This is a genomic window from Cellulomonas sp. P2_F12 (genome assembly GCF_056403775.1).
Genome location: NZ_JBFUEV010000013.1, coordinates 1 through 57,095 on the forward strand (window position 1 = coordinate 1; position 57,095 = coordinate 57,095).

The following is a 57,095-nucleotide window of genomic DNA, read 5'->3' on the forward strand; positions in this document are numbered from 1 at the left end:
CGGCCGTCGTCGTGAAGGAAGGGTCAGTGCGTGACCTTGACCTTCAGCTCGGAGCTGCTGGTGGTCCCGAGCGGGTTCGCCAGCTCGGCGCGATAGACGTGCGTGCCGACCGATCGGCCGGACACGCTCGTCGTCGCCTGCTGCGCGTTGAACCCGTTGGCCGTGAGGGACTGGGTGTCGATGAGCACCCCGTCCTCGTACAGCCGGTAGACGGTCGCGTTGGTCCCCCACCAGAGGTTGGTGGTGAGGGTGTACGACCCGTCGCCGTCCTTGTTGTCGTGGCTCAGCACCGGGGTGCCCGGGTTCGCCGCGGTCACGCGCACGGTGATCGGGGCGGTCGTCGTCCTCCCGTGCTGGTTGGTCAGCACCGCGGTGTAGACATACGTCCCGTTGGGCTTGCCGGCGAGCTGGAAGGCCGCCGACTGGGCGTTCGGGGTGGCGTCGACCAGGTCGCGCGTGGCCACCTCGACCCCGTTCTCCAGCAGCGTCACGGTCTGGGCGTTCTGGCCCCACCACAGGTTCATGGTCACCGTGTAGCTGCTGTCGTTCTCCCAGTTGTCGCTGGAGAGCACCCCGGCGCCGGGCTTCGCGGTGGCCGGTCCCGGCACCCGCTCGTCCGGACCGGTGGCGGCGCCCGTGTAGACGATGCTCGGCGCCGGCGGCGTCGACGTCCCGTCACCCAGGAAGTAGCCCGTGTGCGGCGGCTGGTTGTAGCCGGTGTTCTGCCAGGCGACGCCGAGCCGGTAGACGGGGTCGGACTGGAGGGTGCGGAACCGGTGGTCGGTGAGGTCGACCGTGGTGGCGATCCGCAGGGCCGACGAGTCGGCCAGGCGGGTGACGATCTCCTCGCGCCAGTCCCCGAACAGGTCGGCCTGCAGGGCGGGTGTGCCCTTGGTGCCGTTGTCCGACAGGGTGCCGGTGGCCCGGTAGATCTCGTCGGCGGTCTGCGTCGCCGGGTTCCACTTGGCGATCGTCGGGACCCCAGTGAGCGTCTCCGTGGACCAGTCGTGGTCGGTGATCTCCCGCAGGAGGTCGCCGTCCCACCAGGTGAGGAAGTTCGCCGCGGGGATCGTGGAGCTGATCAGGGTGCCGTCGGCCGCCCGCATCTCCCCCGACCGTGAGTTCCACGTGCCGTCGGTCGTGACGGCCCACGACTCCGAGCCCGGGTGCGAGGCGTCGATGTCGCCCGAGGCCCCACGGCCGGTGTCGGCGGTGGCCGGCATCGACCACAGCACCTCGCCGGTCCTGGCGTCGCGGAACGTTGCCCCGATGCCCTTGCTGTGCGGCGCCTCCTCGTGCACCGCGAACACCTCGAGGCCCGGCCGGCTGGGGTCGAGGTCGCTGACGTGCAGCGCGTCCCCGTGCCCGAGCCCGGTGCTGTAGAGCGCCGTGCCGTCGTCGTCGATGGTCATGGAGCCGTAGACGATCTCGTCCTTCTGGTCGCCGTCGACGTCGGCCACCGAGAGGTTGTGGTTGCCCTGGCCCATGTACTGCGAGCCGGCGACGTCGGAGTCGAACGTCCACCGCTTGGTGAGCGAGGAGCCGTCGAAGTCGTAGGCGACCAGGACGGTCCGCGTGTAGTAGCCGCGGCTGAAGATGACGCTCGGGTGCTCGCCGTCGAGGTACGCGACCCCGGCGAGGAAGCGGTCGACCCGGTTGCCGTACGCGTCGCCCCACGCGGCCACGTCACCGCGCGGCGGCGTGTAGTCGATCGTGTCGACGGCCGCGCCGGTGGCACCGTTGAACACCGTCAGGAACTCCGGCCCGGTGAGCACGTAGCCCGACGAGTTCCGGTAGTCCGCCCGCGGGTCACCGATGACCGTGCCGACGCCGTCGACGGTGCCGTCGGCGGTCTTCATGGTGACCTCGGCCTTCCCGTCGCCGTTCAGGTCGTACACCTGGAACTGCGTGTAGTGCGCGCCGGCCCGGATGTTCTGGCCCAGGTCGATGCGCCACAGCCGCGTGCCGTCCAGCTCGTACGCGTCGACGTACACGTTGCCGGTGTAGCCCGCCTGCGAGTTGTCCTTGCTGTTGGACGGGTCCCACTTCACGACGATCTCGTACTGCCCGTCGCCGTCGAGGTCCCCGACGGACGCGTCGTTGGCGTTGTAGGTGTACGGCTGACCGTCCTTCGTGTACGCGTCCGCCGGCTTGTCCAGCGGCACGTCGAGGTGCTGGCTGTCCCACACGCGGAACTCGCCGGTGGCCCAGCGCTCGATCCCGTCGACCACCGAGCTGACCCGGTAGACCGAGCCTGCGGAGCCGCCGGTGTCCAGCAGGTTGGTGCTCGTGGTGATCGGCAGCGTGGTGATCTTCTTGCCGTCCCGGTACACGTGGAACGCGATCGAGTCGGGGTCCAGGCCCAGCTGTCGCCAGCCGAGGTAGACGCCGCCGTCGGTCTTCACCGCGACCGGCGACCGGTCGAGGCGCTCCGCCTGCCGCGCGAGGGTGGTGACCGCGGGGGTGGTGAGCGACGACGACGCCGCCGACACCCCGCCCGCGTTCACCGACGCGACCCGGTACGTGTAGCCGATCGTGGTCAGCACGGTCGTGTCGGTGTACGACGGACCGTCCGCCCGGCCGACGACGACGAACGAGCCGTCCTTGGCCCGTCGCGACACCTGGTAGAACAGCGCGCCGTCGACGGCGTCCCAGGTGAACGTGACGTCGTTCTTGTTCACGGCGCCCAGCGTGAGCCCGGTCGGCACGGCGGCCGTCGGCACGTCCGGGTCGACGGTGGTCACGTCGAGCGTGTCCGTCGGCACCGACTCGACGCCGGTCGGGTCGAGCGCGACGACGTCGTACTCGTACGCGAGCCCGACGTCGGGGGTGGTGTCGACGAACGTCGTCGCGGTGACGTCACCGAGCGCGACCGGAGCCGAGGCCCCCGCCGCCTTCCGGTAGACCCGGTAGCCGGCCGAGTCGGAGGTCCCCGTCCAGCTCAGCGAGACCTTCACCGACCTGCCGTCGATGCTGAGGTCGTCGAGGGTCAGGCCCGACGGCGCCAGCAGCAGCGGCGTGATCTCGATGCCGTTCAGGCGGCTCGAGGAGCCGGTCATTACGAGGTTCAGCTGCCCGTCGGTCACGAGCACCGGCTGGCTGACCTTCTCCGAGACCGACCCCGCGCCCGCGTTGGAGGCGCCGAAGTCCTTGCCCTCGAGCTGCACGTTGGAGCGGCTGGTGCCGATCCAGTCGCCGTTGTACGTCTTGACGGCGTAGCTGCCGTCGGGCACGTCGACCGCGAACACGTGCTGGGTGCCCGGCAGCAGGAAGTCGCGCTGCAGGTCGTTCGGCGGCGGTGTGAAGCTGACCCCGCGGTCGCGTCCACCCAGACCCGTCGGGTCCAGCCAGCCCCAGCCGATCTCGGGGGTGTACCGCGAGTTCTGGTTCACCTCCGTGTAGCCCGGCATGACCGGGCTGCCGGCCGGCTGCACGTCGAACTTGTACAGCGCGGCCTTCGTCGTGACCCGAACCGCGGCCGACGGGGCCGACGATCCACGGCCGTTGACGGCGACGACCCGCAAGTCGTACGACGCCCCCTCGACCAGCCCGCCGACCGCGGCCTGCGGCAGCGTCGAGGTGGCGACCAGCGCGTACGCGTCGTCGCCGGCGGCGGCGTCCTTGCGGAACACCTGGTAGATGTCGGCTCCCTCGCTCGGGGTCCACGTGAGCTGGACGCCGGCGTTGGAGACGCTGCCCGCGACGACCCCGGCCGGAGCGGCCGGGACCTGCGCCGGAGGCTCGGCGTCGACCACCTCGTCGGCCAGCGGCACGTCGAGCTTCTCGATGCCGGAGGCGACGAGGCGGGCCATCTGGATGGCGCCGTACTCCTGGAAGTGGGTGTCGTCGATGGTCCCCGTCGGACGGCCCGGGTAGACCCCGGCCGGCACGTACAGGAACACGCTCGTCGACGCCTCCGGGCCGATCTGGTCGAGGTACGCGCGGCTCGAGGCCGCGAGGTCGACCAGGGGCGTCCCGGTCTCGTTGGCCAGCGCGGTCGCCGCAGCGACGTACTCGGGGAACGAGACGTTGAACGCGCCCGTCGCCGGGTCGAAGCTGCGCCGAGAGACGGGCGTGACGATCACGGGTGTGGCCCCGCGCTGCACGGCGCCGTCGACGTAGGTCCGCAGGTACTCGGCGTAGTCGGCGGGAGCGGCGAAGCGGTCGTCGACCCCGTAGGTCGCGTCGTTGTGCCCGAACTGCACGAACACGTAGTCGCCCGGCTTGACCAGGCGCAGGACCTCGTCGAGCCGGCCCTGGCTGATGAAGTTCTTCGACGAGCGGCCGCCGATGGCCCGGTTGTCCACCGTGACGTCGTCGGACAGGAAACGGCCGATCATCTGGCCCCAGCCGGCCTGCGGCGCGTAGTCCGCCGTGTAGCTCTGCACCGTCGAGTCGCCCGTGATCCACACCGTCGGCTCGTCGCCGGGTGCGCGCGGGCTCTGCGCCGCGATGCGGAGCTCGTTGAGCTTGGGCGCGGCGCCGGAGAGCTCGAGGTTGAGCTGGCCGTCGACCACGGCGATGTCGAACGACATCTCGAGGAACTGGCCCGCGGCCTTCGTCGTCGGCGCCACCTTGGCCATCTGCTCTGCGGTGATCGCGACGTCCGTCGCCTCGGTGGCGTCGCCCGCGATCAGGCTCACGGTGTAGTCGCCGTTGGGCAGGTCGACGACGAGCTCCGTGTCCCCCACGCTCACGAAGTCGGAGCGCAGCGGGTCGTTCGTCCCGCGGTCGGTAGCGGTGACGGCCCGGGTGTCGACGAACCCGTACCGCGTCGTCGCCGAGTACGCGCTCGTCGCGTCGAGCCTGGTGGCACCCGGTGCGAGCGCGCCGCTGCCGAGGTCGAAGTCGAGCACGGCGGGCACGGTCGGAGGCGTCGGCAGGCTGCTCACGGCGGCCGCAGACGGGGTCGACAGGCCGGCGGCGTCGATCGTCTGCACGCGGTAGTAGCGCAGGGTCGAGGTGTCGACGGCGTCGGTGGTGAACACCTCGCGCGCGCCGGTCCGGGCGACCTCGGTGTAGGTGCCGTCGACGGCGTCGGAGCGCGAGACCACGTAGCCCGTGGCGCCGGCGACCTCGTTCCAGCGCAGCGTCACGGCGCTCGGGGTCACGTGGGCCATGCGCACCGAGGTGGGCGCAGCGATGGTCGACGTGCCGGGGTCGGGCTCGTCGGGCGGCGTCGTCCCCGTCTGCGACACGACGATCGAGCTGACGTACCCACCGGCGCCCGCGCCGGTGACCCCCACCGTCAGCTGACCGTCCGCGACGGTGACCGGCCACGTGCCCGCGATCGCGGCCGCCTTGGTGCTCAGCGTCCCGCCACCGGCGCCCTCGAGCGTCACCGTGGTCTTGGTGGTGCTGGTGCCCGCGAGCAGGTCGCCCGAGCGGACCGTCACGTCGTAGGTGCCGTTGGGCACGTCGAGCACGAACGACCAGCTGGTGGCCAGGACGAAGTCGCGGTCCGCGGGGTCGGCCGCGCCACGGTCACGGGAGATCGGGGTGACCCCGTCCGACGGCACGATGCCGAACCCGGTCGCGGCGGAGTAGCGCGTCGCGTCGGTCACCTGCTGGTAGCCGTTCGCGACCGGGCTGGTCGCGGTGCCCATGTCGAACTTCCACGTCGTCGGCGGGTCGGCCGCGAGGGCCGGCAGCCCGCCGGCGGCGACCAGTGCGGCCGCGGTCGCGGTGGCTACCCCCGCCAGAAGTGCACGAGGACCGGCTCGGCCGGGGGTTCGTCCCGCGTGCCCCGCCGACCCGCGCGTCCGTCCCGCCCGCGGTTCCCCTGGTCCCTCGTCGTGCGCGCGCGTCGAGCGCATGGCATCACCCTTTGTCTCGTCGTTGAGATCACCCCTGTGCTGCCCCGTGAATCGATTCATTCTGTAACGATTCACCCGAGCAAGCAGGACATTCCTACCGACCCCTCCCCGGGCCGCGCAAGGGTTTCGGGCAAACTGGGGAAAGCGCTCGCCGTTCGCGTTTCCCGCGCGGCGGCGCGGGTGGCCCTGGTCGACCACGCAGTCGGGCAGCCCGGCATCGACGTCCTTTCGAGGCCCTGACCTGCGGCTATGCATCGGTCACGACACACCGCGACTCAGTCGGCGCACAGGCAACGCCGACGAGGGAACCGAGCGCCCGAAGACTCGCCTCCGGTGAGCACCGGGCGCCGTCGGGCTCGAGCACGCTTCCCCCCGCGACACCGACTGGGCTGCCCGGTGACCGCCGACGAGGCCGTCGGGGCGCCGCCGCCCGCCTCTCGCTGTCCGCTCGGGTCATTCCCCGCCCCACCGCGACCTCGTCAGCCGGCGCCTGGCATCCCGCAGGAACGGCCGACGAACTCGTGCAACGCCCCCCGCAGCACGTCGCTCGACGCGAGGTAGAACACCGGCTGGTCAATCCCGTCGACCCGGGTGTGCACGCCGAAGAACGTGCCGCGCTTGTCCTCGGCCACGGCGTGCGGGTCGCACCGCGACGGCACCAGCTCGAGCGGCACGGTGTCCTCGGCACCGTCGGCCGTGTCGACGGTGGTGGGCCAGCTCGTCGCACCCCCGACCGGCGCCAGCAGCACCGTCCCGTCGACCTGCGTGATCTCGACGGTCGGTCCGCCGAGCACCGGCACCACGCGCAGGTTCACCGTGGCGGCCAGCGTCCCGCCCACGTCGCTGGTCGTGATCGCGTCCTCCAGGCTCAGCGTCGCGCCCCTCGCCACGGCCGCCGCCGCGCAGTCCTCGCCGTGGATCCGGGCGAGGTGGCCCTGCGGGTCGCCCGGCTGCACGATGAGCGTCGACCGCCGGCCCGCGCCGTCCACCAGGTCGAGCTCGGCCTGCGCGGGCCCGGAGGTCGCGTCGTCGCAGACCGGTTCGCCGAGCGCCACGGACACGTCCCGGTCGACGCCCGCCCGCACGGGTCGCTCGCGGTCACTCGCCGCGACGCCCGCGTCGTCGGGTGTGATCAGCCGCGCTCGTTCGACCGTCACGTCGCCGGGCCCGGCGTTCGCCACGTTCAGCTGCACCACCCGGAGCGCCCAGTCGCTGCGCGCCTGCCGGACCTCGACCGACAGCCCGGCCAGCACGTCGGCGGGGATCGGCGTCGGCGTCGCGCTCGGGCCGGGCGGCTGCGCGGCCGGCGCGCCGCCCGTGCAACCAGCGAGCGCGAGCACGGCGACGACCGCCACCACCCGCCACCGTCCGGCCACCCCCCGATCGTGCCGCACCCGCCCGGTCCGCCGACAGAACAACCCGACCACGACCGCCCGCCGCCACCCGCGCACCCGCCCGGCGCGCGGCCCCCGCGCGCCCCACCACCTGCCGGGCCGACGCCCGTGGCCGCAGGTCTCGGCCACGAGAACAACATGGGACGCGTTGTGGGGCCGTTTGCCGCGTCCCATGTTGTTCTCGCGTGCTGGTGAAGGCGTGCGGGAGCGGTCAGCGCGCCGGCGTGCGGTCCGGTCAGCGAAGGGGTGCGCGCGAGGTCAGCGAAGGCATGCCGGAGAGGTCAGCGCGTGCCTGCGAACGGGGCGCCCAGCTCCGTGAACGTGGCGCCCTCGTCGGCGGCCCGGGCACACCAGTGCTCGACGTCCGCGATCACCGGGTGCCGTGCGGGGCCCTCCGCGCGCCACTCGACGAGCTCGGCCGGCACGGACGCGGGGTCGGGCGCGGTCCGCACGGCCTCGAGCACTCGCAGGAACGCGCCGGTGTCCGCGACCGAGCACCGCAGCGCGATCGTCGGGTCGGCGCGGGCCTCGAGGAGCTGGCTCAGCAGGTCCACGCGCCCGGACCGGATCCGGCGGGTGCCGCGCGGCGAGCTCACCTCGATCTCGTCGGTCTCGTACAGCAGCGTCGCGGTGCCCAGCGTGCCCCGGACCGTCACCCGGGCGCGGGACTGCACGGGTGCGCACAGGGTCAGCCCGGCGGACACGCGGATGCCGGAGCGTGTCTCGACGACGACGGCGGAGGTGTCGTCCGCCTCGATCGGGTGCGCGTGGAACAGGTCCACCCGCACGTCGACGACGTCCTCGACCGTCCGCGCGCCGGCCAGCAGCAGCGCCGTCGCGACCGCGTGCGCGAGCGGGTTGCTGACCACGCCGTCGACCACCTCGACGCCGCCCATCGTCCGCCGGCCCGCCCACGCGGCACGGGCGTAGTAGGCCTCGTCGCGCACCCAGGTGCCGACGGCCCCCACCCCGGTGACCTCCCCCAGCTCGCCGGAGCCGACGATGCGCGCGAGCTCGTCGACGGCCCCCGACCCATACGTCTGGAAGCCGACCTGGCACCGGCGGCCCGTCTCCTCGACCACGGCGAGCAGCTCGGCGTGCTCGGCCAGCGATGCGGTGGTCGGCTTCTCGAGCAGCACGTCGCAGCCCGCGCGCAGGGCCGCCGACGCCAGGGGCAGGTGCGTCGGGATCGGGGTCGCGAGGACGACGACGTCGGGGCGGGTGTTGGTCAGCAGGGAGTCGAGGTCGGGGAACCAGGGCACGTCGCCGTCGACCGGCCGCGGGTCGACCACCGCCGCGAGGGTCGCGAGGCCACGTTCCTGCAGGTCGGTGACGTTGCGGACGTGGGAAGCGCCGTGCCCGTGCACGCCGACGACCGCGATCGTGGGGACGTCGGTGGCCGTCTCGGGCAGCGCGCTCATCGCCACGCCTGCCCGGCCAGCTCGGCGGCCTCGTCTGCCCCCAGTGCGCGGTCCACCACGACGGCCGCGAGCCCGACCTCGAGCTGTCCGCCCGCGGGCACGTCGACCACCCGGTCCCAGGCGAGCGCGGGTCCGGCGCCGACGTACTCGGCGACCCGAGCGAACCAGGGGCGGACCTGCGTCGGCGGCTGGACCAGCAGGACGGTGGTGGTGGCGGTCTCCCGTCGCTGCACGAACGCGAGCCACGGCGAGAGGCTGCCGTGGACGGCCTCCTCGCCGACCAGACCCTCGCCCAGCACGGTCGTCACGTCCGCCGACGGCAGCCGCCAGAAGATCCCGCCGTACCCGGCGCCCGGTCGCCCGTTGGTGCCCGGGCTCTCGAGGCGCAGCGGCCCGTGGGCGGCGTGCAGCACGCTCGACCAGCGCAGGGTCCAGCCACGTCCGTCCGCGAGAGGCGTCGCGGCCAGCCGGCGGTCCTCGCGGAGCAGGGGCCGGTCGCGCTCGTCGCGCCAGGTGACGTCGTCGACGAGCGCGGCGCCGCCGTCGACCACCCGCACGCCCTCGCTGACCTGCCGGCCATGGTTGGGCAGAAGCGTCGGGCCCTCGTCGCGCAGGAACGTGCGGCCGCCCCAGTACGACGTGCCGTTGACCACCGGGACCGCCATCGAGACGCCGTAGTGGTGCCGGTGGTCGACGGGGCTGGTCTCCGTGAGCGCCGTGCCGGCCGCCGAGTGGACCGGGTGCAGGTAGGGCCGCGGGGCGTGCACGGACGGGAGCCGGTCGCCGGACTCGTACCGGGCCAGCGGGACGGACCCGTCGGGGGTCACCCCGGAGAGCAGGTGGGAGCCGAGGTCGGCGGCCCAGCCCGCACCGACCAGCGACGGCACCTGGGGACCGACGGGGTCCGTGGCGGCGCGGCGCCCGAGCCGTGCGGCGGGCGGCACCGGGCCCGTGCTGGCGCGCACCGCGAGGACGGGCTGGATGAGCGGCGGCGTCGGGTCGACGTCGTCGCCGCTGACGAGCGAGCGCAGGTGCGCCCAGGCCCGTCGGCCGAGCTCGGCCTGCGGGACGGTCGCCGTGGTGAGGGAGGGCGTGGCGAACCGCGCCAGCTCGATGTCGTCGAAACCCGTGATCGAGACGTCCCCCGGGACCGCGACGCCCAGCTCGTTGAGGCGGGCCAGCAGCCCGAACGCGACGAGGTCGTTGTACGCGACGACGGCCGTGGCGCGCGACTCGAGCACGTCCTGCGCGGCGGCGTAGCCCGACTCCACAGACGACCCCGCCGGCCGCTCGCTGAGCCGCACGTCCTCGCGGCGGGCCGCGGCGGCCCGCAGGGCTTCGAGCCGGGCACCGTGCGAGGCGCTGTCGGGCGGCCCGGCCAGGTACAGCAGGTGGCGGTGACCCAGGCCGGCGAGGTGCTCGACGATCCGGTCGATGCCCGCCGCGTAGTCGATCGCCAGGGTCGGGGTGACCCCGTCGGCCGCGCGGTTGACGACGACCACGGGCCGGATCTCGGGCAGCAGCGCGCGCAGGGTCTGCTCGGGCATCCGCGGGGAGACCAGGACGAGCGCGTCGCAGCGCAGGCGTGCGTCGAGGGCGATCCGCTCCTCGTCGGCAGCGTGCTCGGCGGTGTCCGCCACCAGCACCCGGTACCCCTCCTCGGCCGCAGCGGAGGCGACCCCGCGGAGCACCTGCTGGAACATGGGGTTGGCCAGGTCGGGGACCACGACGGCGACCGTGTTGGTGCGCCCCAGCGAGAGGCTCCGTGCCGTGTTGCTCGGGCGGTAGTGCAGCTGCTCGGCGACCTCGCGGACGCGGGCGGCGAGCTCGGGGTCGACCGTCGCGCGGCCGTTCATCACCCTGCTCACCGTCGCGCGGGAGACGCCGGCGGCGTGCGCGACCTCGCCGATGGTCGACGCGGTGCGCGTCCACCCGTTCTGCGTCACTGCAGCCTCCCGCGGTCACCGACGACCACCCACCGGGGGTGGCTCCGCGCCGAACATACACCACGGGAAACCGGTTCCCTAGCCACAGAAACCGGTGCTACGGTACCGCCGAGGAACCGGTTTCTCAGCGATTCCACACACGGCGAACACATCGAGGTGATCGACGACATGTCCGTAGTGACGGAGCTACGCAGGACCGCCAGGTCCGGACGCACGCCTGCCCGGCGTGCGCTCCGCCGGGGCGACGGCCGCAGCGCTGCGCTCTTCCTGGCACCCTGGTTCCTGGGCCTGGGCCTCATCACGATCGGCCCGATGGTGGCGTCGGGGTACCTGTCCTTCACGGACTACAACCTGCTGCAGCCGCCGTCGTGGATCGGCCTCGACAACTACACGCGGCTGTTCCAGGACCCGCGGCTGCTCAACTCGCTGCGGGTCACGTTCACCTACGTGTTCACCGCCGTGCCGCTGCAGCTGGCCGCCGCACTGGCGCTCGCGATGATCCTCGACCGGGGGCTGCGCGGGCTCGCGTTCTACCGGTCGGTGCTCTACCTGCCCTCGCTGCTCGGCGGCTCGGTCGCCGTCGCGATCCTGTGGCGGCAGGTGTTCGGCGTCGACGGCCTGGTCAACCACTTCCTCGCCCTGTTCGGCATCCAGGGGCAGGGCTGGGTGTCCGACCCCGAGACCGCGCTGGGCACGCTCGTCCTGCTGCACGTGTGGACGTTCGGGGCGCCGATGATCATCTTCCTGGCCGGCCTCCGGCAGATCCCGGAGATGTACTACGAGGCGGCCTCGATCGACGGCGCCGGCGCCCTGCGCAAGTTCCGCAGCATCACGCTGCCGCTGCTCACGCCGATCATCTTCTTCAACCTGGTGCTCCAGGTGATCGGCGCCTTCCAGAGCTTCACGCAGGCGTTCGTCGTCTCCGGCGGCACGGGCGGCCCGGCCGACTCGACGATGTTCTACACGCTGTACCTCTACCAGAAGGGGTTCACGGCCCTGGACATGGGGTACGCGTCGGCCATGGCGTGGCTGCTGCTCTTTATCGTCGCCGCCATGACGGCCCTCAACTTCGTCGTCTCCAAGTTCTGGGTCTTCTACGATGACTGACCTCCGCGAGCGCCTCGCCCCCCTGGCCGCCGAGGCGCCACCCGTCGAGCACCGTCGCTCCCCCTGGCCCGCCCGCCGCCGCTCGTTCCTGCGGCACCTCGGCCTCGTCGCGCTCTGCGTGCTGATGCTCTACCCGCTGATCTGGCTGCTGGTGAGCTCCTTCAAGCCCACCGAGCTGATCTTCCGGGACGTCTCGCTGATCCCCACCGAGATCGACCTCGGCAACTACTCGGACGGCTGGAACGCGCTGCAGTACCCGTTCGGGCGGTACCTGATGAACTCCGCGCTCATCGTCCTCGGGGCGCTGGTGGGGAACCTCGTGAGCTGCTCGATGGCCGCCTACGCGTTCGCCCGGCTGCAGTTCCGGGGCCGGCAGCTGTGGTTCTCGATCATGCTCGTGTCGATCATGCTGCCGATCCACGTGATCATCGTGCCGCAGTACGTGCTGTTCGCCCGGCTCGACTGGATCAACACGTTCCTGCCGCTGATCGTGCCGAAGCTGCTGGCCACCGACGCGTTCTTCATCTTCCTCATGGTCCAGTTCTTCCGCGGCATCCCCCGGGAGCTGGACGAGGCCGCGCGCCTGGACGGCTGCGGGCACGGCCGCATCTACCTGCGGATCATGCTCCCACTCTCGCTGCCCGCCCTGGCCACCACGGCGATCTTCACGTTCATCTGGACGTGGAACGACTTCTTCAGCCAGCTCATCTTCCTCACCCGGCCGGACATGTACACCGCGCCGGTGGCTCTTCGTACGTTCCTCGACTCCACGGGCGCCAGCTCGTGGGGCCCCATGTTCGCCATGTCGATCGTCTCTCTCGTCCCCGTCTTCCTCGCGTTCCTGCTCGGCCAGAAGTACCTGGTCAAGGGGATCGCGACGACGGGCATCAAGTAGCAGTTCCGCCGGACTCCAGACAGCACAACGTCGTCCTCGTCATCCAAGGAGAACCCATGCGTCCCCGACCGTCCCTCCGCGTAGGTGCCCTCGTCGCCGTCGCGGCACTCGCCCTCACCGCGTGCGCCGGCTCGTCCGACGAGCCCGCGTCCGCGCCGACCTCCTCCGGCCCGCCGCAGCCCGTCGAGATCCGCTTCTCGTGGTGGGGCTCCGACACTCGCCACGAGCTGACCCAGCAGGTGCTGGACAAGTTCGAGGAGAAGTACCCGTACATCACGGTGGTGCCGGACTACACCGACTGGAACAGCTACTTCGACAAGCTGAGCACGTCGGTGGCCGGCGGTGACGCGCCCGACGTCATCACCCAGGAGGAGCGGTTCCTCAACGACTACGCCTCGCGCGGGGTGCTGGCCGACCTCAACGACCTGGGCCTGGACACCTCCAAGATCGACCAGAACGTGCTCCAGTCCGGCACCATCGACGACAATCTCTACGGCGTCGCCACCGGCGTCAACGCCTACGCGATCGTGGCGGACCCGGCGGCCTTCGCCGCGGCCGGCGTCGAGATGCCCGACGACGCCACGTGGACCTGGGACGACTACGTCGACGTCGCCGAGAAGATCTCCGCCGCGACCGGCAAGACCGTCTACGGCGCGCAGGACTACGGCTTCAACGAGCCCGGGTTCTCGATCTTCGCCCGCCAGCGCGGGGAGTCGCTCTACACGAAGGACGGCACGCTCGGATACGACGACAAGACCCTCGCCGACTGGTGGCAGTACTCGCTCGACCTGCAGTCCGGCGGCGGTGAGCCCGACGCCGCGACCACGGTCGAGGTCGACGCCGGCGGCCCCGAGCAGTCGCTCGTCGGCACCGGCAAGGGCGCCATGGCGTGGTTCTGGACCAACCAGCTGACCGCCATCACCAACGCGTCCGGCAAGGAGCTCACGCTCCTGCGGGTCCCCGGTGAGTCGCAGGACGAGCGCACCGGCATGTACTTCAAGCCGGCCATGTACTACTCCGTCTCGGCCAAGTCCGAGCACCCCCAGGAGGCCGCCCTGCTGGTCGACTTCCTGCTCAACGACGTGACCGCCGGTGACATCCTGCTGTCCGACCGCGGCCTGCCCGCCAACACCGACGTCCGCGCGGCGGTGCAGCCGAAGTTCTCCCCGACCGACCAGCAGGCCGCCGACTTCCTCGCCGACCTCGAGGACGAGATCGTCGACGGCCCGGCCGTCCCGCCCGTCGGCGCCGGCCAGGTCGCCGAGATCACGCGGCGCCTCAACCAGGAGGTGCTGTTCGGCCGCATGACCCCGGAGGCCGCCGCCAAGCAGTTCACGCTCGAGGTGGGGTCGGCGATCGGCAGCTGACCGCCCATCACACCTGCGACGTCCGCGCACCCGGGGGCTCCGGCCCTCGGGAGCGCGGACGTCGTTGTATCTCACCCCTGCCGTCGTGACTCCTTCGTGGCACCCTCGATCTCGGGGGTGCTGCACGCCGGCGTGCGGCTCGTCCGGACGAGAGGGACGTCGATGACGGAGCAGGTCCTCAGCCGACGCGCGGCGGTCGCGTTCGACCCGGCGGTCCACGGCTTCGCGTTCCCCAACGCCTTCGTCAACGAGGTGCTCACGCTGCCCAACGGCGCGAAGATCACGACGGCCGGCCGCTGCGGCGGGATGGCGTACGCGGCCCTCGACTACTTCCTCGCCGGGCAGCCCGTGCCCCGCTGGCGCTCCGACCTGTGGGCCCCCAGCCGGGTGCCGCCGGACAGCAACTGGCTCGCCCAGCTGTTCACGCAGCGCCTGCACGACTCGTTCTTCACCGGGTCGGCGGCCAAGTTCGTCACCTGGTCCATGCACTCGGACGACGAGACCTGGGTGTTCAAGGGCGTCACGCGCTGGACCAAGGAGGAGGAGCTGCCCCGGGTCATGAAGTCGATCGACGCGGGCCGCCCCGTGGTGCTCGGCCTCGTCGTCGCCCGGTCGCTGGCCGACATCGGCGACAACCACCAGGTGGTCGCGTACGGCTACGAGCAGGACCGGTCCACCGGCAGGACGACCGTCACCATCCACGACAACAACACCCCGGGGCGACCGGTCACGCTGACGTCCGACAAGGACCAGCACGACTGGACCGCTTCGAACGGCCACCCGTGGCGCGGCTTCTTCGTGCAGGACTACACGCCCAAGCGCCCCCGGGTCCTCACCGAGCACGCACCCGACGTCAAGGACCAGGTGTCCACCGGCGACACCGTCAAGCTGTCGCACGTGTGGACCGGCCTGACCCTGCACTCCCACGACCACCCGTACGTGCACCCCGGCACCGACGGCCTCCAGCAGGTCACGGGCTTCGGGGGTGCCGACGACAACGACCGCTGGCTGCTCGTCGGCCCCACCGGGACCCCGGCCGGGACCGACCTGCGCGACGGCTCGGTGGTCCGCCTGCGCCACGTCTCGACGGGCCGCTGGCTGCGCAGCGCGGCGGGCATCCCGTCGCCGCTCTCCCACCAGCAGGAGGTCAGCGCATCCGACACGGCCGACGACGCGGCCGACTGGCGTCTCGAGATCGTCGACGACCGCCCGTGGACCGCCGGCGCGCGCATCCGCCTCGTGCACGTCGCGACGAAGGTCGCCCTCCACTCGCACCACGCCTCCGACGCCCGGCTCACCGCCGGCCAGCAGGAGGTCACCGGCTTCGCGAAGCGCGACGTCAACGACTGGTGGACCGTGCTGGAGCTCAGCTGACCACCGTGCCGCGCAGGTCCGGCAGCACTGCCGGCCCGAACGCCACGTTGAACGCGCTGGCCACCCCGACGTCGTCGCCCGACACGGTCACGGTCGCCGTCAGCACGAACGGCGACTCGACGAACCGGGCGGTCAGCACATAGGTGTCCGGGGTGGTCCATGCGCCGCTGACCAGCACGTCCTCCGGCTCGCGCCGCCGCAGCGTGGTCCGCGTCAGCGCCGGCTGGTCGTGCCCGACCGAGAGGATGACCGTCTCGTCCTCGTGGTCGACGGTGAGACGGTCGTGGCCGTCGCCCACCTCCAGGACGGCGTTGCGGACGCCCAGCGTGTTGGGCTCGAACGTGATCGTCCGCCCGTCGAGCCGCTCGCCGGTCGGGGACGTCGGGGAGCCGTGCGGCGGGTCCAGGCGCAGTCCCTCGAGTCGGTCCGCCAGCCGTCGTCGACCCTCGTGGTCGCCGGGCAGCGGCCCGTCCGACAGCCCCGGCAGCAGGTGCTCCCAGACCAGCGCGAGCTCCCCGTGCATCTCCGCGACGCCCGACGTGATCGCGACGACCACGTCCTGGTCCGGCAGCACCACGCAGTACTGCCCGAACGCGCCGTCTCCGCGATAGCTGCCGTGCCGGCCGCGCCAGAACTGGTAGCCGTAGCCCTGCGCCCAGTCGATGTCGGTGTTCCGGTCGTTGGAGACCTGCTTCGCGGTGGCCTCCGCCGCCCACCCCTCGGGCAGCACGCGCCGCCCGTCCCAGACGCCGTCCTGCAGGTAGAGCTGGCCGAGGACCGCGATGTCCTCGGTGGTCCCCGACATGCCGCTGCCGCCCACGTCGACGCCGCCGGGCGACTGCTGCCACGTCGCCCCCTCGATGCCGAGCGGCTCGAACAGCCGCGGCCCGAGGTAGTCGAGCAGCCGCTGGCCGGTCAGCTTCTGCACCAGGGCCGAGAGCACGTGGGTCGCCGCGGTGTTGTAGACGAAGAACGTGCCGGGCTCGTGCGCGACCGGCTGCGCGAGGAAGCCGGCCACCCAGTCGTCGGTCGGGAAGACCCGGGGCGTCGGGTCCTCGTCGTGCCCGGTCGTCATGGTGAGCAGGTGCCGGACCCGCATGCGCCGGAGGTTGTCGTCGGGCTCCTGCGGACTCACGAAGTGGTCCAGCACCAGGTCGTCGACGGTCAGCAGCCCCTCGGCCACCGCGAACCCGACGGCCGTCGACGTGAAGCTCTTGCTCAGCGAGAAGAGCTCGTGGAGCCGGTCGGACGCGAACGGCGCCGCCCACCCCTCGGCCACCACGGACCCGTGCCGCACCACCATCAGCGAGTGGAGCTCGGGCCAGGCCTCGAGCGCGTCGACCAGCCGGAGCAGCGCCCGGGGGTCGACCCCCTGCTCCTCCGGCGTGGATCGGGGCAGGCGTCGCAGTCCAGGCATGCGCCCACCCTGCCACTGCCCTGGGCCACCCGCGCGAGCCGAACCGCGCGCGGCCGCCGTCACAGGGTCGTGAGTTTCCGACGGGATCGTCAGCTGCAACGCACGACGTCGTCGGAAACTCACGACCTCGCACCGACGACGGCGAACCGCGCGGCGAGGTCGCAGGCGGCGGCGGACGCGACGGAGCCCCGGTCCGCGAACGGACCGGGGCTTCGTCGTGCGTGCTGCGGGGTCAGCCCACCTGGGGCAGGGTGCCCGTGCCGCCGTCGCTGACGCTCGGGCCCGCCGCGGGCAGGTCGGTGCCCGAGGTCGGCGTGCCGTAGGACGAGGCAGCGCCGACCGCGACCGGCTCCGGCACCGTGGCGCCCTTGGGGACGCCGCGGAACGTGAACTCCCCGAGCAGACCCTCGCCCTCGGCGTCCACGATCACCAGCTGGCCGGCCTTGAGCTCGCCGAACAGGATCTTCTCGGACAGTGCGTCCTCGATGTCCCGCTGGATGGCACGGCGCAGCGGCCGAGCACCCAGGACCGGGTCGTAACCCTTCTCCGACAGCAGCTTCTTGGCCGCGGGCGTGATCTCGATGGCCATGTCCTTGTCCCGCAGGCGCTTGTCCAGCTTGGCGACCATGAGGTCGACGATCGCGAAGATCTCCGGCTGGGACAGCTGCGGGAACACGACCACGTCGTCGACGCGGTTGAGGAACTCAGGCCGGAAGTGCTGCTTGAGCTCGTCGTTGACCTTGGACTTCATGCGCTCGTACGACGTCGACAGGTCCCCGCCGGCCTGGAAGCCGGTCATGAGGCCCTTGGCGATGTCCCGGGTGCCGAGGTTCGTGGTCATGATGATGACGGTGTTCTTGAAGTCGACCACCCGGCCCTGCGAGTCGGTCAGGCGACCGTCCTCGAGGATCTGCAGCAGCGAGTTGAAGATGTCCGCGTGCGCCTTCTCGACCTCGTCGAAGAGGACCACGGAGAACGGCTTGCGCCGCACCTTCTCGGTCAGCTGGCCACCCTCGTCGTACCCGACGTAGCCGGGGGGCGAGCCGAACAGCCGCGAGACCGTGTGCTTCTCCGAGAACTCGGACATGTCGAGCTGGATGAGCGCGTCCTCGTCGCCGAACAGGAACTCCGCGAGCGCCTTGGCCAGCTCGGTCTTCCCGACGCCCGTGGGGCCGGCGAAGATGAACGACCCACCGGGACGCTTCGGGTCCTTGAGCCCGGCCCGCGTCCGACGGATGGCCTGCGAGAGCGCCTTGATGGCGGCGTCCTGGCCGACGACCCGCTTGTGCAGGTTCTCCTCCATGTGGAGCAGGCGGCTGGACTCCTCCTCGGTGAGCTTGAACACCGGGATGCCGGTAGCGATCGCCAGCACCTCGGCGATGAGCTCCTCGTCCACCTCCGCGACCGCGTCGAGGTCGCCGGACTTCCAGGCCTTCTCCTTCTCCACGCGCTTGAGACCGAGCTGCTTCTCGGCGTCGCGGAGACGGGCTGCCTTCTCGAAGTCCTGCTCGTCGATCGCCGACTCCTTGTCGCGGCGCGTCTCGGCGATCTGCTCGTCGAGCTCGCGCAGCTCCGGGGGAGCCGTCATGCGGCGGATGCGCAGGCGGGCGCCGGCCTCGTCGACCAGGTCGATCGCCTTGTCCGGCAGGTAGCGGTCGTTGACGTACCGGTCCGCCAGGGTGGCGGCGGCGACCAGCGCGGCGTCCGTGATGGACACGCGGTGGTGGGCCTCGTACCGGTCGCGCAGACCCTTGAGGATCTCGATCGCGTGCTGCAGGTTGGGCTCGGCCACCTGGATCGGCTGGAAGCGACGCTCCAGGGCCGGGTCCTTCTCGACGTACTTGCGGTACTCATCGAGCGTCGTGGCGCCGATGGTCTGCAGCTCGCCGCGCGCCAGCATCGGCTTGAGGATGCTCGCGGCGTCGATGGCGCCCTCGGCGGCACCCGCCCCGACGAGCGTGTGGATCTCGTCGATGAACAGGATGATGTCGCCGCGCGTGCGGATCTCCTTGAGCACCTTCTTCAGGCGCTCCTCGAAGTCACCGCGGTAACGGCTGCCGGCCACGAGCGCGCCCAGGTCCAGCGTGTAGAGCTGCTTGTCCTTGAGCGTCTCGGGCACGTCGCCGCGCACGATGTCCTGCGCGAGGCCCTCGACGACGGCGGTCTTGCCGACGCCGGGCTCCCCGATGAGGACCGGGTTGTTCTTGGTGCGGCGGGACAGCACCTGCATGACCCGCTCGATCTCCTTCTCGCGCCCGATGACCGGGTCGAGCTTGCCGTCGCGCGCAGCCTGCGTGAGGTTGCGGCCGAACTGGTCGAGGACGGCGCTGCCCGAGGGCTGCCCCTCCTGCGGACCGCCGGCGGCGACGGGCTCCTTGCCCTGGTAGCCGGAGACGAGCTGGATGACCTGCTGGCGCACGCGGTTCAGGTCCGCGCCCAGCTTGTTGAGGACCTGGGCGGCGACGCCCTCGCCCTCGCGGATCAGGCCGAGCAGGATGTGCTCGGTCCCGATGTAGTTGTGGCCCAGCTGCAGCGCCTCGCGCAGCGACAGCTCGAGCACCTTCTTGGCGCGCGGGGTGAAGGGGATGTGGCCCGACGGAGCCTGCTGGCCCTCGCCGATGATCTCCTGCACCTGGGCGCGGACGGCCTCGAGCGAGATGCCGAGCGACTCGAGAGCCTTGGCGGCGACGCCCTCACCCTCGTGGATCAGGCCCAGCAGGATGTGCTCCGTGCCGATGTAGTTGTGGTTGAGCATCCGTGCCTCTTCTTGGGCAAGGACGACCACGCGACGGGCTCGGTCCGTGAATCTCTCGAACATGTGCACTCCTCACGAGCTGCGTGCCCACCGATCCCCGGGCTGGCGCACCGGGGTTCTACGAGCGGCGTTGATCGATGCTAACGGCGGGGTGGTGCCCCGACTGCCCGTGTTCGCCGCAGGCGTGACGACGTCCCCGGGTTGCCCGGGGTCATTTATCGCCCGAGCGGGCAGGTCTAGCGTCGTTGAGCGCTGGTGGGGCTTTCCCGGGCGCGCAGGGGGCGACGACGCCGCATGCCCAGCTACCCCGACACGCACGACTCCGAGGAAGTTGTCGAGGGGAGGGGTCCTATGGGTCCCCGACGAGTTCTTGTCCTGTTGTCCGCAGCGCTGCTGCTCGTGCTCGCGCCGTCCGCGGCGAGCGCGCACCGACCATCACCCAGCCAGGAGCCTCGGCTCCTGGCCACCGGCCTGTCCGGCGGGTGGGGGAGCACCGTCGGACCGGACGGCGCGCTGTACGTCGCCGAGCCGGCCGTCGGGGAGGTCTCCCGGATCGATCCAGGCACGGGTGCGACGACCACGTTCGCCTCCGGCCTGCCGATCGCCCCGAACGGCGGCCCCCACGACATCGCGTTCGTGCACGGGACGGCCTACGTGCTGGTCGGCTTCATCACGCCGGAGGCGGGTGGCGCGGCAGGCAACGTGGACGGCATCTACCGGATGGACGGACCGAGCGCGTTCACGCTGGTGGCGGACATCGGGACGTTCGCCAAGGAGAACCCGCCGGCGACGGACTTCTTCATCGCGACGGGGGTGCCGTACGCGCTCGAGCCGTACGCCGGGGGCTTCCTGGTCACCGACGGCCACCACAACCGCGTCTACCAGGTGGGGCTCGACGGCTCGGTGTCCGTGCGGATCGCGTTCGAGAACGTCGTCCCGACGGGTCTGGACGTCGTCGGCTCCCGGGTCTACATGGCCGAGGCCGGCCCGCTGCCGCACCAGGCGGCGGACGGCAAGGTCGTGACGTTCGGCAAGCACTCCACCAGCGCCACCGAGGTCGCAGCCGGCGGTCCGCTGATGGTCGACGTCCAGGCCGCGCACGGGCACACCCTCTACGCGCTGGCGCAGGGCGACTGGCCGCTCGGCGGCCAGGCGGGCTCTCCGGCAGCGCCGAACACCGGTCAGCTGCTGAAGGTCGGGCGGCACGGCTCGCTGGAGGTCGTCGCGGACGGCCTGAACCAGCCGGTCTCGTTCCAGGTCATCCACAGGACGGCCTACGTCGTCACGCTCGGCGGGGAGGTGTGGACGGTCGACCTCGGCCGGCACTGACGCCGACGGAGCACACGGAGGGTCGGGCAGCCCGCCCGGCCCTCCGTCGCGTCAGCCGCTCGACGCCGGGTGCACGATCACCCACGTCGCCACGGTGACGGCGTCGGACTGGTTGCTCAGCCGGTGGGGCGTGCCGCACGCGTAGGAGATGGTGTCGCCCGCCCGGAGCACCACGCGCTCGTCGGGGAAGTCGATGGTCAGCTCGCCGTCGGTGACGGTGCCGATCTCGTAGCCGACGTGGGTGAGCAGCTCGTTCTGCTCGGCGCCGGTGGAGCCGGGCGGGTAGGTGGACTCGAAGAAGTCGACGTCGCGCGACAGGCCGGGCGACAGACGTCGGAAGACGACACCGCCCGCCAGGCGGACCACGTCGGCCTCGACCGCGCGGCGCACGACGTAGCCGTCGAGCACCTGCGGCGGGGCGCCGGCGGTGCCGCCGAACACGTCGACCAGGCTGGCGTCGAGCGCGGTGACGAACGCGAACAGGCGGTTGACCGAGGGGCGGAGCACGCCGCGCTCGATCTGGGAGACGGCGCTCGTGGAGATGCCGAGCCGGCGGCCCACCTCGCGCAGGGTCAGGCCGCGCTCCTCGCGCAGCTGGCGCAGGCGCGCGCCCAGCTGCTCGGAGTCGAAGGCGTCGAGGAGGGCGGCGTGCCGCTCCGCAGGGTTGTCGACCGCCGAGGTGGTCACGTCGGCACACCCTCCCGTCGGGGACTCATGACTGAAGCCCAAAGTTCACAACGCGGAAACCGTTCGCGGGTTGTGAAGCAATAGATTCACACCCGTTCAGCGATCGCTTCACCGTACGGGATGTCCTTCTCCCTAGGCCAGGGACACAGGCGCTCCAGCAGACGCACCGCGCAGGCGTCGCTCCCCCACCCACGACCCACCCGCGTGAGGATCACCATGAACCCTGGACAGCACGAGAACACCGGGCTCACCGAGCTCCCCAACGACGTCGTCGAGGCCGCCGGGCTGCCGCCGGGCGCCGGCGAGGTCAAGAGCACCTACGACCCCCGGCTCACCAACGAGGACCTGGCGCCGCTGGGCAAGCAGACCTGGTCGTCGTACAACATCTTCGCGTTCTGGATGTCCGACGTGCACAGCGTCGGCGGGTACGTCACGGCCGGAAGCCTCTTCGCGCTCGGCATCGCCAGCTGGCAGGTGCTCGTGGCGCTCGTCGTCGGCATCGTCATCGTGCAGTACTTCTGCAACCTCGTCGCCAAGCCGAGCCAGAAGACCGGCGTGCCCTACCCGGTCATCAACCGCGCGATCTTCGGTGTGCTCGGCGCCAACATCCCGGCCATCATCCGCGGCCTCATCGCCGTGGCCTGGTACGGGGTGCAGACGTTCCTGGCCGCCGAGGCGCTCAACATCATCTTCCTCAAGTTCGTCCCCAGCTCCGCGCAGCTCCTGGAGTCGGGCTTCCTCGGCCTGTCCACGCTCGGCTGGATCTCCTACGCGATCCTCTGGGTGGCGCAGGCCGCCCTGTTCTGGACGGGCATGGACACCATCCGCAAGTTCATCGACTTCGCCGGCCCGGCCGTCTACGTCGTGATGATCGCGCTGGCGGTCTACCTGGTCTCGGAGGCCGGCTGGAGCAACATCTCGCTCAACCTGTCGTCCGGCCCGCCCATGGGCTTCTGGGCCTCGATCCCCGTGATGCTCGGCGCGATCGCGCTGGTGGTGTCGTACTTCTCGGGCCCGATGCTCAACTTCGGCGACTTCGCCCGGTACGGGAAGAGCTTCTCGGCGGTCAAGAAGGGCAACTTCCTCGGCCTGCCGGTCAACTTCCTGTTCTTCTCGCTGCTGACCGTCATCTGCGCGTCGGCCACGGTCCCGGTGTTCGGCGAGCTCATCACCGACCCGATCCACACGGTGCAGCAGATCGACACGCCGTTCGCCATCCTGCTGGGCGGCCTGACGTTCGTCACCGCGACGGTCGGCATCAACATCGTCGCCAACTTCATCTCGCCCGCGTTCGACTTCTCCAACGTCTCCCCGCAGAAGATCAGCTGGCGCATGGGCGGCATGATCGCGGCCGTCGGCTCGGTGCTGCTGACGCCGTGGAACTGGTACTCCAACGCCAATGCGATCCACTACACGCTCGGCGTGCTGGGCGCCCTCATCGGCCCGCTGTTCGGCATCCTCATCGCCGGCTACTACGTGATCGGCAAGCAGCGGGTGCACGTCGACGACATGTTCACCCTGTCCCCCACGGGCAAGTACTGGTTCTCGGGCGGCTACAACCGCAACGCGGTCGCCACGGTGATCTCCGCCGGCCTCGTCTCGGTGGCCACCGCGGTGCTGCCCAAGGCGTTCGCGGACATGGGCGCCTTCGACATCACGTGGCTGTCCAGCTACAGCTGGTTCATCGGGTGCGGCCTCGGCTTCGCGACCTTCGTCTACCTCGAGCGCCGCAACCCGCAGATCCCGCTCCTCGACCCCGCCGACGAGCACGTCTCGGACGGCACCGTCGACGAGCGCACCGGCACGGGCGCCTCCGTCGAGGCGACGGCCTGACGGGAGCCGCCGTGCACATCCGGGTCATCAACCCCAACACCACCCGGGCGATGACCGACCTGATCGGTCGGTCCGCCCGGGTGGTGGCGGCGGCGGGCACGCTCGTCGACGCCGTCCAGCCGACCATGGGACCGGCGTCGATCGAGAGCCACTACGAGGAGGCCCTCGCGGTCCCGGGCATCCTCGAGCAGGTCGCGGTCGGCGAGGCCGAGGGGGTCGACGCCTACGTGGTCGCCTGCTTCGGGGACCCGGGCCTCGACGCCGCGCGGGAGCTGGCGAGCGGTCCGGTGATCGGCATCGCCGAGGCCGCGATGCACGCCGCCGCGCTGGTCGGTCGACGGTTCAGCGTCGTCACCACGCTGGGCCGCACGACCGCCCGGGCGCGGGAGCTGGCGGACCGGTACGGGTTCCGCGACGCGTGCGTCGCGGTGCGCGCGTGCGAGGTGCCGGTGCTGGCGCTCGAGCATCCGGGCGCCCGCGAGCGGCTGACCGAGGAGTGCCGACGAGCGGTCGCCGAGGACGGCGTCGACGCGATCGTGCTGGGCTGCGCCGGGATGGCGGAGCTGTGCGCCGCGATCGCCGACGAGATCGGCGTGCCCGTGGTCGACGGCGTCGCGGCCGGCGTCGTGCTCGCGCAGTCGCTGGTCACCCTGGGCCTGCGCCCCGGGTCCGGAGGCGAGTACGCGCCGCCCCCGCCCAAGCCGATGACCGGGCTGCTGGCGGGTTTCGAGATCCGCGCAGGCGTGCCCGTGGCCGTAGCCTGACGCAGCAGACGACTCACAAGGAGCCTGGATGACCCCGCCTGACCTCGTCGTACGCGCCCGCCGCGCCTGGATCGACGGTGCGCTGCGCCCGGCCGAGGTCCAGGTGACCGACGGCGTGGTCACTGCGGTCGACGGGCCTGTGCCGCCCGGGGCGACCGTCGTCGAGCTGGCCGACGACGAGGTCCTGCTCCCCGGCCTGGTCGACAGCCACGTGCACGTCAACGAGCCGGGCCGCACGCACTGGGAGGGCTTCGCCTCGGCGACCCGGGCGGCCGCGGCCGGCGGCGTGACGACCCTGGTCGACATGCCGCTGAACTCGATCCCGCCCACGACGACGGTCGCGGCCCTCGACGCGAAGCGGTCCGCCACGGACGGCAAGCTCAGCGTCGACGTGGCGTTCTGGGGCGGCGCCGTGCCGGAGAACCTCGGCTCGCTCGGACCGCTGCACGCCGCCGGCGTCCGGGGGTTCAAGGCGTTCCTCACGCCGTCGGGCGTCGACGAGTTCGGGTACCTCGACGCGGAGCGCCTCGAGCTCGCCCTGGCCGAGGTCGCGGCGCTCGGCAGCGTGCTGATCGTGCACGCCGAGGACCCCGCCGACCTGCGCGGCGACGGCGCCCTCGGGCCGCGGTACGCCGACTTCCTGGCCAGCCGCCCCGCCCTCAGCGAGCGGCACGCCATCGCCGGCGTCATCGACGCGATGCGCCGCACCGGAGCCCGCGCCCACGTGCTGCACCTGTCCGACGCCGGGTCGCTCGGCCTGGTGCGCGCCGCGAAGGCCGAGGGCCTGCCGCTCACCGTCGAGACCTGCCCGCACTACCTGGCGCTGCGGGCCGAGGACGTGCCGGAGGCGGCGACGCAGTTCAAGTGCTGCCCGCCCATCCGCGACACGGCCAACCAGGACCTGCTCTGGGCCGCCGTGCTCGACGGCACCATCGACGCGATCGTGTCCGACCACTCGCCGTCCACCGCGGACCTCAAGAGCGCCGACTTCGGGCTCTCGTGGGGCGGCATCGCCGGCCTGCAGCTGGGGCTGTCGGTCGTGTGGACGGAGGCCCGGCGGCGAGGCGTGTCGCTGGAGGAGCTGCTGCCCCTGTTCACCACGGGTCCCGCGCGCGTCGCCGGGCTGGACGGGCTCGGCGTGCTGGAGGTCGGGGCGCCCGCGCACCTGGTGGCGTTCGCGCCCGACGACGAGCGCGTGGTGGACGTGCACCGCCTCGAGCACCGCAACCCCGTCTCGCCGTACGACGGAGCGACCCTGGCCGGCGCCGTCCGCACGGTCTGGCTGCACGGCTCGCCGGTGGTGGAGGGCGGGATCGTGACCTCCCCCGGGGCCGGCCGCGTGCTGCTGCCGGAGGCCGCGCGTGCGTGAGCCCTCAGGACTCGCGGTGCCGGTGGCCGACGCCGGCCGCGACGAGCGCGAGCACGCCCGCGAACAGCATGCCGACGCCCACGCCCTGCTCACCGCCCACGCGCAGCAGCAGCGCACCGACCCCGGCGCCCACCAGGATCAGCGCCACCGCGAGGGAGCGTCGCGCCCAGCCGTCGCCGGTGCCGCCGGCCAGCCGGCTGTCCGCCGCGAGGCCCGTGAGCGTCGACGTCACGACGACGGTGGTGACGTCCTTGACGGCCAGCCGACGCGCGGTCGCGGCCTGCAGGCCCATAGCGATGGCGAGCAGGGCCGTGACGACGAGCGCCCAGGTGCTGCCCTGCTCGGGCGGGACCGCGAGGGCGCCCACCCCGAGAGCGGCCGCCAGCACCCCGGTCGCCGCGAACGTCATGCTCGTGCGGTGCGACCAGCCCGCCGGGGCCGTGCGCAGCACCCGCCCGCCGAGGGCCGCGCCGCCGAGGAACCCGGCCAGTGCGAGCAGCGGACCGAGGATCGGCAGGTCGTCGGCACCCGCGAGCGCCATGCCGAGGATCACCACGTTGCCGGTCATGTTCGCCGTGAACACCCGGTCCAGGCCGAGGTAGCCGACGGCGTCGACGATGCCCGTGGTGAACGTCAGCGCCAGCATGAGCACCAGGTGTCGGCGCGCGTCGTCCCATGTCTTCACGGCGTCATGGTGGGGGTGCAGGACCGATGAGTGCAACGTTGCAGCCCGGCGTGGGCGAGATCCGGGCGGGGGTGTACCTGCCGTCGACGCCGTCCACCGTGCTGTGGGGACGGCTCCCGTGCGGGGCGGACGAGCCCGTGCTGCGGGTGGCGAGCGGCACCGAGGTGACCATCGACACGGTCAGCCACGAGGGCCTGCTCGACGACCAGGGCAGCGACCCGGCGGCGTTCTTCACCGGCCACGGGGTCGCGCCCGACGACGTGCTGGCCGACGCGATCGAGATCGTCGGCACCCTGACGCGCTCCGTGCAGGACGGTCCGCACGTGGTGACCGGACCCATCCACGTCGAGGGCGCCATGCCCGGCGACCTGCTGGCCGTCACCGTGCTCGAGACCACGCCCCGCGTGCCGTACGGCGTGATCTCGAACCGGCACGGCCGCGGCGCACTGCCGGGCGAGCTGCCCCGCGGGCCGGAGAACGTCAGCGTGTTCGCGACCGTCCGCGAGAGCGACGGAGGCCTCGTCGGGTGCCTGCCCGCTGTCGAGGGCGGCGAGCGGCTCGTCGAGTTCCCGCTGGCGCCGTTCCTCGGGATCATGGGCGTGGCCGTGGCCGGGGACGAGCGGCCGCACTCCGTGCCCCCGGGCGCGCACGGCGGGAACATCGACATCAACCTCCTGCAGGTGGGCACCACGCTCTACCTACCGGTGCAGGTACCGGGCGCGCTGGCCTACGTCGGCGACCCCCACTTCGCGCAGGGCGACGGCGAGGTGGCGCTCACCGCGCTCGAGGCGTCGTTGCGGGTCACGCTCCGGTTCGACGTCGTGCCGGCCGCCGAGGCGGTCGCGCGTTTCGGTCCGGTGAGCGGGCCGCTGGTGGAGACGCCGGAGTACCTGGTGCCGACCGGGCTCGACGAGGACCTCGCCGAGGCCGTCCGCAAGTGCGTGCGGGCCGCGCTCGCGCTCCTGCACGCACGCTGGGGGCTCGACGAGCACCTCGCGTACGCGTACCTGTCGGCGGCGACCGACATCGACATCTCGCAGGTGGTCGACCAGGTGTGCGGCGCGCACGCCCGGATCCGCGTGGCCGACTTCGAGAGGGTGTCCCTGTGATCCCCGACGACCTGCAGGCGGCGTTCGACGCCTACGAGCGCGCGCTCGCCGACGACGACGTCGCCGCCCTCGACGACGCGTTCGCCCCCGGGCCGTCCACGATGCGCGGAGACAGCGCGGGCCTGCTCGTCGGCCACGACGCCATCAGCGCGTTCCGGAGCGCCCGCGGCGGGATCGCGCCCCGGGTGCTGGACCGCGTGGAGTCCCGCCGCCTCGCCGACGACTGCTGGCTGATCGTCGCGACGTCGCGGTACGAGGGCGGCGGCACCGGGCTCCAGACGCAGGTGTGGCAGCGGGCGGACGGCCGCTGGCGCATCATGGCCGCGCACGTCACCGGGCGGACCCCCAGCTTCGACCGGTCCGTGTGGCGCACGGTCGGCGACCCGCTCTACCAGGGCGCCTTCGAGGGTCCGCTGCTGGGGCTGCGCGTCGCGGTCAAGGACGTCTTCGCCGTCCGCGGCTACCGGATCGGCGCCGGCAACCCCACGTGGCTGCTCGGCGCCGCCCGCGAGCGCCAGCACGCCCCCGTGGTCCTCGACCTGCTCAGGGGCGGCGCGTCGGTCCGCGGCCTGGCCCGGACGGACGAGCTCGCCTACTCGATCGCCGGCGCCAACCCGCACTACGGCACCCCCGCCAACGGGGCACTGCCGGGCGCACTGCCGGGCGGCTCGTCCAGCGGACCCGCGACGGCGGTGGCGACGGGCCAGGCCGACGTGGGTCTGGCCAGCGACACCGCCGGGTCCGTCCGCGTCCCCGCGAGCTACCAGGGGCTCTGGGGCCTGCGCACCACGCACGGCCTCGTGCCGCGCCAGGGCATGCTGCCGCTGGCTCCCTCGTTCGACACGGTCGGGTGGCTCGCCCGGGACGGCCGGACGCTCGAGGCCGTCGCCGCGTGGTGCCTGGAGGAGGACGCACCGGGTCTGCCGACCCGTCGGGTCGTCCCGGCCGAGGTCCTCGAGCTGGTCGACCCGGCGACGCGGGACGCGTTCGAGGCGTGGTGCGGCGGGACGGTCGAGCAGGTCGAGGTCGGGCCGCTCGACACGTGGTTCGAGGGCTTCCGGGTGCTGCAGGCCGCCGAGGCGTGGCGCGCGCACGGGGACTGGATCGCCGAGCACCCCGGCGCGGTCGGCCCGGGCGTGCGGGAGCGGTTCGCGGTCGCCCGCGACGTCACTGCGTCCGACGAAGCCTCCGCGCGCGCCGAGGTCGAGCGGCTCGCGACGGTGATCCGCGCGGTCGTCGACGACGCGGTCCTGGTGCTGCCGACGACGCCCGGCCCGGCCCCCGCGCGGACCGCGACACCCGACGAGCTCGACCGCGTCCGCGGCGCGACCCTGCGCATGACCGCCCTCGCGGGCATCGGCGGCCTGCCCGCGCTGTCGGTGCCCGCCCTGCGCGTCCCGTCGACGCTCGGCCCGGCGCCGGTGGGCGTCTGCCTCGTCGGCCCTCGAGGCAGCGACCTCTCCCTCGTCCGTTCTGCCAGAGATCTCGGAGGCCCCGCATGACCACCCCGGTGAACCCGCCCGCCCGCCTGCTCATGGGTCCGGGTCCGGTCAACGCCGACCCGCGCGTGCTGCGGGCGCTGTCCACGCCGCTGATCGGCCAGTACGACCCGGTGATGACGGGGTACATGACCGAGACGATGGCGCTGTACCGCGAGGTCTTCGCGACGACCAACGAGGCGACGCTGCTGGTGGACGGCACGTCCCGGGCGGGGATCGAGGCGGCGATCGTGTCGCTGGTGCGACCCGGGCAGCGCGTGCTGGTCCCGGTGTTCGGCCGGTTCGGGCACCTGCTCGCGGAGATCGCGCTGCGGGCGCAGGCCGAGGTGCACACCATCGAGGTGCCGTGGGGGCAGGTGTTCACCGCGTCGGCCGTCGAGGAGGCGATCGTCCGGGTCAGGCCGCACCTGCTGGCGATGGTGCAGGGCGACACGTCGACCACCATGAACCAGCCGCTGGACGAGCTCGGCGCCGTCTGCGCGAAGCACGGCGTCCTGTTCTACACGGACGCGACGGCCTCCCTGGGGGGCAACCCGTTCGAGATGGACGCCTGGGGCGTCGACGCGGCGACCGCCGGGCTGCAGAAGTGCCTGTCGGGCCCGTCGGGGAGCGCGCCGATCAGCCTGTCGGACCGCGCGGTCGACGTGATCCGGGGGCGGCGGCGCATCGAGGCGGGCATCCGCGAGGAGTCCGACGAGGACGCCGGCGAGCCCGTGCACTCCAACTACTTCGACCTCGGCATGGTGCTCGACTACTGGGGGCCGCGGCGCCTCAACCACCACACCGAGGCGACGAGCATGCTGTACGCCGCCCGCGAGTGCGCCCGGATCATCCTCGAGGAGGGCCGGCAGGCCGTGATCGACCGGCACGAGCGTGCCGGCCTCGCCATGCTCGCCGGCGTCCGCGGGCTCGGGCTCACCGTGTTCGGCGACGTCGCGCACAAGATGAACAACGTGGTCGCGGTCGAGATCCCCGACGGCGTCCACGGCGACGCGGCGCGCGGCGCGATGCTGCAGGACTTCGGCATCGAGATCGGCACGTCGTTCGGCCCGCTGCACGGCCGCGTCTGGCGGATCGGCACCATGGGCGCCAACGCCCGGCTGGACACCGTGCTGGTCACGCTCGCCGCCCTCGAGCAGGTGCTGCGGCGGGCCGGGGCCCGCGTGCCGGCCGGCGGCGGGGTCGACGCGGCCTACGAGTCCTGGGCGGCCTGATGCTCGACGTCAGGGCCGCGGCGCGCCGGATCATGGCGCGCTGCGACGAGCTCGCCACGTACACCTCGATGGCCGGCGGGATCGAGCGCGTCTACCTGTCCCCCGAGCACGCCCGCGTGAACCGGGTGGCTGCCCGCTGGATGCGCGAGGTCGGGCTGGACACGTGGCAGGACGAGGCCGGCAACCTCTGCGGGCACCTGGCGGGTCGCGACCCCGAGGCGCCCTCGCTGCTGCTGGGCTCGCACCTCGACTCCGTCCGCGACGCCGGCCGCTACGACGGCATCCTCGGGGTGCTCATGGCCATCGAGGTGGTCCGCGCGCTGGGGCCCCGGGCGTCGGAGATGCCGTTCGGGCTCGACGTCGTCGCGTTCTGGGACGAGGAGGGCGCCCGCTTCGGCACCGCCCTGCTGGGCAGCTCCGCGATGGCCGGCCGCTGGCACGACTCCTGGTGGGACCTCACCGACGAGCACGGCACGACCCTGCGCACCGCGTTCAGCGAGTTCGGCCTCGACCCCGGCCGCATCGGTGCGGCGGCGCGCTCACGGGAGTCGCTGGTCGGGTACCTCGAGGCGCACATCGAGCAGGGCCCAGAGCTCGACGACGGCGGCTCGCCGCTCGGCGTCGTGACCTCGATCGCCAGCGCCCGGCGGTTCGCGGTGCAGATCGACGGCGAGGCCCGGCACGCGGGCGGCGCGCGGTACGAGAAGCGGCACGACGCGCTGCTCGGCGCCAGCGAGGTCGCGCTCGCCGTCGAGCGTCTGTGCCGCGCCGAGCACCACATCATCGGCACGGTCGGCCGCCTGGAGACGTTCCCGGGCGCGGTCAACGTGGTGCCCGGCGAGGCCCGCCTGACCGTCGACCTGCGCGGCGAGCACGACGACGACCGCGACCGCGTCTGGGGAGCCATCACGCGCGAGCTCGACGAGATCGCCGGCCGCCGCGGCCTGACCTGGTCGGCGCGGGAGCTGCACGAGGCCCCCGCGGTCATGTGCGACGGCCTGCTGCAGGACGTCGTGCGCGCCGGGATCGAGGACACCGGGCGCCGGCACGTCCCCGCCCTGTTCAGCCGCGCGGGGCACGACGCCATGGCCATCGGAGCCATCACGGGCGTCGGCATGCTCTTCCTGCGCAACCCCGACGGCATCAGCCACCACCCCGACGAGGGCGTGAGCCTGGCCGACGTCGAGACCGGCCTGCAGGCCCTCACCGCGACCGTCGAGCACCTGGCCCGCGAGGCGGCCTGATCGTCGGATGGGAAGATCGGTCCGTGGAACCCCCCGTCTTCGACCCCGTCCCCGACATCCGGCTCATCGCGGTGGACATGGACGGGTCGCTGCTGGACGACGAGAAGCGGATCCACGACGACTTCTGGCCACTCCTCGACCAGCTGGACGCCCGCGGGATCCTGCTGTGCCCGGCGAGCGGCCGCCAGTACGCCACCCTGCGGCGCCAGTTCGGCCGCGACGAGCTGGTGTACATCGCGGAGAACGGCTCGTACGTCCTCCAGCACGACGAGGAGATCAGCTCCGACTGCCTGGGACTGTCACGGGCTCGCGCCGTGATCACCGCGGTGCGTGCGGCCACGCACCTGGACCTCGGCACGGTCCTGTGCGGCAAGCGGTCGGCCTACGTCGAGCGCTCCGACGGCGCGTTCCTGGACCAGGCGACGCCGTACTACGCGAAGCTCGAGGTCGTCGACGACCTGCTGACCGTCGAGGACGACGTGCTCAAGGTCGCGGTCTACGACTTCGGCTCGGCCGCCACCGGCGCGGGCCCGCTGCTGCAGCCGTTCGACGGCCTGGTCTCGGGCGAGCACTGGGTCGACGCCATGAGCCCGACGGCCGACAAGGGGCACGCCCTGCGCGCGGTCCAGGCAGCACTCGGGATCACGCCCGACCAGACGATGGTGTTCGGCGACTACTTCAACGACATCGGCATGCTCGACGCCGCCCACTGGTCGTTCGCCATGGACAACGCGCACCCCGACGTCCGCGCCCACGCCCGGTTCGTCGCGCCGGCCAACACGGAGAACGGCGTCGTCCGCACGATCAGCTCGGTGCTGGGCCTGTCATGACCGTCGCCGGCCTCGTCCTCGCCCCCGGCTTCGGCGGCACCCGCCAGAGCCCGCAGCTGGTCGCGATCGAGAAGGCCGTCGCCCCGCTGCCGGTCCTGCGGATCGACCTCCCGAAGACCGCGGCGCCGGCGATCGCGAGCGTGCGGGACCAGGCGTCGGCCTTCGCGGAGTCGTTGGGCGTCGGTACCGGGTCCGTGGTGCTGGGCGGCCGCTCGTTCGGCGGCCGCATGTGCTCGATGGCCGTCGCCGGGGGGTTCCCGGCCGCGGGCCTCGTCCTCCTCTCCTACCCTCTGCACCCGCCGGGAAAGCCGACGACGCTGCGCGTCGCGCACCTGCCGGAGATCCACGTGCCGGTCCTGGCGGTCTCGGGCACGACCGATCCGTTCGGCTCGCCCGCGGAGCTGTCCGAGCACCTGGCCGCGATCCCGGGTCCGGTCACCACGGTCTTCCTGCCGGGCCCGCACCAGCCGACGAGCGCCTCGGCCGTCGCCGACGCGGTCTCCGCTTGGCTGGCCGGCCTCTGACCACTCTCGCGTGAGGACTTCGTTCCGCCCAGCGGAACGAAGTCGTCACGCGAGCCGACGTCCGAGCTCTACGCTCCGGGCGTGAGCACCCGCCGACGCGTCGCCTGGATCGTGGTCGCCGTCGCGTCCGTGCTGGTCGTCGCGCCGATCCTGTGGGTCCAGGGCGTCGGTCAGGCGAAGGTCCGAGCCGCCGACGACGTCGCGCCCACGCCGGTCGCCCTCGTCCTCGGCGCCGGGCTCAAGCCCGACGGCAGCCCGTCCGTGTACCTCGCTCGGCGGCTCGACGCGGCGCGAGAGCTGTACGAGCGCGGCACCGTCGACGTGATCCTGGTCAGCGGCGACAACGCGCGCGCCAGTCACGACGAGCCCACCGCCATGCTCGACTGGCTGGTGGCGCACGGGGTCCCGTCCGAGCACGTGGTCCGCGACTACGCCGGCTTCGACACCCACGACTCCTGCGTCCGGGCCCACGAGGTGTTCGGCGTCGACGACGCGGTCGTGGTCACGCAGGACTACCACCTACGCCGGGCGCTGTTCTCGTGCGCCGCGGCAGGCATCACCGTGACCGGGGTCGGCGTCTCGTCGACGTCGGTCCGGCCGGTCCAGGCGCTGACCTGGCGGGCGCGCGAGCTGCCCGCGTCGTGGCGGGCCGCGCTCGACGCCGCGACAGGGCGGTCGCCGGTCTACGCGGGTCCGGCCGAGACGGCCGTGCAGGACGCGCTGGCGCTCGGCCGCTGAGGCGTCAGCGGGCCGCGGCCACGGCGGCGATCGCCTCGATCGTCGCCACCACGCCCGGCACGCGCAGCAGGTCGGGCGTCGTGACCGCGTGCACCTGCCGCACGGACGTCCCCGTGGCCCGCCGGACCACGACGCCTGGCTGCCGCTCCGCGGTCGGCCGGACCAGCTCGGGCAGCAGAGCGACCCCGAGCCCGGCCGCGACCAGCCCGAGCACGGCGACGTAGTCGTCGGTGGCGTACGCGATGGACGGCGCGAACCCGCACGCCGCACCGGCGCTGAGCAGGTGGCCCCGGCACCGCGGGCAGCCGGCGATCCACGACTCGCCGGCCAGGTCGCCGAGGTCCAGGTCGGGCCGGTCGGCCGCCGGGTGGTCCGCGGGGAGGGCGACCATCGTCGGGTCGTCCAGGAGGTGCCGGGTCACCAGGCCTGCCAGGTCGTCCTCGCCGCGGCCGAGCCCGACGCCCGGGTACGCGAAGGCCAGCGCGACGTCGGCCGTCCCCGCCCGCAGCGCGTGCAGCGACTCGGGCGGCTCGGCCTCGTCGAGCGTCACCGTCAGTCCCGGGTGCCGGGCCCGCAGGTCCGCGAGCGCGCCGGGCAGGATCGTCGCGGACGCCGACGGGAACGCGACCAGCCGCACGCGGCCCGCCCGCAGGCCAGCGAGCGCCGACACCTCCGCCTCCGCCGCCCGCAGCGCCGCGCCGACCGTCGAGCCGTGCCGCGCCAGCACCTCGCCGGCCTCGGTGAGCCGGATCGAGCGGCCCGTGCGGTCGAGCAGGGCGGTGCCGAGCCGCCGCTCCAGCCGGCGGACGTGCTGGCTCACGGCGGGCTGGCTGTACCCGAGCAGCGCGGCGGCGCCGGTGATGGTCCCGGAGTCGGCGATGGCCCGCAGCATCCGCAACGACCCGACCTCGAGCCCGGCCACCCCGAGATCGCCCCCGACCGCGGGAGCAGAGCCGCCGGCCGAGGGAGCAGACCCCGGGACGTCCGCAGATCCCGTCGCCCCGACGACCGATCGTGCGGACGTCCGTGCCTCGATCGGGGTGTGCACCATGACCCCAGTATCACGGCTCGTGATGCCTGAGCACTCATTCCTGTCGTTGTGTGATGCACCGGCCCGGGCGACCATCGACGGATGCACTCCCTCGACACCCTCCGCGCCGCCTTCGAGCCCGTGCCCGGCTACCTCGACGCCGCCACCAGCGGGCTCCCGGCCCGCGCGACCGTCGAGGCCATGCGCGACGCGCTGGACACCTGGCAGGCCGGGAAGGCGGACCTCGCGGTCTACGACGAGGCGGTCACCGCCTCCCGCGCCGCGTACGCCCGGCTGGTGCACACCGACGCGTCGGACGTCGCGATCGGCTCCCAGGCGTCCGCGCTGGTCGGCCTGGCCGCCGCGAGCGTCCCGGACGGCGCCGAGGTGCTGGCCGTCGATGGCGACTTCTCGTCGGTCACGTTCCCGTTCGTCGCGAACGCGGACCGCGGCGTCACCGTCCGGCACGTGCCGCTCGAGCGGCTCGCCGACGAGATCCGGCCGACCACCCACACCGTCACGTTCTCCCTGGTCCAGTCGCGCGACGGACGGGTCGCCGACGCCGACGCGATCCTCGCGGCCGCGGCGGCCCACCAGGTCCGCACCGTCTGCGACACCACGCAGGCCACCGGCTGGCTGCCGCTGCATGCCGACCGCTTCGACGTCACCGTCTGCGCGGCCTACAAGTGGCTCTCCGCCCCGCGCGGCACGGCCTTCCTCACGGTGCGCCCGGAGCTCCTGGACGACCTGCGCCCGATCAACGCGGGGTGGTACGCCGGCGAGGAGATCTGGTCGTCGGTCTACGGGCCGGCCATGGCGCTCGCCCGGGACGCGCGGCGGTTCGACGTCTCCCCGGCCTGGCTGTGCTGGGTGGGGGCCGCCCCCGTGCTCCAGCAGTTCGCCGCCGCCGACCCCGAGCAGGTCTGTCGGCACGCCGTCGGGCTCGCCGACGACCTCCGCGCCGGCCTCGGCCTGCCGCCCGGGGGCAGCGCGATCGTCGCCGTGCCCGACGACCCGGAGGGTTCTCGACGGTCCCAGCTCGCCGCAGGGGGTACCCGTGCGGCCGGGCGCGGCGGCGGCGTCCGGCTCGCCTTCCACGTCTGGAACGACGCGTCCGACGCGGCCCGGGCCCTGACTGCCCTGAGCAACTCCTGAGGGGAACCTGAGGGTCGGTTCGGGGGTCTCCCCGATATCCCTGGGCCTGACGACCCCGAAATCCTAGGATCGCAAGCAGCACGGCACCGGCGCCCCGACGAGGTATCTCCCGTCGAGCGGGCCGCACCTTTGTCGTCGTCGACTTCCCCACAGAGGAAAAGCCCATGTCTCACGTCGCCGGATGGATCACCCATCGCTACGTCAAGTTCGTCGTCATCGCCTTCTGGCTCGCGGTGGTCGCGCTCCTAGGCCCCCTCGCGGGCAAGCTCACGGGCGCGCAGGACAACGACGCCAAGTCCTGGCTCCCCTCCAACGCGGAGTCCACCGAGGTGCTCGACGTCGCCGGGAGCTTCGTGTCCGCCAACACGATCCCCGCCGTGATCGTCTACGCACGCTCCTCGGGCCTGACCCCGGAGGACCTCGCCGCGATCCAGGCCGACGCCGCACAGTTCGGCACGCTGGACACGCTCGACGGCGCGGTCGTCGGCCCCATCCCGTCGCAGGACGGCCAGGCCGCCCAGATCATCGTCCCGCTGGATCTCGGCAAGGACGGCTGGAACCTGGCCGCCGACGCCGTCACGGAGCTCCGGGCGACCGCCGAGGACGGCCCGGACGGGCTCGACGTCTACGTGACCGGCCCCGCAGGCTCGGCCGCCGACTCCTCCAAGGCGTTCGAGGGCATCGACGGCATCCTGCTGTACGCGGCCGTCGCGGTCGTCATCATCATCCTGCTGATCACCTACCGCAGCCCGATCCTCTGGCTCCTGCCGGTCATCTCGGCGGGCGTCGCCCTCACCGTGTCGCAGGCGGTCATCTACCTGCTCGCGGACAACTTCGACCTGACCGTCAACGCCCAGAGCGCGGGCATCCTCACGGTCCTGGTGTTCGGCGCCGGGACGGACTACGCGCTGCTCATCGTCGCCCGCTACCGCGAGGAGCTGCGCAAGCACGGCGACCGGCACGAGGCGATGGCCCTCGCACTGCACCGCGCCAGCCCCGCGATCATCGCAAGCGGCGCCACCGTGGCCATCAGCATGCTGTGCCTGCTCTTCGCGACGATGAACTCGACGGCCGGTCTCGGCCCGGTCGCCGCGGTCGGCATCGTCGTCGCCCTGCTCGTCATGCTCACGCTGCTGCCCGCGCTGCTGGTCACGTGCGGCCGGTGGATCTTCTGGCCCCGCACCCCGAGGCTCGGGGACGACGAGCCGTCGGTGCACGGCTTCTGGGCCCGCGTCGGCACGCGTATCGAGCGCCACCCCCGCCGCACCTGGGTCGGCACGTCCGCGGTCCTCGCCGTCGCCTGCCTCGGCATCGTGGCCCTCAACGCCACCGGCCTGACCACCGAGGAGTCGTTCCGCGGCGTGCAGCCGTCGATCGAGGGCGAGAAGGTCCTGTCCGCGCACTTCCCCGGCGGCGCGGGCTCCCCGGTCGCCGTCATCACGAACGCCGACCAGGCCGCCGCGGTCTCGGCCGCGTTCGCCGGCGTCGAGGGCATCGACCCGACGAGCATCACCGAGCCCGTCGTCAAGGGCGACCTCGCGTACCTCGAGGGCACTCTGACGTCCGCGCCCGACAGCGACGACGCCTACGCCACGGTCGACCGGGTGCGTGACGCCGTGCACGCGGTGCCGGACGCCGACGCGCTGGTCGGGGGGACGACCGCCGTCAACCTCGACGTCCAGCGGGCTTCGTCGGCGGACAACAAGCTGATCATCCCGATCATCCTGATGGTCGTCTTCCTCATCCTCATGCTCCTGCTGAGGGCGGTGGTCGCGCCGCTGGTCCTCGTCGGCACCGTGGTCCTGTCGTTCGGGGCCGCCATCGGCATCAGCGCGCTGATCTTCAAGTACCTGTTCGGCTACGCCGGGGCGGACACGTCGTTCCCGCTGTTCGTCTTCGTGTTCCTGGTGGCCCTGGGGATCGACTACAACATCTTCCTCATGACCCGGGTGCGGGAGGAGGCGCTGCGGATCGGGCACCACCGGGGCTCGCTGGTGGGCCTCGCGGCCACGGGCGGCGTCATCACGTCGGCCGGCCTGGTCCTCGCGGGCACGTTCGCGGTGCTCGGCACGCTGCCGCTCGTGGCGTTCGCCGAGATCGGGTTCGCCGTCGCGTTCGGGGTCCTGCTGGACACCCTCGTGGTGCGGTCGATCCTGGTCACGGCGCTGAACCTCGACATCGGCAGGACGATGTGGTGGCCCAGCGCGCTGAGCAGGCAGCCCGAGCCGGAGCCCGCCGAGGTCCCGGTGCCGGTCACGGTGTCCTGAATGCCGCCCGAGATGCCTCGATCGTCCGTGGATCGGGGCATCTCAGGTTAGCGTGTGCTCCAGGGACCGACAGGCTCCCTCCGCGGCCCGAGGAGCACCAGTGACAGAGACCCTCACCACCACGCCTGCCCCCACGCGCTGGTGGGCGCTCGACCCGGAGACGGCGAGCGCGAAGCTCGGCACCGACCTCACGACCGGCCTGTCCGCGGCCGAGGTGATCAGCCGCCGGGAGCAGTACGGGTCCAACACGCTTACCGCGCAAGCCGCGCCGTCGGTGTGGTCGGTCGTCCTCCAGCAGGTGCGCGACCCCATGAACATCATGCTCATCGCCGTGGCCGCCGTGAGCGCCGCCATCGGCCAGGGCTCGACCGCCGTGATCGTCGGGTTCCTCGTGGTGATCAACGTGGTGATCGGTGCCCGGCAGGAGATGCTGGCCCGCAAGAGCGTGGACGCGCTCGCGACGATGCAGGAGCCGCAGTCCCGGGTGCGCCGCGACGGGAACCTGGTCCAGATCCCCGCCAGCCAGCTGGTCCCGGGCGACGTGGTCGAGCTCGAGGCCGGCGACATCGTGCCCGCCGACGGCCGGCTGCTGCGCACGGCGACGATGGAGACGCAGGAGGCGGCACTCACCGGCGAGAGCGCGCCGATCGGCAAGGACGTCGCGGTCCTCGCCGACGACGAGGTCCCGCTCGGGGACCGGGCCAACATGGCGTTCCAGAACACGTCGGTCACGCGCGGCACGGGGACCATGCTGGTCACGGCCACCGGCATGACCACGCAGATCGGCACGATCGCGACCCTGCTGTCGTCGGTGGAGAAGACGAAGTCACCCCTGCAGCGGGAGCTGGACAAGCTGACCAAGGTGCTCGGCGTCATCGCCTGGAGCGCCGTCGCCGTCATCGTGCTCATCGGCATCGCCCGCGGTCAGTCAGCCAGTGACCTGCTGTTCCTGGCCACCGCCGTGGCGATCTCGGCGATCCCGACCGGCCTGCCCACGTTCGTGCAGGCCATGCTCGCGTACGGCGCCCGGCAGCTCGCCGACGCCAAGGCCGTGGTGGCCAACCTCAACGACGTCGAGACCCTGGGCGCAACCAGCTCGATCAACTCGGACAAGACCGGGACGCTCACGCTCAACGAGATGACCGTGACCGCCCTGTACACGATCGGGCAGCACTTCACGGTCGAGGGCAGCGGGTACGCGAAGTCCGGCCGGATCCTCCAGACGGCCGGCGCGGAGCTCCCCGACCTGACGCCGCTGGCGTACGGCCTGTGCCTGGCCAGCGACGCCACGGTGTCCGACGGCGGCGACATCATCGGCGACCCGACGGAGGCCGCGCTGGTCGTGCTGGCCGCCAAGCTCGGGGTGGACGCCGAGGAGAGCCGACGCACCTACCCCCGCGTCGCCGAGGTGCCGTTCGACTCGGCCTACAAGTTCATGGCGACAGCGCACTGGCTGCCGTGGCGCGGCGACCGCACTCTCGTCGAGGTGGTCAAGGGCGGCCCGGACGTGGTCCTGGCGCGCTGCACGCACGCGCTCGCCGGTCCGGGCGAGACGGTCGAGCTCGAGACCATGCGTGCCGACATCGAGGCGGAGATGGAGCGGCTCGCGCAGCAGGGCCTGCGCACGCTCGCCTTCGCGACGAGGTTCCTCACGCCGGCCGACGAGTCCGCGATCGTCGCCGACCCCATGTCGTACGTCGAGGAGCTGGTGTTCGTCGGCCTGGTCGGCATCGTCGACCCGCTGCGGCCCACCGCCAAGATCGCCGTGGAGATCGCGCTGAAGGCCGGCATCGAGGTCCGCATGATCACCGGCGACCACGCGATCACCGCGAGCGCGATCGGTGCCCAGCTGGGCCTGGGCCCGGGCGCGATCAGCGGTCCCGAGCTCGCCCAGCTCACCGACGAAGAGCTCCTCGAGCGGCTGCCCAACCTGCACGTCTTCGGACGCGTCACGCCGGAGGACAAGCTCCGGCTGGTGCAGCTGATGCAGAAGGAAGGGCTCGTCGTCGCCATGACCGGCGACGCCGTCAACGACGCCGCCGCGATCAAGCAGGCCGACATCGGCGTGGCTATGGGCTCGGGCAGCGAGGTCACCAAGCAGGCCGCCCGCCTGGTGCTCACCGACGACAACTTCAGCACCCTGGTGCACGCGGTCGAGCTGGGCCGCAGCATCTACCAGAAGATCACCGCGTACATCCGGTTCCAGATGAGCCAGCTGATCGGCCTGGTCATGCTGTTCCTGGCCGCGAGCATCTTCGACATCGCGGACGGCGTCGCGATGACGCCGATGATGGTGCTGTTCCTCAACTTCTTCGTCTGCGTGTTCCCGGTGATCGCGATCATGCTCGACCCGGTCAGCCCCGGGATCATGGACCGGGCGCCGCGCGACCCGAACATGGGGATCAGCAACGGCCAGGCCGTCCGCCGCTGGCTCCTGTACGGCTTCGTGCTCTTCGCCGCCTCGGCGATCCCGCTGGTCGGCGGGCCCGACGAGCCGTCGCCCGACCACGCGACCGCGTCGATGACGATGGCCTTCGTGGTGATGGGCCTCGGCTCGGTGCTCTCGGGGATCGCGCTGCGCCGCGAGCCCGGCTCCGGGTTGGCGGCCCCGATCCTCACGGCGATCAAGGTGCTGTCGGTCCCGGCGATCCTGGTGGTGCTGGCCACCGAGCTCAGCTTCCTGCAGGGGTGGCTCACCACGCAGTCGCTGTCCGGTCCCCAGTGGCTGGCCTGCCTGGGCCTGGCGCTGCTGCTGCCGATCGTTGCGGAGGTCGACAAGGTGTTCATGCGCCGCCGCGCCGCCGTCACGCAGGTCCTGGCCACCCAGGACGCGGTCATCCCGGCACGCGCGCGGGCCTGACGGCGGCTGGACGGGACCTAGGCGAGCTCGGCCTCGAAGGCGGCCAGCGCGTCGGGCGAGAACAGGACGAACCGCACGAGCTCGATGCCGTGCGGGCGGGGGTGGCCGTCGGTCCAGCCGGCGTCCGCCCCCTCCTGCCAGACCCGCACGGTGCCGACGGCGACCCGGGCGACCTCGCCGACGGCCCAGCCGTAGACCCCCGCGCTCACGGCAGGGAACGCGATGCTCGACGCGTCGAGCTCGACCGCGACCTCGAGCGAGCGGGCGAAGCACGACGACAGCAGCATCGGGTCGGTCTGGCCGGCGTGCCGGTTCGGGCCGACCGTGTGCACCACCCACCGGGCCGGGAGCCGAAACCCGGGGGTCGCGACGGCGTCGCCGACGGGCAGGCCGTCCGGCAGCGTGGTGCGCCGCAGCTCCCGGCACGCCTCGAGCAGCTCCGGTCCGGCGGCGGCGTGGATCGCGCCGTCCACCCCTCCACCGCCGAGCAGCGAGGAGTTCGCGGCGTTGACGACGACGTCGACGTCGTTCTCGGTGATGTCGCCCAGGACCGCCTCGATGCGCATGGACCCCATGATGGCCGGTTCGCGGACGCAGCAAGGCCCCTCGGACGCTTACTCCGAGGGGCCTTTGCTGGGTCTCAGGCTACCGAAGGCCCACGCCCGGACGGGTGAACGACACCCGGCCCGTCCACAAATTCTGTCCACAGGCCTGTGTTAACCCGGTGTTTCCGCAGGTGAACCTGTGGACAAGGGTGTGGGGCAATCGGTGGACAAAGAAAGCTCCCAGAACCCCTTGTGGCCCCTTCCCGAGGGGGACTAGAAATCTCACATCGAGATCGACAGATCGAGAACCGCAGGTGAAGGATCCCGCCAGGGGAGACTGAAACCGCAGGTCAGGTGGCCTCTTCGGAGGACGCGTGGACCGGGTGGACGACTGCCCAGGAGGGCCGGAACCTCGACGCGACGGAGCCTTTCGAGGAACCGGGCAGGCGGCGAAGGACACCCCTCGGGGAGGTCGCGCCGGTGGGGACAGGCTGTGGATGTCGGGCCGACCGGAGAACGGACGACCACATCGTCGTGGCGACATGACGACCCGCGGATGACGACGCGGGGGCCGTTACGGACCGGGAGGTTGCTCGCAGTCGTCCCGCCCACGGCGGACCGCAGGTGCTGGACTCCCCTCCGGGGTCGACGGCGCCGGTGGAACACCGGGTGCCGGGACGTAGCCGCACCGTCAGCGCGGCGTCGGTCGCCGGTCCGCCGGTGACGGAAGACCTGGGAGCACGGCAAGGCCCCTCGGACGCTTACTCCGAGGGGCCTTTTCCGTGCCCGCTTCCGTGCCCGCTTCCGTGCCCACTTCCGTTCTCCCTTCCGTGCCCGCGGCACGGCAGCCGCCGAGCCCCGCGCCCGGCTCGGCGCCGCCTCCCCCGGCGGGTGAAGCGCGGCGTCCTTTCGGGTGGACGACGACGGATCGCGACCCGAGGGGGCGCCTCGTCTGGTTCGGTGTCCCCCGTCGGTCGCGCACCGTGGCGCGCCGCTCACGAGGGCCGCGACGCTCGCGGCGGGGAGGGGATGCCGTGGCGACGACCTCGGCGGCGCCGCAGCGGTCGTTCGCGCGCACCTGGACGGTCCGGGGGCTCGGGCTGCTGGCGATCTGGGCCGCGTGGATCTTCCTGGTGGCCGCGGTGCTGACGCTGACGGGGAACGCGGGGTCCCGGGGGGTCGCCGTGTCCGCGCTGCTGGTGGTGCTGGTCCCCACGTGGTTCCTGGTCCGACAGACGCGGCACCGCTGGTGGATCCTGGCCGGCGGGGCGCTGGTCCTCGTGGCGCTGGGCCTGGGCCTCGGGCGGCTCGGCGGGCCCAGCCTGGCCCGCATGACGGGCGTCGGTGCGTCCCTGCCGGTGGCGACCGGGGCGCAGCTGCTGACCACCTCGACGGTCGAGCACACCCTGTGCCTGCAGGAGTGCTCGCGGGTGGTCCACCTGTACGCGGTCACCGACGCCGGCGCGGCGCAGGCTGAGGTCGGCGCGGCTCTGGTGGCGGAGGGCTGGCACGCCCGGGATGCCGGCGGGTTCTGCCGCGACGGGTTCGGCGTGACCTTCGCCAACGCCGCCGACCCGTCCATGGTCGACCCGCCGGCACCTCCGCCGGGGATGGAGCTGCTGAGCATCCGGACGACCCGCTGCGGCGGCTCGTAAGGCCCCGTCAGGAAACCGCGTCGAGGCCCCGCGCAGGGCGACCTCGTCGCGGCCGCGCGTCAGGCGTCCGGCACCGACTCCAGCAGGATCGTCACGGGCCCGTCGTTGACCAGCTCGACGGCCATGTCCGCTCCGAACACGCCGGTGGCCACCTCGAGCCCCCGGCCGCGCAGGTCGTCCACCACGGCGTCGACCAGCGGCTGGGCGACGGGTCCGGGCGCGGCGGCGTTCCACGTCGGCCGGCGACCCTTGCGGGTGTCCCCGTAGAGCGTGAACTGGCTGACCACGAGCACGGGGGCGCCGACGTCGACCGCGCACTGCTCGTCGCGCAGGATCCGCAGCTCGGCGATCTTGCGGGCGATCAGCTCCACCTGGGCGGGACCGTCGCCCGGCGTCACGCCGACCAGCGCCAGCAGCCCCGGCCGGTCGATCGCGCCGACGACGATGCCGTCGACCGTGACCGAGGCCCGCGTGACGCGCTGGACGACCGCCCTCATGCGCCGACGAGGGGGCCGAAGGTCGCGACGACCTCACCGACGGGTGCTCCGTGGCCGAGGACCGGCGTGAGTCCGACCGGCCCGACCAGGGTCGGGTCGACACCGGCCACCGCGAGGGCCGCGGCCAGCACCGCCGGGCGCGGGCGCGACGAGCCGTCGACGATCTTCACCGCGACCGCGCCGCCGTCGGGCAGACCGGCCGCGTAGACGCCGTCGGCACCGTCCTTGGCCACCAGGCCCGGCACCGCCTCCATGAAACGGGTGGCGTCCCGTCCGGTGCCCCCCACGTGCCACGGGTGCGCCGACATCGCGGCCCCCGCGCGCCCCTCGAGGCCGTCGCCGGACGCGAGGCGCCCGAACGACCGGGCCAGGCCGCGCAGGGTCGTGGAGAACAGGGGCGCTCCGCACCCGTCGGTCGTGGCCAGCTCGACGGGGACCCCCGTGAGCTCGGCGACCACCGCGCGGGCGGCCCGCTGCATCGGGTGCTCGGGGTCCAGGTAGTCGTCTGTGGACCACCCCGCGGCGACGCAGGTGGCCAGCATGCCGGCGTGCTTGCCCGAGCAGTTCTGCGTGAGGGGCTCGGTGCCGTGGCCGTCGGCCCGCCACTGCCACGCGGCGTCGGGGTCGAGGGGCCAGTCGGGGGTGTTGCGCAGGTCGTCGACACCCAGGCCGGCTCCGGCCAGGATCGACCGGACGACCTCGAGGTGCCCCGGCTCGGCGTTGTGGCTGGCGCACACGAGCGCGAGCGCGGCCCCGTCGACGTCGAGCCCGGCCCGCAGCATCGCGACGGCCTGCAGGGGCTTGAGCGACGAGCGCGCCCAGATCGTGGCGTCCGCGTCGCCGAGCACCAGCCGCTCCGACCCGTCGGGCGCGAGGACCACCACGTGCCCGGCGTGCACGGACTCGACCAGCCCACCGCGCAGCACCCGGGCGAGCGGGACCGCCGCGGTACCGATGTCGGTCACGCTCACCAACCGCCGGAGGAGGGTCCACGCGGTCCCCGGCGCCCCGAGTACGGCGTGATCGCCGGCTTGACGTCCACGAGGTACACGATCGCGCCCACCGCGGCGAGCAGCGCGAGGAACGAGGGCAGGTGCGGCACTCCGGGCACCGGGATCACGCTGAACGAGACGGCCGTCGAGACGCCGATGATCGCGCCCCACAGCCCTTTGGTCAGCTTGCCGGCCTGCGTGAACGCCTTCGAGGGCCGCCGGAGCAGGTCGATGAGCGCCCACAGGCACAGCCCGAAGATGGCGACGTAGAAGACGAGGAAGATCACGAGCTGCAGGGAGGCGACCACGGGCCGAGCCTACGAGACATCAGGGGACGACGATGAGCCCTTCGGCACGCGCCGCGGCAGCGAGGTGCTCGTCCCACGCGGCGACGACCAGGTCGGGCGACCGGAGCTCCAGCGCCGACGCCAGGTGCAGGGCGTCCGCCGCGCGCAGCGGGTGGCGGCCCACCAGCTGCGCCGCCGACGCGGTCACCACGTCGCGCAGCTCGAGCACGTGCAGCCCCGGCCAGAGCCGGTCCCACACCGCGAGCGCACCGGCGGCCGCGTCGTCGTCGAGCCGCCCGGCCCGTCGCCCGCCGGCCAGCACCGCCCGGACCTCGGCGTCGGCCAACCGGGACGTCACCACCAGGTCGGCGCCGTCCCACAGGGCCGCGGCCAGGTCCGACCCGGGCTCGGCGACGCACAGCTTCACCAGCGCGCTGGTGTCGAGGTAGACGACCGCCATCTCAGCGCCGCAGCCGACGGACCAGGTCGGAGACCCCGCCCTTCGCGGCCGGGGCTGCGCCGCGGTCCCCGGTGCGGGCGGCGGGGCGCGACGTCGTCGCCGGTGTCAGCAGGCCGTCGCGCTCGAGCCGGGTCAGCAGGTCCGCGGCGGCGATCCCGCTCAGCCGGGCGACGGGGATGCCGCGCTCGGTGATGACCACGTCCTCCCCCGCGCGTGCGGCCTCGATCCACTGCCTGAGCTCTGCGCGCAACGCGCTGACCGGGACGTCCACGAAGCGACCGTACCGAACACCCGGGTGCGTCGGTCAGATCTCCGGCAGGGAGTCGCGGGCGTCCTGCGGGGACACACCGGCGGCCTCGAGCAGGTCGACGACGAGGGAGCGCTGCAGCAGGACGAGGCTCTGCACCTGCCAGTCGCGCGCGGCGAGCTCGAACGGGTCGAGCGCGCGCGAGACGTCGAGCAGCCGGGCGCGCGCCCGCTCCGGGTCACGGCCGGCGCCGAACGCGGCGGCGAGCTCCTCGGCGGCCCGCGCGGTGGCGTCGACCTGCGCCGCGATCGTCGCCATCTCGTGCGTCTGCGCCTCGACGGCCGCCAGCGCGCGCCGGGCCAGCACGCGCGCGTTGCGCATGGCGCGGTCGACGTGCACGGCGTTGCCGGCCAGGCCGGCCAGCTCCTCGCGGTGCTTGCGGATGGTCGGGGACACGCGGGCCAGCTCCCCCGCGTTCTTCGCCGTCTCGGACCACTCGTCCAGCGCCGGCTGCGAGGCGCGTCCGCGCACCAGCGCGTCCTCGACGTCGGCGGTCGACCCGGTGGTCAGGCCCCGCGCGAGGACGCGCAGCATGCCGGCCAGCTCCTCGACCGCGGTGCGAGCGAGGGCCCGGGGGTGCCGGCGAGGGTCCCGGGGCGTGAGCAGCGCGACCGCGAGCGCCACGACGCCCCCGATCGCCGCGTCGATCCAGCGGCCGAGCGGCCCCCCGGACGCGGACACGGCCGGGAGCCCGACGATGACCAGCGCCTGCACGCCGGCCTGCGTGGTGAGCATCTGCCCGCGGTCGATGAACCGGGCGATGATCGCGGCGAGGAACAGCACGACGGCCACCTGCCACGCGCCGTTGCCGATGAGGTGCACCAGCAGGTCCCCGAGCGCGACGCCGATGGCCACGCCCACCGCCAGCTCTGCGACCCGGCGCACGGACCGGTCGGTGGTGAACCCGAGGGCGATCCAGGCGCAGACGGGCGCGAAGAACGGGAAGGGGTGGCCCACCCAGTACCGCGCGATCGCGAACGCGAGGGCCGCGGCGATCGACGCCTGCAGGATCGGGAACGACGCAGCGCGCACCCGGGCCCAGCCCTGCCGCACCCGCGCCTCGACGACCACGCGCGCACGCGAGTCGACGGCGCTCACAGCATCGGGTGCTGCCCCAGGCCCCGGGTCAGGGGTCCGCGGGCCGCCGGGCGGTCCACGGACACGCCGTCGCCGGGCACGATCTGCTCCTGCCCGGCAGCGACGGCCCCACCCTCGCACTCCACGACGAGCTCGACGTCGGACGGCACCGACCGCTTGACCACGGCCAGCGCGACGGGGCCCAGCTCGTGGTGCCGCGCGATCGTCGTGATCTGCCCGACGACCCGACCGGGCTCCTGCGAGTCGGCGGTCTTGACGACGTCGTGCACGGCGGCGCCGGGCTCGGGCAGCAGGTGGCCGGACCCGTCCAGGTGCAGCATGACCAGCCGGCGCGGCGGGCGACCGAGGTTGTGCACCCGCGCGACCGTCTCCTGGCCGCGGTAGCAGCCCTTGTTCAGGTGCACGGCGGTGCGCAGCCAGTCGAGCTCGTGGGGGATGGTCCGGTGGTCGACCTCGTGCGACGCCCGCGGGCGCCAGGCCTCGACGCGTGCGGCCTCGCTGGCCCAGGTGCCGACCAGCGCCCAGCCGGAGGCCTCCCGCGCGCGCACCTCCTCGACCAGCCGGTCGCGGGGCACCAGCACGAGGCGCCAGGCGCGGTCGGCGCCCGGGTGCTCGTCGTCGGCCGGTCCGTAGCGCGTGCCGCCGACGGCCGTCGTGGGCCACGGGTCGCGCCACGTCACGGGCTCGTCGGGGGTGCCCTCGGCGTCGACGGGCTCGCCGATGGCCGCCCAGGCGTCGGTCACGTCCGCGATCTCGACCCGCAGCATGAACTTCATGCGGTTCAGCCACGCGGCGAGCGCGATCGGGGTCTCGGTGAGCAGCCACGTGGTCTCGCCGTCGTCGACGACGCCCGCGGCGTGCTCGACGTGCCCCTGCGGGCTGAGCACCAGCAGCTCGGTCGACGTGCGCGGGGCGAGGGCGGTCAGCTCCTGCGACGTGATCGAGTTCAGCCAGCTGAGCCGGTCGGGTCCGGTGACGGAGACGACCCCGAGGTACGACTGGTCGACCACGGCGCCGCCCCGCGACAGGGCGCGCTGCTCGGCCGTGGGGTCGCCGTAGTGCCAGGCCACGCCGTCGTCGGGCCCGGACGCCCGGACGGCGCCGTGCCGCGCGAGCAGCGGGCTGGTGTGCCGCGGCGGTTCGCCGTGGCTCGCGGGGGTCTCGACGGGTGCGTCGGTGGTCATCAGACCTCGTCCTCGGAGAGTGCCTCGACGCGCGCGAGGCGGCCGGAGGCGTAGGACTGCATGGGGTGCCCGAACGCGGCGATGTCGTGCGCCCACATGAGCTCGCCGTTCACCAGGCCGTACAGGCGCTTGCCGGCGCTCACGTCGGCGCCGGACGCCGCGCGCACGATCGCGTCGCTCACCAGGTCGATGCGCCCCTTGCCGACGGCGCCGATGTACAGCGCGACGTGGCCGGAGGGGTCCGCCACCAGCAGCTCGACGGCGTGCTGGTCCTCGGTGAGGCCCCAGTCGATCGGCCGCTCGGGCGGGATCCGCCAGTAGCCGGCCTCGGTCTGCCAGACGGGCGCGGGCGGCTCGTCCACCAGGGCGCCGGTGTCGGGCGGTGCCGTGACCAGCCGGATCGTCGACGAGTAGGAGAGGTAGGGGCCACCGTCGCTGGTGATGACGATCTCCTGCGTGAACGTCGCCTCGTCGATTCCGGGGTAGTCGACGACCCCCTCACCGCGCCAGGTGCCGACCAGCCAGGCGAGCGGGTAGACCTCCGGCGCGAGGTCCTCGGGGTCGGGCAGGACGAACGGCATGGACGAAGCCTTTCGCGGAGTCGGGCGCTTCAGATCACGTCAGCGCTGACCCTTGTAGAGCCGGTAGACGACGAGGCAGGCGAACCAGCCGATCGTCAGCGTCGCCGCGACCAGCAGGCCGATGAAGACTCCCTCGAGCGCAGTCATGCGGACGATCCTAAAGGAGCACAACAGGCGCAGCCCCCTAGCCTGTTCCGATGAGCGCCACTCCACGCCCCCTCGTGATCAAGACCACGTCCGGCACCGACCGCCCGGAGGCCACCAACCAGGCGTTCACGGTCGCCGCGGCAGCCGTCGCCGCCGGGGCCGAGGTCAGCCTCTGGCTCACGGGGGAGTCGGCCTGGTTCGCCCTCCCGGGGCGCGCGGACGACCTGGTCCTCGAGCACGCGACCCCGCTGGCCGAGCTGCTGGCGATGGTCCTCGAGGGTGGCCGCGTCACCGTGTGCACGCAGTGCGCGGCCCGCCGCGGCATCGGCCCGGAGCACGTGCTGCCGGGCGTCCGGATCGCGGGCGCCGCGGTGTTCGTCGAGGAGTCGCTGGCCGAGCGGGCGCAGGCGCTCGTCTACTAGGCGGTCCGTCCCGCGCGCACCCGCAGGCCGAGCAGGTAGAGCTCGCAGCCGAGGCACAGGCCGAACACCGCGTTGAGGAACGCCGCGACCAGCGCGAGCGCGGCGGCGACCGGGACGGCGGCGCTCACCCCGAGCAGGCCGAGCAGCAGGCCGGCGCCCGTGATGACCAGGCCGACCAGCTGCGCGAACGTCGGCGGGCGGGGGTCCTCGAGCTCGCTCGGCGGTGCCAGGCGCGGGCGGACGACCTTCTTGAACACCCAGCCCTGCCAGGTGTGCCCGATGCCGCGGAACGTGCCGAGCGCGAAGCCGGCGACGACCACGGCCATCACGACGTAGGCGGCGGGCGTGGTGCCCAGCAGCAGGACGACGACGAGCAGGACGAGCGTGAGGGCGGCGCCGAAGCGGGGGCCGCGGGGATCGATGCCGGCGGGGGCCTCGGTGGACGTGCGGGACGTGCTCATGGGGACTCCTGGGGACCGTGCAGGGGCGGGGGATCCGTCGATCGGCACGAGGGCCGACCCGGGGGCCGAGGTCGCAGCGCGCCCGGCCGATCGCCCCGCGCGGGGGCAGCCGTCAGGCGGCGGGGACCTCGCCCAGACAGGACGCGAGGGCGGCGAGCGCGTGCCGACGGTCCGTCGCACCCGACAGACGACCGACCACGACGCCGTCGGCGTCGAGCAGGAGCGTGGTCGGGGTGCGCATGATGCCGAAGCGTCGCACGAGATCGAGGTGCTCCACCACGTCCATCTCGACGTGTGAGAGGCCGTCCCGCTCGGTCACCAGCTGGGCGAGCACCGCGTGGGTGCGCCGGCACGGTGCGCAGACCTCGCTGGAGAACTGCACGAACGTCGCGCGGGCCCCCAGCGGGGCGCCGAGCTGCGCGGGCGTCAGGCGGGTGTCGTCGGCCTCGTCGGCGGGTGCCGAGGCGAGCAGCGACGGGTCGACCGCGGTGTAGCGGCCGTTGCGCGCGCGCCACCACAGGCCGAGCCCCGTGGCGACCGCCAGGACGAGGACGACGAGCAGGACGCGGTCCACGTCAGCCGACCAGGACCCGGCCGACGACGTACACGAGGATGCCGGTCACGGTCACCGGCAGCGTCACCGCGGCGAGCGAGGGCCAGCGCCGCTCGAGCGACGGCAGCTGGTCGAACAGGGCGTGCAGCGTGGCGACGAGGATGCCGACCGCGAGGCCGAGCAGGGCGCCGGCCAGCGGGTCGATGCCGGGGAGCAGGAGGCCGCCCAGGGCCCCCGCACCCGCGGCGGCGCCCGCCGTGACCAGCGAGCCGATCCACGGCGCGAGGTGCAGCGCGACGACGGCGGACCCGACCGCGAGCGCGAGCGCGCCGACGACGACCAGCGACTCGGCGCCGGGCGTCCGGCCGATCGCGACCCAGCCGGCCACCGCGACGGCGACGAGCGTGCCGGCGACCGTGCCCGAGACGGACTCGACCAGCCGGGTGCGCCCGTCGCGCCGCAGCAGCTCGTTGACGAACGCCAGCAGGATCGAGGCCGCGAACACCACGGGCAGGTACCGCAGGAAGGGCTGGTCGGTGGTCAGGTGCACCACGACGACCGCGCCCACGCCGCCGAGCGCGACGACGGCGGCCGAGCCGGGCTTGAAGGGCAGGTCCGCGAGCGCCGGCCAGCCGAGGGCGAACACGATCGCGAGGAGCGCGGCGGCGATGCTCAGGGGGAGGCCGCCGAGGTAGCCGGCGACGGCCACGGCGGCGGCGAGCACGGCCGTGACGACCGCGCGGGTGGCGAGCTGCATGGTCCCCTACCGTCCCGCGACCGGGGTCGACGACGACCTCGCCGAGAGCGCGCGCAGGCGGCCTGCCTGCAGGAAGGGGAGGAGCACGCCGCCGATTGTCGCATCTCGGCGCGATTTCCCCTGCGTTACAGGTGGCGCATGTGGGGCAGGACACGCCATCCCTCGACATCCGGGCGCAACCTGGGTGTACCGCGCGGTACCGTGTCCCCCACTCGCACGCGGGGAGGTTCCAGGTGGCAGATCTGCTGCTGCTCACTCCAGCGTCCGGGGGCTCCGCCCAGGTGCTCCCGGCCCTCGGTCTGTTGTCCCACCGCGTCCGCGTGCTCCCCGTCGAACCGTCGGCTCTCGTGGATGCACCGGACGCGGACATCGTCGTGCTCGACGCCAGACGGGACCTGGTCACCGCCAGGACCACCTGTCGGCTGCTGCGCGCGACCGGCTTGACGGTCCCCCTGATCCTCGTGCTCACCGAGGGCGGCCTCACGGTCGTCACGGCCGAGTGGGGTGCGGACGACATCATCCTGGAGACGGCCAACCCGGCCGAGGTGGAGACGCGGTTCCGGCTCGTCATGGAGCGCGCGGCCACCGCGGGGTACGACGACGCCCCGCAGGAGATCTCGTCGGGCGAGCTCACCATCGACGCCGGCGGCTACACCGCCCGGCTGCGCGGCCGGCCGCTCGACCTGACCTACAAGGAGTTCGAGCTCCTCAAGTACCTCGTCCAGCACCCGGGCCGCGTGTTCACCCGCGCCCAGCTGCTGCAGGAGGTCTGGGGCTACGACTACTACGGAGGCACCCGGACGGTCGACGTCCACGTGCGACGCCTGCGCGCCAAGCTCGGCCCCGAGCACGAGCAGCTCATCGGCACCGTGCGCAACGTCGGCTACCGCTTCGACCCGCCCAAGGACCGCCGCAACGCGGTCGACGGGCGCAACGAGGTACCCGAGCCCGCGGACGCCTAGCCCGCTAGCCTGGCTCCCGGTGAGCCGGGAAGCCTGGTCGGCGCCCCGACCGCCCGGAGGTGCATCCGTGTCCACGCCCAGAAGCCGCCTCTTCACCGCCCTCTCGCCCGGCTCCGAGCGCAACCTGCTCGACACGCTGCGGGAGGAACGGGTCGGCGGCGCGCTCCTGCTGACCGCCACGGTGATCGCGCTGCTGTGGGCGAACCTGGACCCTGCGTCGTACGCCACGGTGTCCGAGACGGTGATCGGCCCCGCCGCGCTGCACCTCGACCTCAGCGTGGCCACGTGGGCGACCGACGGCCTGCTCGCCATCTTCTTCTTCGTCGTCGGCCTCGAGCTCAAGCGCGAGATCGTCGCCGGCGAGCTGCGGAACATGCGCACGGCGATCGTCCCCATCGTCGCGGCCATCGGCGGCATGCTCGTGCCCGCGATCCTCTACCTCGCGGTGAACCTCACCGCCGCGGACGGGGTCCCCCGCGGCTGGGCGGTGCCGACGGCGACGGACATCGCCTTCGCGGTCTCCGTGCTCGCCATCGTCGGCCGCAGCCTGCCCAACGCCCTGCGCGCGTTCCTGCTCACGCTCGCGGTCGTCGACGACCTGCTCGCGATCATCGTCATCGGCGTCGTCTACACCGACACCGTCTCCGCGCTCTGGCTCGGCGTCGGCGCGGTGACGGTCGTCGTGTTCGCGCTCGTGATCCGGCGCGGCTGGGTCAGCGGCTGGCTGCTGGTCCCCCTCGGGCTGGTCGCCTGGGCCGCGGTGCACGCCTCGGGCGTGCACGCCACGATCGCCGGCGTGGCCCTCGGGCTCGTCGTGCCGGGGACCACGGAGGCCACGCGCAAGGCCCTCCGGCTGCCGACCGCGCCCACGGAGTCCCTCGCCGAGCGGTGGGAGCACGCGTGGCGACCGTTGTCCGCGGGGATCGCGGTGCCGGTCTTCGCGCTGTTCGCCGCCGGGGTGACGCTGACCGCCGGCGCGCTGCAGACGACGTTCGCCGACCCGGTGGCGCAGGGCGTCGCGCTCGGGCTCGTCGTCGGCAAGCCCCTCGGCATCCTCGGCGCCACGTACCTGGTCGCCCGCTTCACGCGCGCCTCGCTCGCGCCCGGCCTCGGCTGGGCCGACGTCGGGGCCGTCGGGCTGCTGGGCGGCATCGGATTCACCGTGTCGTTGCTGGTGGGCGAGCTGGCGTTCGGCGCCGGCAGCCCGCAGGACGAGCACGTGATCGTCTCCGTGCTCATCGCGTCGCTCGTCGCTGCCCTGCTCGGCGGTGCGGCCCTCTACCAGCGGGACCAGCATCACGCGCACGTGGCCGCCACCACGGGCCCTGAGAACGACGGGACCGGGTAGGTTCGGCACCGATGAGCACCGTCGACTCCGCCTCGCTCCTCATCGACGGCCCCTGGGAGCACCGGTTCGTGGCCGCGAACGGCGCACGGTTCCACGTGGCCGTCGCCGGACCCGACGACCGTGACGCGCCCCTGGTCGTGCTGCTGCACGGCATCCCCGAGTTCTGGTGGGCCTGGCGCCACCAGCTGCCCGTGCTGGCCGACGCGGGCTACCGCGTCGCCGCGATGGACGTCCGCGGCACCGGCGGCTCCGACAAGCCGCCGCAGGGGTACGACGTGCCGACGCTGGCCGCCGACGTGGCCGGGGTCATCCAGTCGCTCGGTGCCGCCGACGCCGTGGTCGTCGGCAGCGGGACGGGCGGCGAGATCGCGTGGGCGATGGCCGGCCTGCACCCCGACCGCGTGCGCGCCATCGCCCCGCTGGCCGCGCCGCACCCCCTCGACACCCGCGGCCACCCCCGGGCCGCGATGCGCGCCTCGGCGATCCGCCGCCTCGCGTTCATCCAGCTGCCCTCGTTCCCCGAGAGCGCGCTGATGGAGCGCGACTTCGTGCCCCGGCTGCTGCGTGAGTGGGGCGGCACGCCCGGCTGGCTCGACGCCGAGACCGAGGCGATGTACCGCTCCGCCGCCCGCGTGCCGTTCGCCGCGCACAGCCAGATGGAGCAGCTGCGGTGGCTGGTCCGCTCGATGCCCCGCCTCGACGGCCGCCGCTACCACGCCGCGCTCGAGGAGACGCAGCCGCTGCCCGTCCTCCAGCTGCACGGGGGTCGCGACGGCCTGCGCCCGCCCGCCCGCGCCGCCCTCTCGCGGGACACCGCGGCGCTGGTGGGACCGCAGTACCAGTTCGAGCTGCTGCCGTCCGCCGGCCACTACCTCGCCGAGGAGGAGCCCGAACGCGTCACCGACCTGCTGCTCACGTGGCTGCAGGCGGTCGCTCCGGTCTAGGGCCTAGGCCTTCACCATCGCGGCGGCCTTCGCCGGGTCGAGCTCACCGATGCCGGCCGACGGGCACATCGCGGCGATCGGGCACGCCCCGCACGCCGGCCTCCGCGCGAAGCAGGTGCGCCGCCCGTGGAAGATCAGCCGGTGCGAGGCCATGGTCCAGTCCTTGCGAGGCAGCAGCGCGTCGAGCTCCTTCTCCACCACCAGCGGGTCGTCGCTCTGGGTGTAGCCCAGCCGCTTGGACAGGCGCATCACGTGGGTGTCGGTGGTGATGCCCGGGACGCCGAACGCGTTCCCCAGCACCACGTTGGCGGTCTTGCGCCCGACCCCGGGGAGCGTCACCAGGTCCTTGAGCCGCCCGGGGACCTCCCCGCCGAACCGCTCGACCAGCTCCCGCGACAGCCCCATGACCGACCGGGCCTTGGCGCGGAAGAACCCGGTGGGTCGCAGGATCTCCTCCAGCTCCTCCGGGTTGGCCGCGGCCAGGGCGGCGGCGTCGGGGTAGCGCGCGAAGAGGACGGGCGTGGTCAGGTTCACGCGCACGTCCGTGGTCTGCGCGGAGAGCACCGTGGCGACCAGCAGCTCGAACGGGGACGTGAAGTCCAGCTCGCAGTGCGCGTCCGGGTACCGGACGGCCAGGGCGCGGTCGATGCGGCGGGCGCGGCGGGTGCGGGCGAGGTCGGACTCGTCGTCAGGGCCTGTCACATCGGCAGCGTACGACCCCGCACCGACACGGCTGTGACCTGCGCAGTTGCCGCGTTGCTCCCTTGGAGTGATCCCGCGGCCCACCCCGGTACGAGGGCTCAAGGTGGGGGCTTACCGGGCCGAAACCAGACACTGAGCACCATTGAGGAGGACCTGCCCCATGACGCCACCCGTCGAACAACGGGTCAGTGATCTTCGCCTCGACCGTCGCGCGCTGCGCGCCGAGCAGGCCCGCGTCACCTGGTGGCGTCGACTGGTGCGTGCCCGCCTCGACCTCGCCGTCGCCCAGGCGGCCCAGCCGCAGACGCTCGGCGAGGGCGTCGCCTTCCAGCTCCCGCTCGAGGTCGGCATCGACGTGCCCCGCCCGGCCGCCCTCGCGGCGGTGCTCGGCGGCACCGAGCCGGTCGCGGACGTCGCCCGCCTGAACGAGCTGCGGGCCCTCGACGCCCAGCTCTCCACCTACGCCGCCGGGGTCGAGGCGGCGCTCACGCGTGCCACCGACCGCCTCATCGTCCGCCTGGCCGCGGACCCCGACGTGGCCGTCGTCGGGCTGCGGGAGGCTCTGGGCCGCGGATGACGCCCTCCATGGGGCAGACTGAGGGCGGATCGAGCCGCTGACCAGCGGTCGGTCCGGCTGGGATCCGTCTGAGAACCGTCGTGAACGATGCCGCCACCGGGACGATCCGGGCAGCGCGCGGCCAGGAAAGGTGAGGTGTCCCCGTGGAGGACGACATCGTGCTGTCGGCGCCGCTGTTCGCCGGGCTCGACCCGGAGGCGTCGGAGGCTCTCGTCGCGACGATGAAGGCGATCGACATCGCGCGCGGCGACGCCCTGTTCCACGAGGGCGAGCCGGGCGACCGGCTCTACGTCGTGCGCGAGGGCAAGATCAAGCTGGGTCGCCGCTCCAACGACGGACGCGAGAACCTGCTGGCCGTCCTCGGCCCGGGCGAGATGTTCGGCGAGCTGAGCCTTTTCGACCCCGGCCCCCGCACCGCCACCGCCACCGTCGTCGCGGACGCCGTCGTGCTCGAGCTCGGGCACGGCGACCTCGTCCGCTGGCTGCAGGACAAGCCCTCCGTCGCCCAGCACCTGCTGCAGGCGCTCGCCCGCCGGCTCCGCCGGACCAACGAGGCGCTGGCCGACCTGGTGTTCTCGGACGTCCCCGGTCGCGTGGCCAAGGCGCTGCTGGACCTGTCGACGCGCTTCGGCGAGCCGGTGGACGAGGGCATCCGCGTGGCGCACGACCTCACGCAGGAGGAGCTCGCCCAGCTCGTCGGCGCCTCGCGCGAGACGGTGAACAAGGCGCTCGCCGACTTCGCCGCCCGCGGGTGGGTCCGCCGGGAGGGGCGCGCCGTCGTGCTGCTCGACGTCGAGCGGCTGGAGCGACGCGCGCGCTGAGCCTCAGGCCAGCTCGACGACGATCTCGACCTCGACCGGCGAGTCCATCGGCAGCACCGCCGCGCCCACGGCCGACCGCGCGTGCACGCCGGCGTCCCCGAGGACCGCGTGCAGGAGTAGGCTCGCGCCGTTGACCACGGCCGGCTGACCGGTGAACGACGGGTCGCTGGCGACGAAGCCGACGACCTTGGTGACGTGCACGATCCGGTCGAGCGCCTCGGCGCCCGACGGCCCCCCCTCGGCGGCGACCACGGCCGCGACGGCCGCGAGCGCGTTGAGCGCGGAGATCCGGGCGTAGCCGGCGGCCTGCTCGGCGGGGATGAGCCCCTCCCCCTCACCGACCTTGCCGGTGGCCGGCAGGGCGCCCGCGACGAACGGCAGCTGGCCGGACGTGTACACGTAGGCACCCGACCGGACCGCCGGGACGTACGCGGCGAGGGGCAGCGCGACCTCGGGCAGCTCGAGCCCGAGCTCCGCGAGCCGGGCGGCGGCGCCCATCAGGACTCCTTGGGCCGCTTGAGGTAGGCCACCAGGCCGGCATCGGGTCCCTGGATCACCTGGACGAGCTCCCAGCCGTCGGCTCCCCACTGGTCGAGGATCGCCTTGGTGGCGTGAATGATGAGCGGAATCGTCGCGTATTCCCACGTCGTAGCCATAGGGGCCACCCTAGCGGGGGCGCTCCACGGGTCGGAGCGCTCTCACGGCCCTTCGACGGCGTCGGACCCGACCAGCTCGGCCCGCCAGGACCGGACCTCCGGCCGCCGGCGCAGCAGGGCGCGACGCTCGCGCTCTGTCATCCCGCCCCAGACGCCGAAGTCCATGCGGTTGTCGAGCGCGTCGGCCAGGCAGGCGAGCCGCACCGGGCAGCTGGTGCACACCACACGGGCCTCGCGCTGCGCAGCGCCCTCGACGAAGAGCGCGTCGGGCGCGAGCTTGCCCTTCCCGCACGCCGCGAGCGCAGTCCAGTGCGCGTCCTGCACGAGTGTGGTCACTCATCCTCCTGAGCACGCCGACGGGGCGTGCCGTGGCAACCGCACCCGAGTCCTGCCCGGAAACTAGCGGGCCGGTGGCCCTCCTGGCGAGACTCCGTTCGGGTCATATCGTCAGATGGACGTGTGACCGACTCGCAGACCGCGCAGGCGCGCATGTGCAGGTCCCGTGCAGGT

At 73.0% G+C, this 57,095-nt stretch carries 50 protein-coding genes; 25 read left to right on the forward strand and 25 right to left on the reverse strand.

Going from position 1 to position 57,095, the window contains the following annotated elements:
* Positions 1-23: 23 nt before the first annotated feature.
* The 4 genes from AC1DWH_RS19590 to AC1DWH_RS19605 all read right to left on the reverse strand — a co-directional run bounded on the left by AC1DWH_RS19590 (position 24) and on the right by AC1DWH_RS19605 (position 10,577).
* Positions 24-5,816 carry a rhamnogalacturonan lyase family protein gene (locus AC1DWH_RS19590; protein WP_477095066.1) on the reverse strand — a complete coding sequence of 1,931 codons (5,793 nt, stop codon included), beginning with the start codon at positions 5,814-5,816 and terminating at the stop codon, positions 24-26.
* Between the two features lie 479 nt (positions 5,817-6,295).
* Complete coding sequence (locus tag AC1DWH_RS19595) at positions 6,296-7,192, reverse strand: hypothetical protein (RefSeq protein WP_477095067.1); 897 nt, start codon at positions 7,190-7,192, stop codon at positions 6,296-6,298.
* Positions 7,193-7,491: 299 nt separating this feature from the next.
* Positions 7,492-8,631 carry a Gfo/Idh/MocA family protein gene (locus AC1DWH_RS19600; protein WP_477095068.1) on the reverse strand — a complete coding sequence of 380 codons (1,140 nt, stop codon included), beginning with the start codon at positions 8,629-8,631 and terminating at the stop codon, positions 7,492-7,494.
* Positions 8,628-10,577, reverse strand: coding sequence for a DUF6807 family protein (locus AC1DWH_RS19605; RefSeq protein WP_477095069.1), 1,950 nt, complete (start codon positions 10,575-10,577; stop codon positions 8,628-8,630). The genes AC1DWH_RS19600 and AC1DWH_RS19605 overlap by 4 nt, the downstream gene beginning before the upstream one ends.
* A 168-nt stretch (positions 10,578-10,745) precedes the next feature.
* Here AC1DWH_RS19605 and AC1DWH_RS19610 point away from each other — a divergent pair, with 168 nt between their 5' ends.
* From AC1DWH_RS19610 to AC1DWH_RS19625, 4 genes are all read left to right on the forward strand, one after another.
* Complete coding sequence (locus AC1DWH_RS19610) at positions 10,746-11,684, forward strand: carbohydrate ABC transporter permease (protein WP_477095070.1); 939 nt, start codon at positions 10,746-10,748, stop codon at positions 11,682-11,684.
* Positions 11,677-12,579, forward strand: a complete 903-nt coding sequence (locus AC1DWH_RS19615; RefSeq protein WP_477095071.1) for a carbohydrate ABC transporter permease — start codon at positions 11,677-11,679, stop codon at positions 12,577-12,579. Before AC1DWH_RS19610 ends, AC1DWH_RS19615 begins: the two co-directional genes overlap by 8 nt.
* 56 nt (positions 12,580-12,635) lie before the next feature.
* Positions 12,636-13,946, forward strand: a complete 1,311-nt coding sequence (locus tag AC1DWH_RS19620) for an ABC transporter substrate-binding protein (RefSeq protein ID WP_477095072.1) — start codon at positions 12,636-12,638, stop codon at positions 13,944-13,946.
* A 162-nt stretch (positions 13,947-14,108) separates the two neighbouring features.
* On the forward strand, positions 14,109-15,320 hold the full coding sequence (locus AC1DWH_RS19625; RefSeq protein WP_477095073.1) for an MIR domain-containing protein: 1,212 nt from the start codon (positions 14,109-14,111) through the stop codon (positions 15,318-15,320).
* Here the strand turns inward: AC1DWH_RS19625 and AC1DWH_RS19630 are convergent.
* Both AC1DWH_RS19630 and AC1DWH_RS19635 read right to left on the reverse strand, forming a co-directional pair.
* The gene (locus tag AC1DWH_RS19630; RefSeq protein ID WP_477095074.1) at positions 15,313-16,737 is read right to left on the reverse strand and encodes a serine hydrolase domain-containing protein; all 1,425 of its coding nucleotides are present in this window, start codon (positions 16,735-16,737) and stop codon (positions 15,313-15,315) included. The two genes, AC1DWH_RS19625 and AC1DWH_RS19630, sit on opposite strands and share 8 nt — an antisense overlap.
* 232 nt (positions 16,738-16,969) lie before the next feature.
* A complete protein-coding gene (locus AC1DWH_RS19635; RefSeq protein ID WP_477095075.1) occupies positions 16,970-19,555 on the reverse strand; it encodes an ATP-dependent Clp protease ATP-binding subunit in 2,586 nt (861 codons plus the stop codon).
* A gap of 315 nt (positions 19,556-19,870) precedes the next feature.
* On the opposite strand from AC1DWH_RS19635, the gene AC1DWH_RS19640 reads away from it, so the two are divergent.
* Positions 19,871-20,821 (forward strand): ScyD/ScyE family protein, encoded by a 951-nt coding sequence (locus AC1DWH_RS19640; protein WP_477095076.1) that lies wholly within the window; start codon positions 19,871-19,873, stop codon positions 20,819-20,821.
* Between the two features lie 51 nt (positions 20,822-20,872).
* Here AC1DWH_RS19640 and AC1DWH_RS19645 read toward each other — a convergent pair whose 3' ends face one another.
* Positions 20,873-21,508: a helix-turn-helix domain-containing protein gene (locus AC1DWH_RS19645; RefSeq protein ID WP_456845160.1), complete on the reverse strand. Its 636-nt coding sequence runs from the start codon at positions 21,506-21,508 to the stop codon at positions 20,873-20,875.
* Between the two features lie 216 nt (positions 21,509-21,724).
* Here AC1DWH_RS19645 and AC1DWH_RS19650 point away from each other — a divergent pair, with 216 nt between their 5' ends.
* The 3 genes from AC1DWH_RS19650 to allB are packed head-to-tail and all read left to right on the forward strand — an operon-like array spanning position 21,725 to position 25,474.
* Positions 21,725-23,341: an NCS1 family nucleobase:cation symporter-1 gene (locus AC1DWH_RS19650; protein WP_477095077.1), complete on the forward strand. Its 1,617-nt coding sequence runs from the start codon at positions 21,725-21,727 to the stop codon at positions 23,339-23,341.
* Positions 23,342-23,352: 11 nt separating this feature from the next.
* Complete coding sequence (locus AC1DWH_RS19655; RefSeq protein WP_477095078.1) at positions 23,353-24,105, forward strand: aspartate/glutamate racemase family protein; 753 nt, start codon at positions 23,353-23,355, stop codon at positions 24,103-24,105.
* Positions 24,106-24,133: 28 nt separating this feature from the next.
* Positions 24,134-25,474 (forward strand): allantoinase AllB, encoded by a 1,341-nt coding sequence (allB, locus tag AC1DWH_RS19660; RefSeq protein WP_477095079.1) that lies wholly within the window; start codon positions 24,134-24,136, stop codon positions 25,472-25,474.
* Between the two features lie 4 nt (positions 25,475-25,478).
* Here allB and AC1DWH_RS19665 read toward each other — a convergent pair whose 3' ends face one another.
* Positions 25,479-26,159 carry a YoaK family protein gene (locus tag AC1DWH_RS19665; RefSeq protein ID WP_477095080.1) on the reverse strand — a complete coding sequence of 227 codons (681 nt, stop codon included), beginning with the start codon at positions 26,157-26,159 and terminating at the stop codon, positions 25,479-25,481.
* 26 nt (positions 26,160-26,185) lie between these two features.
* Here AC1DWH_RS19665 and AC1DWH_RS19670 point away from each other — a divergent pair, with 26 nt between their 5' ends.
* The 7 genes from AC1DWH_RS19670 to AC1DWH_RS19700 all read left to right on the forward strand — a co-directional run bounded on the left by AC1DWH_RS19670 (position 26,186) and on the right by AC1DWH_RS19700 (position 33,317).
* Positions 26,186-27,268, forward strand: coding sequence for an acetamidase/formamidase family protein (locus tag AC1DWH_RS19670; protein WP_477095081.1), 1,083 nt, complete (start codon positions 26,186-26,188; stop codon positions 27,266-27,268).
* Positions 27,265-28,770: an AtzH-like domain-containing protein gene (locus AC1DWH_RS19675; RefSeq protein WP_477095082.1), complete on the forward strand. Its 1,506-nt coding sequence runs from the start codon at positions 27,265-27,267 to the stop codon at positions 28,768-28,770. Before AC1DWH_RS19670 ends, AC1DWH_RS19675 begins: the two co-directional genes overlap by 4 nt.
* Positions 28,767-29,981: a pyridoxal-phosphate-dependent aminotransferase family protein gene (locus tag AC1DWH_RS19680; RefSeq protein WP_477095083.1), complete on the forward strand. Its 1,215-nt coding sequence runs from the start codon at positions 28,767-28,769 to the stop codon at positions 29,979-29,981. The genes AC1DWH_RS19675 and AC1DWH_RS19680 overlap by 4 nt, the downstream gene beginning before the upstream one ends.
* Complete coding sequence (locus tag AC1DWH_RS19685; RefSeq protein ID WP_477095084.1) at positions 29,981-31,225, forward strand: allantoate amidohydrolase; 1,245 nt, start codon at positions 29,981-29,983, stop codon at positions 31,223-31,225. Before AC1DWH_RS19680 ends, AC1DWH_RS19685 begins: the two co-directional genes overlap by 1 nt.
* A gap of 23 nt (positions 31,226-31,248) precedes the next feature.
* The gene (locus AC1DWH_RS19690) at positions 31,249-32,055 is read left to right on the forward strand and encodes a Cof-type HAD-IIB family hydrolase (RefSeq protein ID WP_477095085.1); all 807 of its coding nucleotides are present in this window, start codon (positions 31,249-31,251) and stop codon (positions 32,053-32,055) included.
* Complete coding sequence (locus AC1DWH_RS19695) at positions 32,052-32,579, forward strand: alpha/beta hydrolase family protein (protein WP_477095086.1); 528 nt, start codon at positions 32,052-32,054, stop codon at positions 32,577-32,579. Before AC1DWH_RS19690 ends, AC1DWH_RS19695 begins: the two co-directional genes overlap by 4 nt.
* An 81-nt stretch (positions 32,580-32,660) precedes the next feature.
* On the forward strand, positions 32,661-33,317 hold the full coding sequence (locus tag AC1DWH_RS19700; protein WP_477095087.1) for a SanA/YdcF family protein: 657 nt from the start codon (positions 32,661-32,663) through the stop codon (positions 33,315-33,317).
* Between the two features lie 4 nt (positions 33,318-33,321).
* Here the strand turns inward: AC1DWH_RS19700 and AC1DWH_RS19705 are convergent, their stop codons facing one another.
* A complete protein-coding gene (locus AC1DWH_RS19705) occupies positions 33,322-34,368 on the reverse strand; it encodes a LysR family transcriptional regulator (protein WP_477095088.1) in 1,047 nt (348 codons plus the stop codon).
* Between the two features lie 81 nt (positions 34,369-34,449).
* Between AC1DWH_RS19705 and AC1DWH_RS19710 the strand changes: the two genes are divergently transcribed.
* The 3 genes from AC1DWH_RS19710 (at position 34,450) to AC1DWH_RS19720 (ending at position 40,629) form a co-directional block, all read left to right on the forward strand.
* The gene (locus AC1DWH_RS19710; RefSeq protein WP_477095089.1) at positions 34,450-35,502 is read left to right on the forward strand and encodes an aminotransferase class V-fold PLP-dependent enzyme; all 1,053 of its coding nucleotides are present in this window, start codon (positions 34,450-34,452) and stop codon (positions 35,500-35,502) included.
* A gap of 164 nt (positions 35,503-35,666) precedes the next feature.
* The gene (locus tag AC1DWH_RS19715) at positions 35,667-37,769 is read left to right on the forward strand and encodes an MMPL family transporter (RefSeq protein WP_477095090.1); all 2,103 of its coding nucleotides are present in this window, start codon (positions 35,667-35,669) and stop codon (positions 37,767-37,769) included.
* Positions 37,770-37,869: 100 nt separating this feature from the next.
* The gene (locus AC1DWH_RS19720; protein ID WP_477095091.1) at positions 37,870-40,629 is read left to right on the forward strand and encodes a cation-translocating P-type ATPase; all 2,760 of its coding nucleotides are present in this window, start codon (positions 37,870-37,872) and stop codon (positions 40,627-40,629) included.
* A 17-nt stretch (positions 40,630-40,646) separates the two neighbouring features.
* Here the strand turns inward: AC1DWH_RS19720 and AC1DWH_RS19725 are convergent, their stop codons facing one another.
* On the reverse strand, positions 40,647-41,195 hold the full coding sequence (locus tag AC1DWH_RS19725; RefSeq protein ID WP_477095092.1) for an O-acetyl-ADP-ribose deacetylase: 549 nt from the start codon (positions 41,193-41,195) through the stop codon (positions 40,647-40,649).
* 1,013 nt (positions 41,196-42,208) lie between these two features.
* Here AC1DWH_RS19725 and AC1DWH_RS19730 point away from each other — a divergent pair.
* Positions 42,209-42,829, forward strand: coding sequence for a hypothetical protein (locus AC1DWH_RS19730; RefSeq protein WP_477095093.1), 621 nt, complete (start codon positions 42,209-42,211; stop codon positions 42,827-42,829).
* 59 nt (positions 42,830-42,888) lie between these two features.
* Here AC1DWH_RS19730 and dtd read toward each other — a convergent pair whose 3' ends face one another.
* Genes dtd through AC1DWH_RS19770 form a run of 8 tightly spaced genes read right to left on the reverse strand, consistent with a single transcriptional unit; the run spans position 42,889 to position 48,235 of the window.
* Positions 42,889-43,326, reverse strand: coding sequence for a D-aminoacyl-tRNA deacylase (gene dtd / locus AC1DWH_RS19735; RefSeq protein ID WP_456846790.1), 438 nt, complete (start codon positions 43,324-43,326; stop codon positions 42,889-42,891).
* Positions 43,323-44,291: an asparaginase gene (locus AC1DWH_RS19740; protein ID WP_477095094.1), complete on the reverse strand. Its 969-nt coding sequence runs from the start codon at positions 44,289-44,291 to the stop codon at positions 43,323-43,325. Before AC1DWH_RS19740 ends, dtd begins: the two co-directional genes overlap by 4 nt.
* 2 nt (positions 44,292-44,293) lie before the next feature.
* Positions 44,294-44,626: a DUF2516 family protein gene (locus AC1DWH_RS19745; protein WP_456846791.1), complete on the reverse strand. Its 333-nt coding sequence runs from the start codon at positions 44,624-44,626 to the stop codon at positions 44,294-44,296.
* A gap of 19 nt (positions 44,627-44,645) precedes the next feature.
* A complete protein-coding gene (locus tag AC1DWH_RS19750) occupies positions 44,646-45,065 on the reverse strand; it encodes a type II toxin-antitoxin system VapC family toxin (protein WP_477095095.1) in 420 nt (139 codons plus the stop codon).
* 1 nt (position 45,066) lies between these two features.
* The gene (locus tag AC1DWH_RS19755) at positions 45,067-45,336 is read right to left on the reverse strand and encodes a type II toxin-antitoxin system Phd/YefM family antitoxin (RefSeq protein ID WP_456846922.1); all 270 of its coding nucleotides are present in this window, start codon (positions 45,334-45,336) and stop codon (positions 45,067-45,069) included.
* A 33-nt stretch (positions 45,337-45,369) separates the two neighbouring features.
* A complete protein-coding gene (locus tag AC1DWH_RS19760; RefSeq protein WP_456846923.1) occupies positions 45,370-46,470 on the reverse strand; it encodes an FUSC family protein in 1,101 nt (366 codons plus the stop codon).
* Entirely contained in the window at positions 46,467-47,654 is a 1,188-nt protein-coding gene (gene ygfZ / locus AC1DWH_RS19765; protein ID WP_477095096.1) for a CAF17-like 4Fe-4S cluster assembly/insertion protein YgfZ, read from the reverse strand. Before ygfZ ends, AC1DWH_RS19760 begins: the two co-directional genes overlap by 4 nt.
* Positions 47,654-48,235: a heme-binding beta-barrel domain-containing protein gene (locus AC1DWH_RS19770; protein ID WP_477095097.1), complete on the reverse strand. Its 582-nt coding sequence runs from the start codon at positions 48,233-48,235 to the stop codon at positions 47,654-47,656. The genes ygfZ and AC1DWH_RS19770 overlap by 1 nt, the downstream gene beginning before the upstream one ends.
* Before the next feature lie 197 nt (positions 48,236-48,432).
* On the opposite strand from AC1DWH_RS19770, the gene AC1DWH_RS19775 reads away from it, so the two are divergent.
* The gene (locus AC1DWH_RS19775) at positions 48,433-48,804 is read left to right on the forward strand and encodes a DsrE family protein (RefSeq protein ID WP_477095098.1); all 372 of its coding nucleotides are present in this window, start codon (positions 48,433-48,435) and stop codon (positions 48,802-48,804) included.
* Here AC1DWH_RS19775 and AC1DWH_RS19780 read toward each other — a convergent pair.
* The 3 genes from AC1DWH_RS19780 to AC1DWH_RS19790 form a co-directional block, all read right to left on the reverse strand.
* Positions 48,801-49,265, reverse strand: a complete 465-nt coding sequence (locus AC1DWH_RS19780) for a DUF4395 domain-containing protein (RefSeq protein WP_477095099.1) — start codon at positions 49,263-49,265, stop codon at positions 48,801-48,803. The genes AC1DWH_RS19775 and AC1DWH_RS19780 overlap by 4 nt on opposite strands.
* A 112-nt stretch (positions 49,266-49,377) precedes the next feature.
* Positions 49,378-49,839, reverse strand: a complete 462-nt coding sequence (locus tag AC1DWH_RS19785) for a thioredoxin family protein (protein WP_456846928.1) — start codon at positions 49,837-49,839, stop codon at positions 49,378-49,380.
* 1 nt (position 49,840) lies between these two features.
* Positions 49,841-50,575: a hypothetical protein gene (locus tag AC1DWH_RS19790; RefSeq protein ID WP_456846929.1), complete on the reverse strand. Its 735-nt coding sequence runs from the start codon at positions 50,573-50,575 to the stop codon at positions 49,841-49,843.
* Positions 50,576-50,808: 233 nt separating this feature from the next.
* Here AC1DWH_RS19790 and AC1DWH_RS19795 point away from each other — a divergent pair, with 233 nt between their 5' ends.
* The 3 genes from AC1DWH_RS19795 (at position 50,809) to AC1DWH_RS19805 (ending at position 53,829) form a co-directional block, all read left to right on the forward strand.
* A complete protein-coding gene (locus AC1DWH_RS19795; RefSeq protein ID WP_477089052.1) occupies positions 50,809-51,537 on the forward strand; it encodes a winged helix-turn-helix transcriptional regulator in 729 nt (242 codons plus the stop codon).
* Positions 51,538-51,604: 67 nt separating this feature from the next.
* Positions 51,605-52,885 (forward strand): Na+/H+ antiporter NhaA, encoded by a 1,281-nt coding sequence (nhaA, locus tag AC1DWH_RS19800; protein ID WP_477095100.1) that lies wholly within the window; start codon positions 51,605-51,607, stop codon positions 52,883-52,885.
* An 11-nt stretch (positions 52,886-52,896) separates the two neighbouring features.
* Positions 52,897-53,829 carry an alpha/beta fold hydrolase gene (locus tag AC1DWH_RS19805; RefSeq protein WP_477095101.1) on the forward strand — a complete coding sequence of 311 codons (933 nt, stop codon included), beginning with the start codon at positions 52,897-52,899 and terminating at the stop codon, positions 53,827-53,829.
* Positions 53,830-53,832: 3 nt separating this feature from the next.
* Here AC1DWH_RS19805 and nth read toward each other — a convergent pair whose 3' ends face one another.
* Entirely contained in the window at positions 53,833-54,531 is a 699-nt protein-coding gene (nth, locus tag AC1DWH_RS19810; protein WP_477095102.1) for an endonuclease III, read from the reverse strand.
* Positions 54,532-54,691: 160 nt separating this feature from the next.
* Here nth and AC1DWH_RS19815 point away from each other — a divergent pair, with 160 nt between their 5' ends.
* Together AC1DWH_RS19815 and AC1DWH_RS19820 are read left to right on the forward strand one after the other, a co-directional pair.
* Positions 54,692-55,108 carry a hypothetical protein gene (locus AC1DWH_RS19815; protein WP_456845126.1) on the forward strand — a complete coding sequence of 139 codons (417 nt, stop codon included), beginning with the start codon at positions 54,692-54,694 and terminating at the stop codon, positions 55,106-55,108.
* A gap of 143 nt (positions 55,109-55,251) precedes the next feature.
* Positions 55,252-55,929: a Crp/Fnr family transcriptional regulator gene (locus AC1DWH_RS19820; RefSeq protein ID WP_456845127.1), complete on the forward strand. Its 678-nt coding sequence runs from the start codon at positions 55,252-55,254 to the stop codon at positions 55,927-55,929.
* Between the two features lie 3 nt (positions 55,930-55,932).
* On the opposite strand, the gene AC1DWH_RS19825 is transcribed toward AC1DWH_RS19820, so the two are convergent.
* The 3 genes from AC1DWH_RS19825 to AC1DWH_RS19835 are packed head-to-tail and all read right to left on the reverse strand — an operon-like array spanning position 55,933 to position 56,921.
* Entirely contained in the window at positions 55,933-56,427 is a 495-nt protein-coding gene (locus AC1DWH_RS19825; RefSeq protein ID WP_477095103.1) for a RidA family protein, read from the reverse strand.
* Positions 56,427-56,585 carry a DUF4177 domain-containing protein gene (locus AC1DWH_RS19830; protein WP_146847999.1) on the reverse strand — a complete coding sequence of 53 codons (159 nt, stop codon included), beginning with the start codon at positions 56,583-56,585 and terminating at the stop codon, positions 56,427-56,429. Before AC1DWH_RS19830 ends, AC1DWH_RS19825 begins: the two co-directional genes overlap by 1 nt.
* 42 nt (positions 56,586-56,627) lie before the next feature.
* On the reverse strand, positions 56,628-56,921 hold the full coding sequence (locus AC1DWH_RS19835; RefSeq protein WP_477095104.1) for a WhiB family transcriptional regulator: 294 nt from the start codon (positions 56,919-56,921) through the stop codon (positions 56,628-56,630).
* Positions 56,922-57,095: the final 174 nt, after the last annotated feature.

Coding starts and splice junctions, on each gene's coding strand:
- AC1DWH_RS19590 (WP_477095066.1), bottom strand. CDS start 5,816: ATGCGCTCGACGCGCGCGCACGACGAGGGACCAGGGGAACCGCGGGCG.
- AC1DWH_RS19600 (WP_477095068.1), bottom strand. CDS start 8,631: ATGAGCGCGCTGCCCGAGACGGCCACCGACGTCCCCACGATCGCGGTC.
- AC1DWH_RS19610 (WP_477095070.1), top strand. CDS start 10,746: ATGTCCGTAGTGACGGAGCTACGCAGGACCGCCAGGTCCGGACGCACG.
- AC1DWH_RS19615 (WP_477095071.1), top strand. CDS start 11,677: ATGACTGACCTCCGCGAGCGCCTCGCCCCCCTGGCCGCCGAGGCGCCA.
- AC1DWH_RS19620 (WP_477095072.1), top strand. CDS start 12,636: ATGCGTCCCCGACCGTCCCTCCGCGTAGGTGCCCTCGTCGCCGTCGCG.
- AC1DWH_RS19625 (WP_477095073.1), top strand. CDS start 14,109: ATGACGGAGCAGGTCCTCAGCCGACGCGCGGCGGTCGCGTTCGACCCG.
- AC1DWH_RS19630 (WP_477095074.1), bottom strand. CDS start 16,737: ATGCCTGGACTGCGACGCCTGCCCCGATCCACGCCGGAGGAGCAGGGG.
- AC1DWH_RS19635 (WP_477095075.1), bottom strand. CDS start 19,555: ATGTTCGAGAGATTCACGGACCGAGCCCGTCGCGTGGTCGTCCTTGCC.
- AC1DWH_RS19650 (WP_477095077.1), top strand. CDS start 21,725: ATGAACCCTGGACAGCACGAGAACACCGGGCTCACCGAGCTCCCCAAC.
- allB (WP_477095079.1), top strand. CDS start 24,134: ATGACCCCGCCTGACCTCGTCGTACGCGCCCGCCGCGCCTGGATCGAC.
- AC1DWH_RS19670 (WP_477095081.1), top strand. CDS start 26,186: ATGAGTGCAACGTTGCAGCCCGGCGTGGGCGAGATCCGGGCGGGGGTG.
- AC1DWH_RS19680 (WP_477095083.1), top strand. CDS start 28,767: ATGACCACCCCGGTGAACCCGCCCGCCCGCCTGCTCATGGGTCCGGGT.
- AC1DWH_RS19685 (WP_477095084.1), top strand. CDS start 29,981: ATGCTCGACGTCAGGGCCGCGGCGCGCCGGATCATGGCGCGCTGCGAC.
- AC1DWH_RS19695 (WP_477095086.1), top strand. CDS start 32,052: ATGACCGTCGCCGGCCTCGTCCTCGCCCCCGGCTTCGGCGGCACCCGC.
- AC1DWH_RS19705 (WP_477095088.1), bottom strand. CDS start 34,368: ATGGTGCACACCCCGATCGAGGCACGGACGTCCGCACGATCGGTCGTC.
- AC1DWH_RS19710 (WP_477095089.1), top strand. CDS start 34,450: ATGCACTCCCTCGACACCCTCCGCGCCGCCTTCGAGCCCGTGCCCGGC.
- AC1DWH_RS19715 (WP_477095090.1), top strand. CDS start 35,667: ATGTCTCACGTCGCCGGATGGATCACCCATCGCTACGTCAAGTTCGTC.
- AC1DWH_RS19725 (WP_477095092.1), bottom strand. CDS start 41,195: ATGCGCATCGAGGCGGTCCTGGGCGACATCACCGAGAACGACGTCGAC.
- dtd (WP_456846790.1), bottom strand. CDS start 43,326: ATGAGGGCGGTCGTCCAGCGCGTCACGCGGGCCTCGGTCACGGTCGAC.
- AC1DWH_RS19750 (WP_477095095.1), bottom strand. CDS start 45,065: ATGGCGGTCGTCTACCTCGACACCAGCGCGCTGGTGAAGCTGTGCGTC.
- ygfZ (WP_477095096.1), bottom strand. CDS start 47,654: ATGACCACCGACGCACCCGTCGAGACCCCCGCGAGCCACGGCGAACCG.
- AC1DWH_RS19770 (WP_477095097.1), bottom strand. CDS start 48,235: ATGCCGTTCGTCCTGCCCGACCCCGAGGACCTCGCGCCGGAGGTCTAC.
- AC1DWH_RS19775 (WP_477095098.1), top strand. CDS start 48,433: ATGAGCGCCACTCCACGCCCCCTCGTGATCAAGACCACGTCCGGCACC.
- AC1DWH_RS19780 (WP_477095099.1), bottom strand. CDS start 49,265: ATGAGCACGTCCCGCACGTCCACCGAGGCCCCCGCCGGCATCGATCCC.
- AC1DWH_RS19790 (WP_456846929.1), bottom strand. CDS start 50,575: ATGCAGCTCGCCACCCGCGCGGTCGTCACGGCCGTGCTCGCCGCCGCC.
- AC1DWH_RS19805 (WP_477095101.1), top strand. CDS start 52,897: ATGAGCACCGTCGACTCCGCCTCGCTCCTCATCGACGGCCCCTGGGAG.
- AC1DWH_RS19815 (WP_456845126.1), top strand. CDS start 54,692: ATGACGCCACCCGTCGAACAACGGGTCAGTGATCTTCGCCTCGACCGT.
- AC1DWH_RS19825 (WP_477095103.1), bottom strand. CDS start 56,427: ATGGGCGCCGCCGCCCGGCTCGCGGAGCTCGGGCTCGAGCTGCCCGAG.
- AC1DWH_RS19830 (WP_146847999.1), bottom strand. CDS start 56,585: ATGGCTACGACGTGGGAATACGCGACGATTCCGCTCATCATTCACGCC.